Source organism: Pseudomonas sp. PA-7-1E (assembly GCF_021605325.1).
GTDB lineage: Bacteria > Pseudomonadota > Gammaproteobacteria > Pseudomonadales > Pseudomonadaceae > Aquipseudomonas > Aquipseudomonas fluorescens_BV.
In genome coordinates, this window is record NZ_WKFA01000050.1 from 1 (window position 1) to 41,919 (window position 41,919).

Annotated in this window: 38 protein-coding genes; 21 read left to right on the forward strand and 17 right to left on the reverse strand. The window is 61.4% G+C overall.

What is annotated here, in order from left to right; all coding sequences use genetic code 11:
- On the forward strand, window positions 1-659 hold a 659-nt coding region (locus GIW79_RS23305), incomplete at its 5' end, for an ATP-binding cassette domain-containing protein (protein WP_127881621.1).
- A gap of 9 nt (window positions 660-668) precedes the next feature.
- On the forward strand, window positions 669-1,637 hold the full coding sequence (araH, locus tag GIW79_RS23310; RefSeq protein ID WP_005787495.1) for an L-arabinose ABC transporter permease AraH: 969 nt from the start codon (window positions 669-671) through the stop codon (window positions 1,635-1,637).
- A 115-nt stretch (window positions 1,638-1,752) separates the two neighbouring features.
- Here the strand turns inward: araH and GIW79_RS23315 are convergent, their stop codons facing one another.
- Entirely contained in the window at window positions 1,753-2,901 is a 1,149-nt protein-coding gene (locus GIW79_RS23315; protein ID WP_054898567.1) for an aldose epimerase family protein, read from the reverse strand.
- A 138-nt stretch (window positions 2,902-3,039) separates the two neighbouring features.
- Between GIW79_RS23315 and GIW79_RS23320 the strand changes: the two genes are divergently transcribed.
- Window positions 3,040-3,807, forward strand: coding sequence for an SDR family NAD(P)-dependent oxidoreductase (locus GIW79_RS23320; protein ID WP_236456374.1), 768 nt, complete (start codon window positions 3,040-3,042; stop codon window positions 3,805-3,807).
- Window positions 3,808-3,939: 132 nt separating this feature from the next.
- Here GIW79_RS23320 and GIW79_RS23325 read toward each other — a convergent pair whose 3' ends face one another.
- Both GIW79_RS23325 and mug read right to left on the reverse strand, forming a co-directional pair.
- A complete protein-coding gene (locus GIW79_RS23325; protein ID WP_034127278.1) occupies window positions 3,940-4,536 on the reverse strand; it encodes a glutathione S-transferase family protein in 597 nt (198 codons plus the stop codon).
- Between the two features lie 30 nt (window positions 4,537-4,566).
- A complete protein-coding gene (mug, locus tag GIW79_RS23330) occupies window positions 4,567-5,100 on the reverse strand; it encodes a G/U mismatch-specific DNA glycosylase (protein ID WP_034127279.1) in 534 nt (177 codons plus the stop codon).
- A gap of 95 nt (window positions 5,101-5,195) precedes the next feature.
- Between mug and yghU the strand changes: the two genes are divergently transcribed.
- Window positions 5,196-6,023, forward strand: coding sequence for a glutathione-dependent disulfide-bond oxidoreductase (gene yghU, locus GIW79_RS23335; protein WP_034127280.1), 828 nt, complete (start codon window positions 5,196-5,198; stop codon window positions 6,021-6,023).
- A gap of 160 nt (window positions 6,024-6,183) precedes the next feature.
- On the opposite strand, the gene GIW79_RS23340 is transcribed toward yghU, so the two are convergent.
- Genes GIW79_RS23340 through GIW79_RS23350 form a run of 3 tightly spaced genes read right to left on the reverse strand, consistent with a single transcriptional unit; the run spans window position 6,184 to window position 8,925 of the window.
- Entirely contained in the window at window positions 6,184-7,110 is a 927-nt protein-coding gene (locus tag GIW79_RS23340) for a sugar ABC transporter substrate-binding protein (protein WP_034127281.1), read from the reverse strand.
- A 19-nt stretch (window positions 7,111-7,129) separates the two neighbouring features.
- Window positions 7,130-7,909 (reverse strand): TIM barrel protein, encoded by a 780-nt coding sequence (locus GIW79_RS23345; RefSeq protein WP_197901141.1) that lies wholly within the window; start codon window positions 7,907-7,909, stop codon window positions 7,130-7,132.
- Window positions 7,909-8,925 carry a Gfo/Idh/MocA family oxidoreductase gene (locus GIW79_RS23350; protein WP_054898561.1) on the reverse strand — a complete coding sequence of 339 codons (1,017 nt, stop codon included), beginning with the start codon at window positions 8,923-8,925 and terminating at the stop codon, window positions 7,909-7,911. Before GIW79_RS23350 ends, GIW79_RS23345 begins: the two co-directional genes overlap by 1 nt.
- A 187-nt stretch (window positions 8,926-9,112) precedes the next feature.
- Here GIW79_RS23350 and GIW79_RS23355 point away from each other — a divergent pair, with 187 nt between their 5' ends.
- The gene (locus GIW79_RS23355) at window positions 9,113-11,074 is read left to right on the forward strand and encodes a sigma-54 interaction domain-containing protein (protein WP_236455011.1); all 1,962 of its coding nucleotides are present in this window, start codon (window positions 9,113-9,115) and stop codon (window positions 11,072-11,074) included.
- A gap of 18 nt (window positions 11,075-11,092) precedes the next feature.
- Here GIW79_RS23355 and GIW79_RS23360 read toward each other — a convergent pair whose 3' ends face one another.
- Entirely contained in the window at window positions 11,093-12,142 is a 1,050-nt protein-coding gene (locus tag GIW79_RS23360) for a LacI family DNA-binding transcriptional regulator (protein ID WP_236455013.1), read from the reverse strand.
- A 161-nt stretch (window positions 12,143-12,303) separates the two neighbouring features.
- Between GIW79_RS23360 and GIW79_RS23365 the strand changes: the two genes are divergently transcribed.
- The 5 genes from GIW79_RS23365 to GIW79_RS23385 all read left to right on the forward strand — a co-directional run bounded on the left by GIW79_RS23365 (window position 12,304) and on the right by GIW79_RS23385 (window position 16,836).
- Complete coding sequence (locus GIW79_RS23365) at window positions 12,304-13,386, forward strand: fatty acid desaturase family protein (protein ID WP_034127286.1); 1,083 nt, start codon at window positions 12,304-12,306, stop codon at window positions 13,384-13,386.
- Between the two features lie 104 nt (window positions 13,387-13,490).
- Window positions 13,491-13,817, forward strand: a complete 327-nt coding sequence (locus tag GIW79_RS23370; protein WP_034127287.1) for a MocE family 2Fe-2S type ferredoxin — start codon at window positions 13,491-13,493, stop codon at window positions 13,815-13,817.
- A complete protein-coding gene (locus GIW79_RS23375; protein ID WP_236455015.1) occupies window positions 13,814-15,013 on the forward strand; it encodes an NAD(P)/FAD-dependent oxidoreductase in 1,200 nt (399 codons plus the stop codon). Before GIW79_RS23370 ends, GIW79_RS23375 begins: the two co-directional genes overlap by 4 nt.
- Window positions 15,014-15,015: 2 nt before the next feature.
- The gene (locus tag GIW79_RS23380; RefSeq protein WP_236455017.1) at window positions 15,016-15,834 is read left to right on the forward strand and encodes a sugar phosphate isomerase/epimerase family protein; all 819 of its coding nucleotides are present in this window, start codon (window positions 15,016-15,018) and stop codon (window positions 15,832-15,834) included.
- 48 nt (window positions 15,835-15,882) lie between these two features.
- On the forward strand, window positions 15,883-16,836 hold the full coding sequence (locus GIW79_RS23385) for a Dyp-type peroxidase (RefSeq protein ID WP_054898555.1): 954 nt from the start codon (window positions 15,883-15,885) through the stop codon (window positions 16,834-16,836).
- Window positions 16,837-16,942: 106 nt separating this feature from the next.
- On the opposite strand, the gene GIW79_RS23390 is transcribed toward GIW79_RS23385, so the two are convergent.
- Window positions 16,943-17,815 (reverse strand): undecaprenyl-diphosphate phosphatase, encoded by an 873-nt coding sequence (locus tag GIW79_RS23390; protein WP_056784261.1) that lies wholly within the window; start codon window positions 17,813-17,815, stop codon window positions 16,943-16,945.
- A gap of 48 nt (window positions 17,816-17,863) precedes the next feature.
- Between GIW79_RS23390 and GIW79_RS23395 the strand changes: the two genes are divergently transcribed.
- Entirely contained in the window at window positions 17,864-18,502 is a 639-nt protein-coding gene (locus GIW79_RS23395; RefSeq protein ID WP_054898553.1) for a GNAT family N-acetyltransferase, read from the forward strand.
- A 558-nt stretch (window positions 18,503-19,060) separates the two neighbouring features.
- Here GIW79_RS23395 and GIW79_RS23400 read toward each other — a convergent pair.
- A complete protein-coding gene (locus GIW79_RS23400; RefSeq protein WP_034127293.1) occupies window positions 19,061-19,999 on the reverse strand; it encodes a GlxA family transcriptional regulator in 939 nt (312 codons plus the stop codon).
- A 173-nt stretch (window positions 20,000-20,172) separates the two neighbouring features.
- On the opposite strand from GIW79_RS23400, the gene GIW79_RS23405 reads away from it, so the two are divergent.
- From GIW79_RS23405 to GIW79_RS23415, 3 genes are all read left to right on the forward strand, one after another.
- Window positions 20,173-20,802, forward strand: coding sequence for a TetR/AcrR family transcriptional regulator (locus GIW79_RS23405; RefSeq protein ID WP_089042669.1), 630 nt, complete (start codon window positions 20,173-20,175; stop codon window positions 20,800-20,802).
- A complete protein-coding gene (locus tag GIW79_RS23410; RefSeq protein WP_054898551.1) occupies window positions 20,799-21,476 on the forward strand; it encodes a type 1 glutamine amidotransferase domain-containing protein in 678 nt (225 codons plus the stop codon). Before GIW79_RS23405 ends, GIW79_RS23410 begins: the two co-directional genes overlap by 4 nt.
- Before the next feature lie 78 nt (window positions 21,477-21,554).
- Window positions 21,555-22,685 carry an alkene reductase gene (locus tag GIW79_RS23415; RefSeq protein WP_236455018.1) on the forward strand — a complete coding sequence of 377 codons (1,131 nt, stop codon included), beginning with the start codon at window positions 21,555-21,557 and terminating at the stop codon, window positions 22,683-22,685.
- Window positions 22,686-22,870: 185 nt separating this feature from the next.
- Here the strand turns inward: GIW79_RS23415 and GIW79_RS23420 are convergent, their stop codons facing one another.
- Window positions 22,871-23,869, reverse strand: a complete 999-nt coding sequence (locus GIW79_RS23420) for an NAD(P)H-quinone oxidoreductase (RefSeq protein WP_054898549.1) — start codon at window positions 23,867-23,869, stop codon at window positions 22,871-22,873.
- A 183-nt stretch (window positions 23,870-24,052) separates the two neighbouring features.
- Between GIW79_RS23420 and GIW79_RS23425 the strand changes: the two genes are divergently transcribed.
- Window positions 24,053-24,439: a DoxX family protein gene (locus GIW79_RS23425; RefSeq protein ID WP_034127298.1), complete on the forward strand. Its 387-nt coding sequence runs from the start codon at window positions 24,053-24,055 to the stop codon at window positions 24,437-24,439.
- 150 nt (window positions 24,440-24,589) lie between these two features.
- On the opposite strand, the gene GIW79_RS23430 is transcribed toward GIW79_RS23425, so the two are convergent.
- The 4 genes from GIW79_RS23430 to GIW79_RS23445 form a co-directional block, all read right to left on the reverse strand.
- Complete coding sequence (locus tag GIW79_RS23430) at window positions 24,590-25,408, reverse strand: alpha/beta fold hydrolase (protein ID WP_181124197.1); 819 nt, start codon at window positions 25,406-25,408, stop codon at window positions 24,590-24,592.
- 93 nt (window positions 25,409-25,501) lie between these two features.
- A complete protein-coding gene (locus GIW79_RS23435; RefSeq protein WP_181124199.1) occupies window positions 25,502-26,893 on the reverse strand; it encodes an alginate export family protein in 1,392 nt (463 codons plus the stop codon).
- Window positions 26,890-27,786 carry a VOC family protein gene (locus GIW79_RS23440; RefSeq protein ID WP_054918704.1) on the reverse strand — a complete coding sequence of 299 codons (897 nt, stop codon included), beginning with the start codon at window positions 27,784-27,786 and terminating at the stop codon, window positions 26,890-26,892. The genes GIW79_RS23435 and GIW79_RS23440 overlap by 4 nt, the downstream gene beginning before the upstream one ends.
- A 792-nt stretch (window positions 27,787-28,578) precedes the next feature.
- A complete protein-coding gene (locus GIW79_RS23445; RefSeq protein WP_003190613.1) occupies window positions 28,579-29,151 on the reverse strand; it encodes a LuxR C-terminal-related transcriptional regulator in 573 nt (190 codons plus the stop codon).
- Window positions 29,152-29,281: 130 nt separating this feature from the next.
- On the opposite strand from GIW79_RS23445, the gene GIW79_RS23450 reads away from it, so the two are divergent.
- From GIW79_RS23450 to GIW79_RS23460, 3 genes are read left to right on the forward strand one after another with little or no spacing between them, the layout of a single operon-like run.
- Window positions 29,282-30,460 carry an acetyl-CoA acetyltransferase gene (locus tag GIW79_RS23450; RefSeq protein ID WP_054898545.1) on the forward strand — a complete coding sequence of 393 codons (1,179 nt, stop codon included), beginning with the start codon at window positions 29,282-29,284 and terminating at the stop codon, window positions 30,458-30,460.
- 3 nt (window positions 30,461-30,463) lie between these two features.
- The gene (locus GIW79_RS23455) at window positions 30,464-31,993 is read left to right on the forward strand and encodes a class I adenylate-forming enzyme family protein (RefSeq protein WP_054898544.1); all 1,530 of its coding nucleotides are present in this window, start codon (window positions 30,464-30,466) and stop codon (window positions 31,991-31,993) included.
- 33 nt (window positions 31,994-32,026) lie between these two features.
- On the forward strand, window positions 32,027-33,346 hold the full coding sequence (locus GIW79_RS23460) for an MFS transporter (RefSeq protein ID WP_034127304.1): 1,320 nt from the start codon (window positions 32,027-32,029) through the stop codon (window positions 33,344-33,346).
- 62 nt (window positions 33,347-33,408) lie between these two features.
- Here GIW79_RS23460 and GIW79_RS23465 read toward each other — a convergent pair whose 3' ends face one another.
- Window positions 33,409-37,965 (reverse strand): DUF6543 domain-containing protein, encoded by a 4,557-nt coding sequence (locus GIW79_RS23465; RefSeq protein ID WP_236455019.1) that lies wholly within the window; start codon window positions 37,963-37,965, stop codon window positions 33,409-33,411.
- 216 nt (window positions 37,966-38,181) lie between these two features.
- On the opposite strand from GIW79_RS23465, the gene GIW79_RS23470 reads away from it, so the two are divergent.
- The 3 genes from GIW79_RS23470 to GIW79_RS23480 are packed head-to-tail and all read left to right on the forward strand — an operon-like array spanning window position 38,182 to window position 40,265.
- A complete protein-coding gene (locus GIW79_RS23470; RefSeq protein ID WP_034127306.1) occupies window positions 38,182-38,736 on the forward strand; it encodes a histidine phosphatase family protein in 555 nt (184 codons plus the stop codon).
- 45 nt (window positions 38,737-38,781) lie between these two features.
- Window positions 38,782-39,543, forward strand: a complete 762-nt coding sequence (cobF, locus tag GIW79_RS23475; RefSeq protein WP_236455020.1) for a precorrin-6A synthase (deacetylating) — start codon at window positions 38,782-38,784, stop codon at window positions 39,541-39,543.
- Between the two features lie 5 nt (window positions 39,544-39,548).
- Window positions 39,549-40,265, forward strand: a complete 717-nt coding sequence (locus GIW79_RS23480; RefSeq protein WP_057977101.1) for an alpha/beta hydrolase — start codon at window positions 39,549-39,551, stop codon at window positions 40,263-40,265.
- Window positions 40,266-40,911: 646 nt separating this feature from the next.
- On the opposite strand, the gene GIW79_RS23485 is transcribed toward GIW79_RS23480, so the two are convergent.
- Both GIW79_RS23485 and GIW79_RS23490 read right to left on the reverse strand, forming a co-directional pair.
- The gene (locus tag GIW79_RS23485) at window positions 40,912-41,466 is read right to left on the reverse strand and encodes a hypothetical protein (RefSeq protein WP_072448643.1); all 555 of its coding nucleotides are present in this window, start codon (window positions 41,464-41,466) and stop codon (window positions 40,912-40,914) included.
- 72 nt (window positions 41,467-41,538) lie between these two features.
- A partial coding sequence (locus GIW79_RS23490) for an NAD-binding protein (RefSeq protein ID WP_329605983.1) occupies window positions 41,539-41,919 on the reverse strand: 381 nt, incomplete at its 5' end.

Genomic DNA, 41,919 nt, shown 5'->3' on the forward strand with positions numbered 1-41,919 from the left:
TCCTGGGCCTGTTCGGGCTGGTGGGCGCGGGGCGTACCGAGCTGTTTCGCCTGCTCAGTGGGTTGGAGCGCGCCAGTGCCGGCAGCCTGGAACTGTGCGGGCAAGCGCTGCAACTGCGCTCACCCCGCGACGCCATTGCCGCCGGGGTATTGCTGTGTCCGGAGGATCGCAAGAAAGAGGGCATCATCCCGCTGGGCAGCGTCGCTGAGAACATCAACATCAGCGCCCGTGGCGCCCATTCCACCTTTGGCTGGCTGTTGCGCGAAGGCTGGGAGAAAGGTAACGCCGACCGACAGATCCAGGCGATGCGGGTCAAAACGCCGAACGCTGCGCAGAAGATCCTGTACCTGTCCGGTGGCAACCAACAGAAAGCCATCCTTGGCCGCTGGTTGTCGATGCCGATGAAGGTCCTGCTGCTGGACGAGCCCACCCGGGGTATCGACATCGGCGCCAAGTCGGAGATCTACCAGATCATCCATAACCTGGCGGCCAGCGGTATAGCGGTGATCGTGGTGTCCAGTGACCTGATGGAAGTGATGGGCATCTCCGACCGCATCCTGGTGCTGTGCGAAGGCGCCCTGCGCGGCGAACAACTGCGCGAGCACGCGACTGAATCCAACCTGCTGCAACTGGCCTTGCCACGCGGCCTGGCGAACTGAGAGACGACCATGACTATCCAAAACAACGCGCTGCCCTCGGCACGCAAACCCCTCGATATGCGCGCATTGCTCGATAACTGGGCGATGCTCTTGGCGGCGGTGGGCATCTTCGTACTGTGCGCGCTGCTGATCGATAACTTCCTCTCGCCACTGAACATGCGCGGTCTGGGCCTGGCTATTTCCACTGTGGGCATCGCCGCGTGCACCATGCTGTTCTGCCTGGCCTCGGGGCACTTCGACTTGTCGGTAGGCTCGGTGATCGCCTGCGCCGGCGTGGTTGCGGCGATTGTGATGCGCGATACCGACAGCGTGATGCTGGGCATTGGCGCAGCGCTGCTGATGGGCCTGATGGTGGGGTTGATCAATGGCATCGTGATCGCCAAGCTGCGGGTCAACGCCTTGATCACTACGCTGGCGACCATGCAAATCGTGCGCGGCCTGGCTTACATCTTTGCCGACGGCAAGGCGGTAGGCGTGTCCCAGGAGCAATTCTTCGTGTTCGGCAACGGCCAATTGTTTGGTGTGCCGGTGCCGATCCTGATCACCATTGTCTGCTTCCTGTTCTTCGGCTGGCTGCTCAACTACACCACCTATGGGCGCAACACCATGGCCATCGGCGGTAACCCGGAGGCGGCGCTGCTGGCGGGCGTGAACGTTGACCGCACCAAGATCCTGATCTTTGCCGTGCACGGCCTGATTGGCGCGCTGGCGGGAGTGATCCTGGCTTCACGCATGACCTCCGGCCAGCCGATGATCGGCCAGGGCTTCGAGCTGACGGTGATCTCGGCCTGCGTGCTGGGTGGGGTGTCGCTGAGCGGCGGTATCGGCATGATCCGCCATGTGATTGCCGGGGTGTTGATTCTGGCGATCATCGAGAATGCGATGAACCTGAAGAACATCGATACCTTCTACCAGTATGTGATCCGTGGTTCGATCCTGCTGTTGGCCGTGGTCATCGACCGCATGAAACAACGCTGAGCCCAGGCGCTGTGAAAAACCAATGTGGGAGCTGGCTTGCCTGCGATAGCGTTGGTTCAGGCAATAATTGTGTAGCCTGTGCCACCGCTATCGCAGGCAAGCCAGCTCCCACAATTTAATCAGCGGTGAACTTGAAAATAGTGTGTTGGGTGTAAGTCTGCCCAGGATTCAAGCGGGTCGAGGCAAAGCTCGGTTGGTTAGGCGCATCCGGAAAATGCTGGGTCTCCAAAGTAAACCCACTCCAATGCTGATAGGTCTTGCCGCCTTTGCCCTTCACCGAACCGTCGAGGAAGTTGCTGGTATAAAACTGTACGCCGGGCTCTGTGGTGTAGAGCTGCAAACGTCGGCCTGATTCAGGATCATGCACCTCGGCGGCCAACTGCTTGACGTCCCCTTTGGTATCCAGCGCCCAGTTGAAGTCGAAGCCACCTTGCTTGGGCTCGGCGAATTTAAGCTGCGGATGGTCTGCCTTGATGTGCTGGCCGATGGGTGTGGGCTTCAGGAAGTCCATTGGCGTGCCCTTGACCGGCGCCAGTTCGCCGGTGGGAATCAAGGTGGCATTCACCGGTGTGTAGTGGCTGGCGTGCAAGGTGGCGACCTGCTTGAGAATGTCGCCATTGCCCGCGCCGGCCAGGTTGAAGTAGCTGTGGTTGGTGAGGTTGAGCACCGTGGGCTTGTCGGTGGTGGCGGTGTAGTCGATGTGCAGTTCGTTGTTGTCGTTGAGGCGGTAGGTGACCTCGGTTTTTAAGTTGCCCGGAAAGCCCATTTCCCCGTCCTTGGACAGGTAGGTGAGGGTGACCCCCACCGAGTCTTTGTCCTTGACCGATTTGGCTTGCCACACCTGCTTGTCGAAGCCCTGGGCGCCGCCATGCAATGAGTTGGGGCCGTCGTTGAGCGGCACCTGGTAGCGTTTGCCGTCGAGTTCGAAGGCGCCGCCGGCCAGGCGGTTGCCGAAGCGGCCGATGGTGGCGCCGAAAAACGCGGTACCGCCTTGATAGCCTTGCACGTCGTCGAAGCCCAGCACCACGTCGTCGAGCTTGCCGTGTTTGTCCGGCACCTTGAGCGACTGCAGCACACCGCCGTAAGTGATCACCGTGGCTTGCATGCCGTGGCTGTTGCGCAACACGTACTGTTCGACGGCGGTGCCATCGTTGGTTTTACCGAAGGGTTTGTGTTCGCTGCTAAGGCCGGCTGCGTGCGCGCCGCCGCTGGCGATCAGCATAGACAGCGCGAGGCCGGACAGCAGGTATCGAGGGTGCTTCATGGTCGAACTTCCTTTTGTTGTTTTGCTGGAATAGTTCTACTAATTTGAGATATTTTGTCGATATGACAGCAGATTTATAGCCTTTAACGCCGTTCTTGCAAAATAAAATAAGACTAATTAAGCGGAGCACTGATTGTTATGACTACCCAGCAAGCGATTTATCCCGACCTCAAGGACAAAACCGTGCTGGTTTCCGGCGGGGCTTCGGGGATTGGCGAGTTCATGGTGCGGGCCTTCGCCGCGCAGGGTGCCAAGGTGGCGTTCGTGGACCGTGCACAGAGCCAGGGTGAACGCTTGGCGGCGCTGCTCAACTCCAAAGGCCAGAGTGTCGAGTTCGAGTGCTGCGATATCACCGACGAGATCGGCTACCGCGCGGCGATCGGGCGCTTCGAGCATTCCCTGGGGCCGATCACGGTACTGGTCAACAATGCGGCGAACGATGTGCGCCACAGCCTGGAGGAAATCGACTCGCACATGTTCGACCAGCTCATTGCGGTCAACCTCAAGCACGCCTTCTTTGCCGCCAAGGCGGTGGTGCCCATGATGAAGGAGGCCGGTGGCGGCTCGATCATCAACCTGGGCTCGGTGGGCTGGATGATGGCCTCGGCCGGCTACCCCGTATACGCCGCCAGCAAGGCTGCCGCCCACGGCATGACCCGGGCCCTGGCGCGGGAACTGGGGCCCAACCGTATCCGCGTCAACACCTTGGTACCGGGTTGGGTGATGACCGAAAAACAACTGGCCATGTGGGTCGACGACGCCGCCAAGGAACTCATCGCCCGCAGCCAGTGCCTGCCCGGCAGCGTGATGCCGGAACACATCGCCAACATGGCGCTGTTTTTGGCCTCGGATGCCTCGGCGATGTGCTCGGCGCAGAACTTTATCGTCGACGGCGGGTGGGTGTAGCGACACCAACAGGGCTCCCTGTAGGAGCGAGCTTGCTCGCGAAAAACGTCAACGATAACGCGTGTAGCCTGAGTAAACGCGGCGTCTATGAGTTTTTCGCGAGCAAGCTCGCTCCTACACATTAGGGCGAGTTCATTCGATGGGGTAACGCTTGAACGCCGGGTGCTGCTCCAGGCGTTCGGCATGGCGCTTGAGGTTGGGGAACGCATCGGCCTTCACCACCGAGGCCACGGTGAACTGGCTGAACGACCAGGCGACCGCTGCGGTGAGGGAGGCCTGGGTCAGCGCCTCGTTGCCCGCCAGTTGCTTGTCCAGCAACGTATAGGCCGCCAGCAATTGCCCGGTAACGCGCTCAAGCCAAGGCGCATGCAATTTTTCAGCGGGGCGCAGGTTGTGTTCATAGACGATCTGCACGCTTTTTTCACAGGCCGCCAGCGCGAGCCCAAGCAGTTGCAGGTCGCGGGCGCGTGCCGCCGGTTGTTGGGGCAGCAGCTTTTTGTCAGCCGGCGCCAGCGCTTCCAGGTAATCGAGGATCAGGCTCGAATCCATCAGCATCGTCCCATCGTCCAGCACCAGGGAAGGGGCCTTGACTACCGGGTTGATCTGGGCAAATTCAGCGTAAGTGCTGAACACCGACAGCGGTTCATGCACGAAGTCCACCCCGTATAACTCCAGGGAAACAGCCACGCGGCGTACGTAGGGCGAGTCCAGCATTCCGACCAGTTTCATGCAGCCTCCATTGCTTACAGGGTGTTGGGCTCACGAGATTAAGGGCGCGGGCCTGGATTGCGCAACGGCGTTGTGCAGCAGCCGATACGCCTGCACCAATTGATCCAGGCTGAACGCCAGGTTGCGCCCGCTGGGGTTGGGCAGCACCCATACCGAGGCGTCGCCCAGTAGCTGCGCTTGCAAACCCCAGGCGACCTCGCGCTGGCCGGTCAGTGCGCTATAGCCGGGCTTGCCGAGGAACGCGACGAAACGCGGGGCATGGCGGCGAACTTTATGTTCGAGCGCCGCAGCCGCGTCCTGGAACTCATGCCGCGCCAACTCGCCTGCACTGGCCGTTGGCCGTGCCACCAAAGTGGTCAATCCGCAACCGTAGTGCAGCAAGGTGGCGCCGTCTTGCGGGCGAATTTCATTGGGCGTGAAACCGGCCAGGTGCACGGTGCGCCAGAAACGATTGCTGCGATTGGCAAAATGCAGGCCGAGGGCTGCCGAGCCCTTGCCAGGGTTGATGCCGCAGAACAGTACGTGCAAGTGGTCGGCGAGGAGGTCGTCGAGTCGATCATTCATGCCGGATCTTCCATGCTGATAGGTGTGACGAATCATCAACCTTTGGTTTAGTCTGGAACGCTTCGTTGATCACAAGCGCCTCTGGAGCATTGATTATGACCGAGTACGTACCTGCCAAAGTCTGGACCTGGGACACCGAAAGCGGCGGCACCTTCGCCAGCATCAACCGGCCCATCGCCGGCGCCACTCACGAAAAGCCGCTGCCGGTGGGCAAGCACCCGCTGCAGTTATACTCCCTGGCCACGCCCAATGGGCAGAAGGTCACGATCCTGCTGGAAGAGCTGCTGGCGCTGGGGCACAGCGGCGCGGAATACGACGCCTGGCTGATCAAGATCGGCGACGGCGACCAGTTCGGCAGTGGCTTTGTGGCGGTGAACCCGAACTCGAAGATTCCTGCGCTGATGGACCACAGCGGCGCCACACCTATTCGCGTGTTCGAATCAGGCGCGATTTTGCAGTACCTGGCCGAGAAGTTCGGTGCGTTCCTGCCCACGGAGCCCGCCGCACGGGCTGAATGCCTGTCGTGGCTGTTCTGGCAGATGGGCAGCGCGCCTTACCTGGGGGGCGGCTTTGGGCATTTCTATGCCTATGCGCCGAGCAAGATGGAATACCCGATCAACCGCTTCGCCATGGAGACCAAGCGTCAACTGGATGTGCTGGATAAGCGCCTGGCGGTCAGCCAATACATCGCCGGGGATGAATACACCATTGCCGATATCGCCATATGGCCTTGGTACGGTGGGTTGGTCAAAGGCCGTTTGTATGGTGCGGCAGAGTTTTTGTCGGTGCATGAATACAAGCATGTGATGCGCTGGGCGGATGCGATTGATGCGCGGCCGGCGGTGCAGCGTGGGCGGCGGGTGAACCGGGTGTCGGGGGATGATCAGTTGCCCGAGCGCCATGATGCAAGTGACCTGGATTGATACGATAACCACGTGGCGAGGGAGCTTGCTCCCGCTGGGGCGCGAAGCGGCCCCGCTCTTTGTTTAAAAAGGCTGGGACTGCTACGCAGTCCAGCGGGAGCAAGCTCCCTCGCCACAGTTGCCGCTTCTGCCTTCGATAGTATCCAGCTGATTGTTCGAGTTATTTGTAGCGCTGCTCAAACACCCCCACCTGCTCAGGCGTGATCAGCTCGAAAGGCACCCACACCTGCGCGTCAACTTGCTCGCCCTTGATCATCCGCACCGCCGCTTGCACGGCCTGGGCAGCCTGGGCCTTGGGGTCCTGGAACACTGAGCCCGCCAGCAGCCCGCGCTTGATCGCTGCCAGGCCATCGGGCAAGCCGTCGATGCCGACAATCGCAATCTCGCCCTTGGCCTTGCCCGCTTGCTGCAAGGCCATGGCCGCGCCAATCGCCATTTCATCGTTGTTGGCGACAATGGCATTGAACGGGGTGCCGGCCAGCAACCAGTTGCTGGTCAGGTCCATCCCCTTGCTGCGCTGCCATTCGGCGCTTTGTTGCTCGACGATCTTGATCCCAGGAAAGTCCTTGAGCACCTGTTTGACCCCCTCGGTGCGGGCATGGGTGGCGTTCTGCGCAAGGTCGCCCATGACGATCGCCACGTTGCCTTTGCCACCCAGTTTTTGGGCGAGGTAACGCATCTGCAATTGCCCCGCTTCGATGTCGTTGGAGGCCACGGTGACCACGCCCTCAGGCAGCGTGCGCTCATCCGGGTGGCGGTTGACGTACACCAGCGGCGTCTTCGCCGCCACGGCTGCGCGGGTGATGTTGGCGGTGGCGGCGGTGTCGACCGGCAGCACGATCACCGCATCGACCTTCTGGTTGAGAAAGCCTTCGACCTGATTGAGCTGGCGCACTACATCGCCCTGGGCGTCTTCGAATTGGATCTGCACGTCCTGGTGTTTGGCTGCCGCCTCCAGGCCGGTGCGCACATAGGTCATGAAGTTATCGTCCACCCGGGCAATGCTCACGCCGATGCGATAGGCAGCGAAGGTCCACTGGCTGAACACCAACAACAGCGCGGCCACTAGTAATGAATAACGGTGCATGAGGCTGTTCCTTTTATTGTTATAGGGTGAATGCCTGACGGAAACGCTCCAGGGCCGACTCGCTGTCGCCGCTGGCCCAGCCCTCCAGGCCGACCACACCGGTGTAACCCATGGCGTGCAAGGCCCGGGCAATGGCCGGGTAGTGGATTTCGCCCGTGCCGGGCTCCTTGCGTCCAGGCACATCAGCGACCTGGATTTCGCCGATGGCGCTGCCAGCGCGCTGGATCAATTCGATCAGGTTACCTTCGCCAATCTGCGCGTGGTACAGGTCCAGGTTCATCTTCAAATGCGGGCTGCCGACGGCTTCGATCAGGGCCAGGGTGTCGTCGGCACGTGCGAACGGTGTACCTGGGTGATCGACGGCGGTGTTGAGGTTTTCCAGCAGGAATACGCGGCCGGCGTCTTCTCCCAGGCGCGCGATTTTTTCCAGGCTCTTGCAAGCACTCAGCCACATGCGCCCGGTGGTGTGGCTGACGGGCTGCACGGGCAGGCCGCCTTCACCCAGGCCCGTGCCATGCAGATTGAGGCTGGGACAATTGAGGCGCTCGGCAATGCCCAGGGACTCACGGGCGCTGTCGAGCAATTGGCGGATGCCGTCGGGCTCGGTGAGGGTGCCGGTGAGGTAGCCGGTCATCGAGGTGAAGTCCGCGCCGGTCGCCGCCAAGGCATTGATGTCCTTGTCGGCCCAACTCCAGATTTCGGCGCTGAAGCCCAAGGCATGAATACGTTTGACCCGTTCGATGAAGGGCAGGTCGAGAAACACCATTTCGGCACTGACGGCCAATTTGAACGGCATCATCAGCGGGCTCCTTGAACGGCCACGGCCTTGCCGGTTTGGTACGACTCAATGCAGGCACGGGCAATTGCCAGGGCTGCGCGCGCATCTTCACCGCTGGCCAGGGGCTTGGCGCCGCTGCGCAGGCAGTCGACAAAGTGGTTGAGCTCGGCAATGTAGGCGTCGCGCAGCAGGTCGGTGTCCATCCGCTGGGTGTCTGCCTGGATGCCCTCGGCCAGGTAGCGCACCAGGTCGCAGTCGTTAAGGCTGCCCATGCTCAGCATGCCCTTGCTGCCGAACACTTCGCCGCGCACGTCGTAGCCATACACGGCCTGGAAGCTGGCTTCGGCGGTGGCAATGGCGCCGTTGTCAAAGCGCAGGGTGACCACGGCGGTGTCGAGCAAACCTTGGCTTTTGAATTGCGGGGCAATCAGCGCGTCGGCCATCACCTGCACCTGTACCACTTCGGCCCCAGGGTTGAGGTAGCGCAAGGTGTCGAAGTCGTGGATCAGGGTTTCGAGGAAGATCACCCATTGCGGTGAGTTGGCCGGGTTGTTCAGCGCCGGGTCGCGGGTCAGCGAGCGTAGCAGCTGCGGCGTGCCAATACGTCCGGCGACGACGTCGAGGTGCGCAGTGCGAAAGCTCTTGGCGAAGCGCCGATTGAAGCCGACCTGCAAGGGCACCCGTGCATCGGCAGCGGCGGCGATGGCGCGGTCGGCTTCGTCCAGGGTAATCGCCATGGGCTTTTCGCAGAAGATACCCTTGCCGGCGCGTGCGGCGTTGATCACCAGCTCCGCGTGGCTACGGGCAGGGGCGGCGATGAGCACGCCGTCGATGTCCGGGTCGTCCAGCAGCTGTTGCGGGTCGGTGTAGGCCTTGTCCACCCCCAGTTCTGCTGCCAGGCGAGCGGCCTGGCCTGGGACGGGATCGGCGATGGCGGCGAGGCAGGCACCGGGGATGTGGCGTGCGGCGGTAAGGCCATGGAAGCTGCCCATGCGGCCGGCACCGATCAAGCCCAGGCGGATGTTCTGTGTACTCATGAAGCGACCCCTTTTGTTGTTGTGGGCCCCCAGGACCGTCCTGGGTGACATTGGGGCAGGAGCAAGGCCTGTGCCAATTTATAACTGGCTGATTTATATGGGGTTATTATTTTAATTAAACAAAAAGTGTTCATGTTTGTGACATGTCTATACTGACATGTCGAAAATATGAACATGGATAACCGCAATGACCCAGGCGTTCAGTGTGCAAGACCTCGAATACCTCACGAACCTGGGGCCTGCCGCGCTGAACGACGGGCCCATTGCCGCGTTGGAACAGGCGTGGCGCCAATGCCTGGCTGGCCAAGTCGTGCGTCCCGACGGCGTACGCCAAGTCATCTGGGATTCCTGGCGACGCAGTGTCGAGGCGGCTATCGAGCCCGGTAACAGCGACTACCGCTTTGTTGCGCCTCATGCGCTGGCGGCGACCCTGGCCCACCATCGCGCCCTGATCGCCGCCGCCGCGCAGGTCATGCATGGATTGCTGGCTTACAACCCGCGTGGGCATATCAACCTCACGGATGCCGAGGGCACGACTCTGTATTTTTGCGGGCTGGACATCACCCCGGTGGGCAGTCGCTTGCTCGAATCGGTGCAAGGCACCAACTGCACCGGCGTGGCCCTGGCCGAAGATCGCCTGGTGTATGTGCTGGCTGAAGAAAATTTCGCCAGCGGCCTGCGCCAGCGCCACATGCACTGCGCCGCCGCGCCGATCAAAGATGCCCACGGCCAGACCCTGGCCATGCTCACCCTGACCGCCGAGCCCGGCTGGTTTCATTTCCATACCCTGGGCACCGTTCAAGCGGCGGCCGAGGCGGTGTCGCGGCAGATGGCGCTGCAGGTGTTGCTGGAAGAACAACAGGCCGTACTCGAAGTGCTCAACGAAGGCTTGGTGGTGCTCGATGAGCGTGGCTGCATCAAGGCGCTCAACCGTTATGCGCGGCAATTGTTCGGGGTAGGGCGTGAGTTGATCGGCAGTCCTTTCCAGCGCCTGGGCCGCAGTGAACTGAGCGACGCGCTGGGTGAGCCTGTGCGCGACCGCGATTGCACCTTCCACTTGCACGACGGCAGCCAACTCGCCTGCCTGGTTTCGGTATGCCCACTGGAGCAGGGTGGGGTGATTGTGTCGGTGCGCGAAAACCGCCGTATCCGCGAGATTACCCGGCGCATTATCGGCACCCAGGCCCGCTATACCTTCGAGACCATCCTGGGCACCTCGCGGGCGATACAAGACGCACTGCACTTGGGGCGTATCGCCAGTCGCAGCGAGTCCACCACCTTGATCCTCGGCGAAAGCGGCACCGGCAAGGAACTGTTTGCCCAGGCCATTCATAACGGCAGCGAGCGTTGCAACGGCCCGTTTGTGGCGGTCAACTGCGGCGCGATCCCACGGGACCTGGTGCAGAGCGAACTGTTCGGCCACGCCGAAGGCGCGTTCACCGGCTCGGCGCGGGGTGGGGCGGCAGGCAAGTTCGAACTGGCGGATGGCGGCACCATCTTCCTGGATGAAATCGGCGACATGTCCTTCGATGCCCAGGTCAGTCTGCTACGGGTTTTGCAGGAGGGTGAAATCACCCGCGTCGGGGCCAAGCAATCGCGGCAAGTCGACGTGCGCATCATCGCCGCCACCCATCGCAACCTGAGCCAGGCGGTGGCCGAGGGTGCGTTTCGTGAAGACCTTTACTACCGACTCAACGTGCTGAACCTGAGCGTGCCGCCACTGCGCATGCGCCGTGACGATATCCCATTGCTGGCGCGGCATTTCCTGCAGCGTTGTGCCCGCTCGCTACGTAAAGCGGTGCAAGGTTTCGCGCCGGATGCGTTGGCGTTGCTGTCAGCCCATGGTTGGCCGGGCAACGTGCGGGAACTGGAGAACGTCATTGAGCGGGCGACCAACCTGGCGATGGGCGAGCTGATTCAATCGACCGACTTGCCGCTGGAAACCCCGCAACGCTTGACGTTGCGCGCCTACCAGCCCCAGCCCGCGCAGGATTTGAGCAGCCATGAAATGCACGCCATCGTTGCCGCGCTCACCAGCACCCGCGGCAACATTCGTCTGGCCGCACAGCAACTGGATGTGTCGCGGGGCGGTCTGTACAACAAGATGAGTCGGTTTGGCTTGAGCGCCGCCGATTTCCGTGAGCGCTGAAACCTCAAGCCAAACCGATCAGCTGCACAGGTTTTCCGGGGTCACTATCTGCGGCGGTATATGCACGCGGTGCCTCAATGGGTCAAACCCCTCATCACTCTGCAAGCGCACCAGCAACTCCACCAGCGCCACGGCCGTCTGCCGTGGCTGCGAGTCCATCACCACATCAATCGAGCCGTTGCTCAATGCCTGACGCGACAAGGGCGTGGACTCTTGCAGGATGCAGCACAGCGTCGGGCGCTTGGGCAGTTGGGCCAGGGCGTTGATCACACCGTCGCCGCCACCGCCGACCACGCATAACCCACGCAAATCGGTATGGCGGCTGAGCAGGTCGAGGGTGGCTTCTTCGGTGATGTCGCAGTTGTCCAGGTTGATCAGCGGCTCCAACGGCTTGAGCCCCGGCGCGTGTTCGGCCAGGTAGCTGTGCAAGCCTTCGACCCGTGCCTGATGGCCGAGGAAACGATGGCCGCCCAACAGGATGCCCACGCTGCCTTTGCGTGCGCCGCAGGTGCGCGCCAGCAGCCAGCCCATGGTGCGCCCGACCACGTGGTTGTCCTGGCCTACATAGGGTTCGGCAGCGTGTTCATGGATGTCCGAGAGCAGGGCAACCACCGGCACGCCCGCTGTGCGGATCTGCGCCAGGCAGGCGTTGATCAACGGATGGGCGAAGCTGACTACCGCGAGGGCGTCGCACTGCACGGCCAGTTGTTCGATTTGCGCGACGATGGCGGAGGGCGTGCGGTCGTTGATGTAGTCGAACTGGCAGCTCAGGTTGGCGGTGGCGTGATGCTGCGCTGCCTCGCTGATGGCGTGGGCCAACTGCGCATAAAAGGCTTGGGCTGTGCCCAGCAACAGCACGCCGAAACGGTAGGTGGGCCGACGTTCGCGAATGCGCTGGCCGATCAACCGTGCGGCGAAATAGCCCACCGCTTCGGCGGCCTGGAACACCTGTTCGGCCGTGCCGGGGTTCACCGGCGCGCGGGCGTTCAGCACGCGGTCGACGGTGGCTACGCTGAGCCCCGCATGGGCGGCAACGGTGGCGATGGTTGGGCGTTTGTTGTTGTGCATGGCAGGCCCCTTGAGCGTCTTGATAGAAAACTATCAAGCCCCGCTGGGCCTGGATGATAGCTTGATAGGGAATGGATTCAAGGCCTTGAGGGTGATTTAACCGCGCTCTATCGTTGGTTTCGCAAAGCCCCTGAAACCCACGCTTGCGGAGAACAATAACAATGCCTGGACACACCGCTCACCGCGCTCGGCGCGACTACAGCCTCACCGGCCCCGAAGCGGCCCGCGCCGCCGACAAGGGCCTGGTCTCGGCCCGTTGGTACCAGTCGCCCATCCCGCGCAATCGCATGAAAGCCCTGATGCAACGCCGTGACGGCCCGGCCTTGCGCGACACCGCCCTGTGGTTCTCGACGTTGTTGGCCACCGGTGTCGGCGGCTACTGGTTCTGGGGCACTTGGGCCTGCGTGCCATTCTTTATCGCCTACGGTGTGCTCTACGGTACGGCCTCCAACCCGCGCTGGCACGAAACCGGCCACGGCACCGCCTTCAAGACCCGCTGGATGAACGATGCGCTGTATCAGGTGGCGAGCTTCATGTGCCTCTTCGAACCCCACGTGTGGCGCTGGAGCCATGCTCGTCATCACACCGACACCATCGTCGTCGGCCGTGACCCGGAGATCGTCGAACCGCGCCCGCCAAGCTTATGGATGATGGCCCTCAGCCTGTTCAACCTGCCTCTGGCCTGGAAGACTTTCAGCGGCGTGGCCCGCCATGCGCTCGGGCGAATGAGCGCCCAGGAGCAGGACTTCATCCCCGAATCAGAGTGGCCCAAGGTGTACCGAGATGCACGTATCTGGGTCGGCCTCTACGCCCTGATCATCGGTACCGCGCTGTACCTGCACAGCTGGTTGCCGCTGATGCTGGTGGGCCTGCCCAGCCTCTATGGCGCGTGGCTCGGTTACCTGTTTGGAATCAGCCAACACGTGGGCCTGGCCGAAGATGTGCTCGACCACCGCAGTAACTGCCGCACCATCTACATGAACCGCGTGCTGCGCTTTATCTACATGAACATGAACTACCACCTCGAACATCACATGTACCCGATGGTGCCTTACCACGCGCTCAGTCAACTGCACGAAGAGATCCGCAGCGACTGCCCGCCGCCGTATGCCAACTTGTGGCAGGCCTACCAGGAAATCATTCCGACGATCTGGCGCCAGCGCAGCGACCCCAGCTATTTCGTCCAACGCCCCACCCGTGGCGAGGGAGCTTGCTCCCGCTGGGCTGCGCAGCAGCCCCAATAACCCTTCAGACCTACACCGTACAGACGAATCCAGGGCCGCTTCGCAGCCCAGCGCGAGCAAGCTCGCTCGCCACAGAGTAAGAGCCAGTCATTGGAGATAAATGTATGAACGATCAATGGATCGACGTCTGCGCCGTGGGCGAAATAGAAGCAGAAGACGTGCTGCGCTTCGACCACGGCGCGCAGACCTACGCGGTGTTCCGTTCAGCCGATAACGAATTCTTCGCCACCGCCGGCCTGTGCACCCACGAGAAAATCCACCTGGCCGACGGCCTGGTGATGGACCATGTGATCGAGTGCCCCAAGCACAACGGGCGCTTTGATTACCGCTCCGGCAAGGCCTTGGGCGCGCCGGTGTGCGTCAACCTCAAGACCTACCCCGTGCGGGTGGATGCGGGGCGGGTGCTGCTCGCCGTCACGGCCGAAGGATGAACGCCCCCCTGATCATCGTCGGCGCCGGCCATGCCGGTGGCCGTGCGGCACTGACCCTGCGTGAAGAAGGCTACAGCGGGCGCCTGATCCTGATCGGCGATGAAGTGCATCTGCCCTACGAACGGCCACCGTTGTCCAAGGGCTTGCTGCAAGGTTCGAGCGACCTGGCGCAATGCAGCCTGTGCGACAGTCAGCAGTTGGCGGCGCTCGGGGTCGAGCATATCGCCGCCAACCCGGTCAGCCGCCTGGAGCCCCAGCACCACCGGCTGCAATTGGCCGATGGCCAATGGTTGACCTATGCCGGCCTGCTGCTGGCCACCGGAGGCCGGGCGCGACGCTTACCCCAGGAGCAGGCCAACGTGTTTTACCTGCGCACCCATGATGACGCGTTGGTCTTGCGCAATGAATTAAAGCCTGGCGCCAGGCTGGTGGTGGTCGGCGGTGGTTTTATCGGCTTGGAGGTGGCGGCGACAGCGCGGGGCCTGGGCTGCGAGGTGACGCTACTGGAAGCCGGGCCACGGCTGGCAGGGCGGGTTTTGCCGTCGGTGATCAGTGACGCGTTGCTGGCCTTGCACCGTGAGCAGGGTGTGGATGTGCGTTTGAACGTCGCCCTGGAGTGCATCCACGCCGACGCCGTGCAACTGGTCGACGGGCAACGGCTGCCCTGCGACCTGGTGGTGGTCGGCATTGGCATGCAGCCTAACATCGAATTGGCCGCGGCGGCGGGCTTGGAAGTCGGGCAGGGCATTCGTGTCGACGCGCAGTTGCGCACCAGTGCGGCGGATATCTATGCGGCGGGGGATGTGTGCGAGTTTCGTCTGGCGGGCCTTTATCAGCGCCAGGAAACCTGGCGCAACGCCGAAGCCCAGGGCCGTCTCGCGGCGTTGAACCTGCTGGGGCGGGAGTTGGCGTTCGAGACGATCCCGGGTTTCTGGTCCGATCAATACGCGTGGGGCTTGCACACCGTCGGGGTGATGACGGCGCTGATGGTTCGCCGGGAATTGCCAGACGGCGGCCAGCTGCTGTTCTACCTGGACGACCATCACCGTTTGCAGGGCGCCTGCAGTTGGGCCTTGGGTAACCGCGCATCCAAGGACATCAAGCTGTGCGAGCACTTGATTACTGCCCGAATCCCGCTCAACCCGGCCAGCCTGGCCGACCCTGAGGTATCCCTGAAGCTGTTATTGCGAGGCTGACCATGCGCCAGTTGTTAGTATTCCAATCGATGTGGGCCATGCAAACCGAGCCCGGCAGCCTCGAAGCGCAACTGGACCGCATCGCCGCCGCCGGTTATGACGGCATCACCGACCATTACTGGGCACCTGCATCGGTGCAGCGCCTGCACGCGGCGGCCACGGCCAGGGGCTTGCAGATTGAAGGGCAACTGTTCCCGCAATCGGTGGAAGATCTAGCCAGGGCATTGGAGGTGATCAGCCGTCACGGCTGTCACCACCTCACCTTGCAAGCCGACGTGCGCCCGCGTACCCAGGCCGAGGCGGCCAGGCTGATCGACGGCTGGCAACGCCTGGCCGAACAGGTGGACTTCCCGATCCTGCTGGAAACCCACCGTTACCGGCTCACCAACGACCTATTGTTCACCCTCGATCTGCTGGCACAGATGCCCGATCTGAAACTGCTCGCAGACCTTTCCCACTACGTGGTTGGCCGCGAGTTGCCCGAGCCCGGCAGTGTGGAAGACGACGAACAGATACGCACCATCCTGCGTCACAGCTGGGGCTTTCATGGCCGCATCGCCAGCAGCGAACAGGTGCAGGTTGGTCTGGATTTCCCCCAGCACCGACCGTGGGTCGAGCGGTTTACCGGCTGGTGGCGCTACGGGATCGAACACTGGCTGGGCCGCGCTGACAGTCCGCAGAGCTTGTCCTTCACTTGCGAGTTGGGCCCGCCACCCTATGCGATTACCGACGCACAGGGCCGCGAACTCACCGATCGCTGGGCCGAGGCGCTCAAGCTCAAAGCCCTGATTCGCCAGGTGTGGGCCAGTTGCCCTCGATGATCTGCTAATCTGCGCAGGTTCAAATCGCCCTCAGCCTGTGGAACGCCCATGAAAACCTGCCCCGTCCGTCCCCCGCTCGAACCACAATCGGTGTGCCACCCGATCACCAGCAGCGCGATCTTCATGGTCGCCACCCTGGCGCCCGATGCGGTTGAAAACGTGCGGGCCTGGTGCGCCGACATCGCAGGCCTGGTGCGCTCGGTAGGCAAGCGCGTGCCCTCGGGCAATCTGACTTGCGTTTGCGGGTTTGGCTCGGATGCCTGGGACCGCCTGTTCGGCGCGCCGCGCCCGGCGGCCTTGCATCCGTTTCGCGAGTTCGGTGTGCAAGGGCGCAAGGCGGTGTCGACCCCAGGTGACATCCTGCTGCACATCCGTGCCGAGCAGATGGACCTGTGTTTCGAGCTGGCGACCCAACTGATGGCCGCCCTGGGCGATAGCGTGAAGGTGGTCGATGAGGTCCAGGGCTTTCGCTACTTCGATATGCGCAGCATCATCGGTTTCGTCGACGGCACCGAGAACCCGGTGGGGCGCAAGGCCGAGGCCTTCACCCTGGTGGGCGATGAAGACCCTGAGTTCGAAGGCGGCAGCTATGTGCTGGTGCAGAAATATCTGCACAACATGACCGCGTGGAATGGTTTGACGGTGGAGGCTCAAGAGAAGGTGATCGGGCGCACCAAATTATCGGACATCGAACTGGACGAAGACGCCAAGCCGAGCAACTCCCACAGCGCCCTGACCGTCATCACCGACGAGAGCGGTGAGGAAGTGAAGATCCTGCGCGACAACATGCCCTTTGGCCGCCCAGGCGCGGGCGAATTCGGCACTTATTTCATCGGCTACGCACGCTCGCCTCAGCCTCTGGAACAGATGCTGGAAAACATGTTCGTCGGCCGCCCGGCCGGCAATTACGACCGCTTGCTCGACTTCAGCACGGCCGTGACCGGCGGCCTGTTCTTCGTGCCCTCGGCCGACTTGCTCGAAGCGCTGGCCGACCGCCAATAACCTGTAGGAGCGAGCTTGCTCGCGAAAAACGTCAACGATAACGCGGGCATTCTGTATGTACGCGGTAGCCTTGGGTTTTTCGCGAGCAAGCTCGCTCCTACAAGGGTCAGGTAAGCAGGCCGGTGCTGACGGCCACGATCAAAAACACCCCCAGCAGCGCACGGTAGATCACGAACGGCCAGGTGGAGAACCGCTCCAGAAACTTCATCAGGCCCCAGATGGCAAAGAACGCCGAGACGCTGGCCACCACCAGCCCGAACATCAAATGGGGCCAGGCGTGGGCGGGCAGGTCGGCGCGCAGCAGCACCCACAACTCTTTCAAGCCGGCCAGGGCGATGGCCGGCAGGCCCAGCAGGAAGGAAAACCGCGCCGCTTCTTCGCGTTTGAAATTCAGGAACAGCGCTGCGGTCAACGTAGAGCCCGAACGCGATACGCCCGGTATCAACGCGCCAATCTGCGCAACTCCCACAATCAAGGCATCGCGGAGGCGCATTTGGCTCACGTCGCGTGTATGCCGGGCACGCAGTTCGGCCACTGCCAGCAGCACCGCCATCACCACGCAGGAAATGCCGATCACCATCAGCCCGCGCAAGGGTGAGTTGCACGCATTCAAGGTCGACGACAACGCCAGGCCGGCGATGCCAATCGGTACGGTTGCCAGCACAATCGCCACGGCGAGCTTGAACCAGCGGTCGTTGTAGTCGCCCCGGCGCACCGCACTGATGCTGCCGGTGGTGACCTGACGCACATCGCGCCAGAAATAGCTGACTACCGCCGCCAGCGCCGCCAATTGCATGGCCGCGGAAAACGCCGAGCCGGGGTCTTGCCAGCCGAGCAGGGCGGGCACAACGCGCATATGGGCGGTGGACGACACCGGCAGCAATTCAGTAATGCCCTGGATCACCCCAAGGATGAAGATCTGCAGGTAATCCAGGGAGGCAAAGCCCACATCCAGGCCGGCGGTACAGACGTTGGTCAAAATACGTGTCCTTGAGCAATAGGGGGAAACCGGCGAAGTTTATTCTAAATGTTTCAGGATTTCGGCCAGGGCAACCGCTATTTGCAATCGGTTCAGCTAATAGAAAGGATTCGCCAGGCCATTGGCGTGGGTAGCACTTTTGTGAACAATGGCGCCCTGCGTTTTTCCACCGAGAGCCCCATGCCTGAAACCACCGTCGAATTGATCCAGACCGGCCCTGAAGAAGCTGAACTGATCCGCAATCTTTACCAGTACTACGCCTATGAGTCTTCGGACTGGGAACAGGAAGATGTCGAGGCCGATGGGCGTTACTACATCCATGACGAACACCTGGCCCGCTACTGGAGCGACCCGCAATGGAGCGCCAACCTGTTGCTGGTAGACGGCTATATCGCCGGTTTCCTGTTGATCGAAAGCAGCGAACTGCCGGGCATCGACGCCCTGGAACTGGCTGACCTGTTCATCCTCAAGCGCTACCGCCGCAAAGGCATCGGCCGTGCCATTGCCAGCCAGGTGCTGTGCAGCGGCGCGGCCAATTGGTTGGTGCGTTTCTATGATCAGGACGAGGTGTCCCAGGCGTTCTGGCGCACCGTGCTGGATAACTTGCCGCGTCCGGTGCAGATGATTGAACTGGAGGATGATCCGCAGTTGGTGAGCTACCTGATTACCCGAGCTTCGTTGCATTGACGGGCTGGGGCTTTCTCTCAATGAGCATCGATATCCTGCGGTAACCACGATGCGAAGCGAGCCGCTCTTGATCTTGCTCTTGATCTGCTTTTGATCTTGATCTTAGGCGCCCCGTCAAACCACGCTGGCCGAACGCAGGCTTGAATTCGTGGGTAACCCGGCAGGACGCCGGGTTAGCCGCCCCGCGCCATGGATGGCGCGTGGCGGCGGCCCACGGATTCAAGCCTGTGTTCGGGCACACCGAGCCTAGGCGAGGTGCCGAGTGGTGGGGCAAGAGCCCTTTTGGTTACTTTTGGGGCTCTTTTCCAAAAGTGACCCGCTGTAAAAGCGGAACCATAAGCAGCCGTTACCCAAATAACGGATATGTACACGGTCTGATCCAAGATTCTGGTCGGCTGCCAGGCCGCCTTCGCGAGCAAGCCCGCTCCCACAGTTTTATCGCGGGGTGTCAGGTAGGTAAGTGTCGGCTGGTAGGCCGCCATCGCAGGCAAGCCAGCTCCCACATTTGGATCATGGCACTTCAGGTAGATAGGCGTCGGCTGTCAGGCCGTCACGGGCCTAGCCCGGGTTGAACAGCACCTGCTGCATCGCCTGGGGCGGCTGCCCGAAGGCCCTGAGGAACGCCTGGCGCATGCGTTCGCGATCACCAAACCCGGTTTCGCGTGCCACTACTTCCACCGGGTGGCGGCTGGTTTCCATCATTGCCCGCGCAGCTTCCACCCGCAGGGCCTCAATGGCCTTGGCCGGGGTCTGCCCGGTTTCTTCGCGAAACACCCGGCTGAACTGGCGTGGGCTGAGCCTGGCGACGTCGGCCAGTGCGTCCACCGACAAATCATGGGTGAGGTTTTCACGGGCATAGGCCAGGGCCAGCTGCACGCGGTCGGACTTGGGGTCCAGCTCCAACAAGGCCGACAGTTGCGACTGCTCGCTGCCACGGCGCTGGGCAATCACCAGTTTGCGTGCGATGCGACGGGCCAGGTCGCTGCCCAGGTCGTCCTCCACCATCGCCAGCGCCAGGTCGACCCCGGCACTCATGCCCGCACCGGTCCACACCTGGCCGTCGACAATGAACAACTTATCTTCTTCCAGGCGAATATCCGGGTAACGCTTGCGAAACGCGGGTGCGTGGATCCAGTGGGTGGTGGTGCGCTTGCCAGCCAGCAGGCCAGCCTCGGCCAGCACAAAGATACCCATGCATAACGACGCCACCCGGCGCGACTGCGCGGACGCGGCCTTGACCAGTTCCAGCAGGTTGGCTTCCGGCAGGCGAAACTCCAGGTAGCCGCTGACAATCAAGGTGTCATAGCCCTCTGGGCGCAGCGCGCTGGTGTTCACCGAAAAGCCCTGGGAGGTCATCACGGCGCCGCCGCTTTCCGACACCAGGTGAAACTCATAGGCCGGCTCGCCGCGCAGCAGGTTGGCACACTCGAACACCGAGCCCAGGCTGAGGCTCAACGACTGGAAATTCGGGTAAACCATCAGCGCAACGCTGTGCATTGCATCTCTCCAAGGGGCAGGGGAGAGGCGATTGTCGGCGTGTGCCGGGCAAACGGCAACCGACTTTCGTGCGTGTCCGGAATCCTTGCGGATATGACATTGTGAGCCAATGCCGCGCTGCCTAACATGAGCCCAACGCACTAGACGACTGGTCTAATCGCAGAGGGGCAAGCATGAGCAACGCAAGCAGCAGTGCGCGGCAAGCGATTCTTGAACGGGCGCAATCCATTGTCGGGGCCAAGGGGTTTTCGGCGGTGGGCTTGAACGAGATCCTTCAAGCGGCGCAAGTGCCCAAGGGCTCGTTTTATCACTACTTCAACTCCAAAGATGCCTTTGGCGTGGTGTTACTCGATACCTATTTCGACCACTACGTCGAGGGCATGCAGCAGCTGTTCGATCAGCCGGGATTGACCCACCACGCCAAGCTGATGCGTTATTGGCAAGGCTGGATCGACAACCACACCGGCTGCACCGACGCCGGCAAATGCCTGGCCGTGAAGCTTGGGGCGGAGGTCTCCGATCTGTCAGAACCCATGCGGCTGGCGCTGCAACGCGGTACTTCGCGCACCATCGACTTGCTTGCCGTGGCCCTTCAACGCGGCGTCGAAGACGGCTCGCTCAGGTTCGAGCAGGCCCCCCAAAGCCTGGCCAGGCGTTTGTATGCGCTATGGTTGGGAACCAGCGTCATGGGCAAGATCACCCGTACCACCGCGCCGTTCGCCGAGGCGCTGCTGCTGACCCAACAGTTGTTGGGCAGCCCTGAAAACCCTGTTATTCACATCGATCGAGGCACTGGAAAATGAAAGTATTAATGGTACTGACCTCTCACGACCAGCTTGGCGATACCGGGCGCAAGACCGGCTTCTGGCTCGAAGAATTCGCCGCACCTTATTACGCGTTCAAGGACGCTGGCGCCGAAGTGGTGTTGGCTTCTCCGGCCGGCGGTCAGCCGCCGTTGGACCCCAAGAGCGATGAACCGGATGCGCAAACCGAGCAGACCGAGCGCTTCGGCAAAGACCCGGCTGCGCAGCAAGCCTTGGCAACCACCGTGAAGCTGGACTCGGTCAATGCCGCCGACTTCGACACCGTGTTCTACCCAGGCGGCCACGGTCCGCTGTGGGACCTGGCGGAGTCGCCGGTGTCCATCGCGCTGATCGAAGCTTTCGAGCGGGCCGGCAAGCCCGTTGGCTTTGTGTGCCACGCACCGGGTGCCTTGCGTCACGTCAAGGCAGTTAACGGTGAGCCGTTGATCAAGGGCCGCCGCGTCACCGGGTTCTCCAATTCGGAAGAGGCCGCTGTGCAGTTGACCGAGGTCGTGCCGTTCCTGATTGAAGATGAATTCCGTAAATTGGGCGGCCTGTATGAGAAGGGCGCCGACTGGCAATCCTTCGTCATTGTCGACGGTTTGCTGGTGACTGGGCAAAACCCAGGCAGCTCCAGCGAAGTGGCCAAGGCCCTGCTGACACTCTGCGCTTAAATTAATCAACCGATCTACGCGGTGGCGACTCCAAGGAGTCGCCACGGTTTTCGTTCGTCCTGAATTTGGAATATCGCCGTGCCTGACTGCATCTTGAACACCCCGATCAAGCTGGGGCATCACCGCTTGAACAACCGTGTGGTACTGCCACCGCTGACCCGCCAGCGCAGCGCCCAGCCGGGTAATATCGCCACCGACCTGATGGCCGAGTATTACCGTCAACGGGCCAGTGCCGGGTTCATGGTCAGCGAGGGTACGCAGATCGAACCCCGGGGCCAGGGCTACGCGTGGACGCCGGGCCTTCATACACCGGCGCAAATCGAGGGTTGGCGCAAAGTCACTGCAGCGGTGCATGCCGAGGGCGGTGTGATCTTCGCCCAGTTATGGCATGTGGGGCGGGTGTCCCATAACGCGCTGCAACCTGACGGTGGTGCCCCGGTGGGCCCGTCTGCGCTGCCGGCGTTGCAAGCCAAAGCCTTCATTGAAACCGGGCCGGGTAGGGGTGAACTGGTGCAGCCACCCGTCCCCCGTGCCTTGACCACGCTGGAAATCGAAGAGCTGGTAGGGCACTACGCCCAGGCTGCGCGCAATGCCCTGGACGCCGGGTTCGACGGCGTGGAAATTCACGCGGCCAACGGCTACCTGGTGAACCAGTTCATCTCGGCCCATTCCAACCGCCGTGAGGATGAGTACGGCGGCTCGCTGGACAATCGCCTGCGCTTGCTGCGCGAGATTGTCGAAGCGGTGTGCAAAGTGGTGGGGCCGGAACGCCTGGGCGTGCGCTTTTCGCCGCTGTTCAGTGGCACCGATCAGGACCGGGTCTACATCGGCCTGGTGGAAGAAGACCCGCACCTTACCTATATCGAAGCGATCAAAGTGCTGGAAGCGTCGGGCATCGCCTATGTGTCCATTGCCGAAGCCGATTGGGACAACGCCCCCGACCTGCCCGACACATTTCGCCAGGCCGTGCGCGCCACCTTCAGCGGCAGGATCATCTACGCCGGGCGCTACACCGCCGAGCGCGGCGCACGGCTGGTAGAGGCCGGGTTGGCGGACTTGATCGCCTTTGGACGGCCCTTCATTGCCAACCCGGACTTGCCTCAGCGGCTGTTCAATGGCTGGCCGTTGAATGCGTTGAAGGCCGAAGGCTTGTATGGCGGGACACAGGCGGGGTATGTGGATTATCCGGTGTATGCCCAACAGCCGTGATAGCCCATGATGGCCTGTGTTTTATCCAGGGTGGGAGGAGGCTTGCCCTAACGCCGGTCAGTTAAACGAACGCTATGCTCGAAGTAATGAAGATCAAATGTGGGAGCTGGCTTGCCTGCGAAAGCGGTCGTGCAGTAACAGATACAGTGACTGATACACCACCTTCGCGGGCAAGTCGAATCGCCTCACTCCACCCGCAACACAATCTTGCCGATATGGTCCCCACCTTCCATCCGCGCATGGGCCTGGGCGGCGTCGGTGTAGGCGTAGACCTGGTCGATAATCGGCAGGCAGCGCCCGGCACTGAGTACCGGCCACACGTGTTCGCGCAGTTGCTGGGCAATCTCGGCCTTTTCTTCCCGCGTGCGGGCCCGCAGCAGCGAGCCGGTGATCACCGCGCGTTTGCCGAGGATGGTCAGCAGGTCAACGTCGTTGGCCTTGGCGCCACCGAGGAAACCGAGGATCACCAGGTGGCCGTCCATGCCCAGGGCCTTGAGGTTATTGTTCAGGTACGAGGCGCCCATGATGTCGAGGATCACGTTGACGCCTTTGCCATCGGTCTGTTTGGCGATGACCTCGGCAAATGCCTGTTCGCGGTAGTTGATCGGCTCGGCACCGAGCTTGGCAATCGCCGCGCATTTGTCGGCGCTGCCCGCCGTGGCGAATGCCTGGATGCCGAACTCCTGGCAAAGCATCAACGCGGTGGTGCCGATGCCGCTGGTGCCGCCGTGGATCAAGGCGCGCTGGCCTTTGCGGGCACCGCCGAGACCGAACAGGTTGGCCCAGACCGTAAAGAACGTTTCCGGCACGGCAGCGGCCTGAATCCAGTCCATGCCTGCGGGGATCGGCAGCGCCTGGCTGGCCGGCACCGCGCAATACTGCGCATAGCCGCCGCCATTGGTCAGGGCGCAAACCTTGTCGCCCACGCTGTATTCGTTCACGCCAGTGCCCAGCGCCACCACTTCACCGGCCACTTCCAACCCCGGAATCGGGCTCATGCCGGGCTTCATCGGGTATTTACCCGCGCGCTGCAAGGCGTCTGGGCGGTTGACCCCGGCGGCGTGCACGCGAATCAGAATCTCGCCCGGCCCGGCCACTGGCACGTCGGCGCTGCGCGGCTGCAAGACCTCGGGCCCGCCAGGGGTGGTGATTTCGATCAGGGTCATTTCTTGGGGAAGCGTCATGGAAAAGTTCCTGTAGCGATGAGCGTATGGGTTGGGACCGTAGCGCGGGGTCGGCAGTTCAGCAAGATCATGCCGGGTTCTTCGGGCAATGCAAACGCAGGCTTTCAGCACAAGCCTGCAAGTGCGTCGGCGTGGCTTCGGACACACTGGCTGCCGCTCATTTTTGACGGACACAGGTGGCGTATGAACGAAGCGAGAAATCAGGATATCGGGTTGTTGTTCCTGCGGGTCAGCGGGGCGTTGTTCCTGCTGTGGGTGCATGGGTTGCCCAAGTTGCTCCACTACAGCGAGCAATTGAAACTGATCGAGGACCCGTTTCACCTGGGCGCCCATGTCACGTTGCTGCTGGCGATCTTTGCCGAGGTGCTGTGCCCGCTGCTGATCGTCGCGGGCGTGCTGGTGCGCCTGGCGTGCCTGCCGATCCTGGCGGTGCTGGTCATCGCGTTGCTGGTGGTGCACCCGGAGTGGACGCTGTTCGAAGGGCAGTTCGGCTGGCTGCTGTTGATCATCTTTACCAGCGTGCTGATCGCAGGGCCGGGGCGGCTGGTGCTGAGCCAGCGCTTTGCCTGAACAAAAAAGGCCTGGCTCGCCCGGCCTTCTGCCTTCTGTAGGAGCGAGCTTGCTCGCGAAAAACGCATAGGCGCCGCGTTCATTCAGCAAGCACGCGTTATCGTTGACGTTCTTCGCGAGCAAGCTCGCTCCTACAGGGGCATCAAGATGTCAACGGTTCAGGAATCCCAACAGGTCTTCATTGAGCTGTTGAGCGTGGGTCACGGCAAACCCGTGAGGCGCATCCTTGTACACCTTCAGTTGCGCGCCCTTGATCATTTCAGCAGCCACCTTGCCGGTGGTTTCGAACGGCACGATCTGGTCGCCGTCGCCATGGATCACCAGGGTCGGCACGTCGATTTTGGCCATGTCCGGGCGGAAGTCGGTTTGCGAAAACGCGGTGACGCAATCCACGGTGGATTTGAGCGACGCGAGCATGGCGATCTGCAGGGTTTGGCTGAGCACACCCTCCGAAACGTGCTGGCCTTTATTGAGACCGAAGAATGGCGTGTTGAAGTCGCTGATGAACTGCGCACGATCCTTCAACAGGCCGGCCTTGATGCCATCGAACACCTCGCCTGGCACGCCTTGGGAGTAGTCGGCTTGCTGGCCGAAGATCGGCGTGACCGCGCCCAACAACACCAGGCCGGCGACACGGGCACTGCCGTGGCGGGCGATGTAGCGCGCCACGTCACCGCCACCCATGGAGAAGCCCACCAGGGTCACGTCCTGCAGGTCAAGGTGTTCGATCAACTGGGCGATATCGTCAGCGAAGGTGTCGTAGTCGTTACCGGTCCATGGCTGGTCCGAGCGGCCAAAACCACGACGGTCAAAGGCAATGGTGCGAAAGCCACGGCTGCTCAGGTATTCCATCTGGTATTCCCACATGTCCGCATCCAGCGGCCAGCCGTGGCTGAACAACACGGGCTTACCGCTGCCCCAGTCCTTGAAGTAGATCTGGGTACCGTCTTTGGCAACGAATGTGCTCATCTGAAACTCCTTGCAGGGCTGAAAAAGGGCGGTGTAAAAACCGCCTCACTATTGCCGTAAACCTGAGCCCAGGCTTGTATGGGTGTGCTTGTCTCACCAACTGAACTTGAGCTCCATGCCCAGGTAATTGCTGTCGTGCCCACCGGCATCACGCAGGGTCTGGCCGACCGCGTAGTGCACCGCCTCGACCGCACCGCTGAGGTTGGGCGTAAAGGCGTAGTCGGTGCGCAGTTGGCCGTAGGCGCCGGTCCAGCGCTCGCCTTGGCCCGCCGTGCCAGCCACGGCCAGGTTGGGCTGGGTGTAGACGGCGTCTGCGGTGGTCTGCCGCCACAGCAGGCCGACAGCGGTTTGCACGCTGAGCTTGGCGAGGGGCTTGACGGTAATCGACGGCTTGACGTGGATCAGGTTGCTGTAGCCGGTGTAGCCCGCCAGGGAAAAGTAATAGCCATTGGGGAACAGCGGGTTGAAGGTGCCGACCCGGCCGTCACCGGCCTGGCGGTCACCGGAAGCGATATCCAGTTGCAGGCCGATACGCGGCTTCCAGGCCAGCGTGTCAAAGGTGTAGCCGGTGCGGCTGCCACCGGCCCAGGCGCGAATCGTCTTGCTGCCCACCGAGCCGCGTTGCAGCATGGCTTCGACGTCCCAGTCGAACCCCTGGGCTGCGCCACCGAGGCGGGCGTCCAGCAACTGGCGCGTCTCTTCGCCGTCGGCGTCCAGGTAATGGGCGGAGCTGCGCTCGTACACGCCGTAATAGGCCGACAGCTCATTGGTGCCGCCCACCAGCCGCTCGACCCGTAGCATGTGGAAGCGCGCGTCGCTGTTGGACTTGTCGTCGAAATGCCGGCCATCCTGGTACTGCACCGGTTGGCTGGCGATCCCGATGAAGCGCCATTGCGGCGTTTCCCAGTCCGCCCACAACGCATCGAAGGACTGCCGCACATTCGGGCCGTCCCGTGACGAGATGAAACGCTGCAAGTCGAAGGCGAAATCCTGGCGGCCAGCCCGTGCCTTGAAGGTGCCAGCGCTGAAGGTCTTCACGTATTCGGCAAAGGCCAGGCGCAGGTCGACGCGGTTCTGGTCGGCACCGCCAATGGTGGTCTTGTCATAGGCCCGCACATCTTCCAACTGGGTGAACAGCCGCCAGTGTTCGTTCAGGTGCAAGTCGGCGTGCACCTGAAAGCGCTGGATCAGGTAGCGGTCACGCGGTACATCCCGCACGCCGAACCCGCTGGCGTCGTTCATCTCGAAACGTTCACGCAAGGTTGCGCCCAACGACAAGTAGGTGAACGGGTTGGCGGCGGACAGTGGGATGTACTTGAGGTTGTCCAGCGGTTGCGTGCGCAATGCCGGGTCCTTGAGCACAGACCAGTCTTCCTGCCAGCGGTTGGCCTTGATCGCCGGGCGTACCAGCTGGTCGTCGGCCTGCACGCTGCCAGCAAGCAACGGCCACAGCACAGCCAGGCTCCAGCCTGCGTGACGAATCATTTTGCCGCGCTGAGTTGGTGGATTTCTGCGACATAACCGCCCGGGAACTCCACCAACGCACTGCGCCGACCTTTGCTGTCGAACGCCGGCACCAGCACTGTGGCGCCAGAGCCAGTGGCCTTGCCCAGGGTGGCGGCGAGGTCGTTGACCTGGTAACCGGTGGTGTCGTGGCCGAACGGGTAGGGCAGTTGGCCGTTGGTGACCAGCACCGCCATGCGCCCGAACGGCGATTCGATCTCGACGCGGCGGTAGTGGCCGCCGGCCTGGCCGACATCAACCCCAGGGGCGTGCTTGTCGTCGCTCACTACCTTGCCGTGGGAGAAACCCAGGAATGCCTTGATAAACCGCTCGGCGCTGTCGTTGGACACATACACACGGTTTTCCGGCACGGTGTCGAAGGCGGCGTAATCCGGGGTCTTGGTGTGCCAGTAGAGCTGCATGTTCACACCGCCCGGCCATTGCACCACGGCATCACGGCCGATGGGGTCGGGGAAATCGCTGACGATTACGTCGGCGCCATTTTCACGCGCGGCCTTGAGGGCCACGTCCATGTCCTTGACCAGATAGCCGTTGCGTTCCTGGCCGAACGGGTGAGGCACGGGGGTGGTAAAGCCGAACAACGACACGGTGCCCGCCGGGGTCTGGAGCAATTGCGAGGTGGTGCTGCTCGGCACCGGCAGCACGTTGACCACGACCTGGGGCGTGCTTTTGCCGCCGAAGGTGGCGAGGAAACTCTGGGCAAAACGGTCCACATCGGCCGGTGCCACATACACATGGCTGGTGTCGTACTGCGGCGCCACGGCCACGTTCGGGGTGGCGGCAAACGCGTTGCTCATCATCGCACTTGCCAGCAGCGTCAATGCCAGCGATACCTTGGTTGCTGTGTTACCCATGCCCGTTCTCCAGCGCTTCTGAGGGTTCGAAAGCCGTGAGGTTAGGGGGGCAGGGCGGTGGGGAATTGTATGGACGTGCTCGGTTGAACGTTTCAGCTACGCGGCCCAGACAGCCGACGCCTGTCTACCTGACGCCCCTCAATCCAAATGTGGAAGCTGGCTTGCCTGAGATGACGGCCAGCCAGCCGACGCTTCTCTAGCTGATACCCCACGATCAAACTGTGGGAGCTGGCTTGCCTGCGAAGGCGGCCTGAGAGCCGACCATAATCTTGGATCAGACCGTGTACATATCCATTATTTAGGTCATGGCTGCTTATGGTTCCGCTTTTACAGCGGCTTACTTTTGAAAAGCGCAAAAGTAAGCAAAACGCTCTTGCCCCACCACTCGGCACCTCGCTTAGGCTCGGTGTGCCCTCACTCCGGCTTGAATCCGTGGGCCGCCGTCATGGGCCATCCTTGGCCCAGGACGGCTAACCCGGCGTCCTGCCGGGTTACCCACGAATTCAAGCCTGCGTTCGGCCAGCGTGGTTTAACGGGGCGCCTGAGATCAAGATCAAAAGCAGATCAAGAGCGGCTCGCTTCGCATCGTAGTTACCGGTGGCTGCGTAGATACCTATGCTGCGATGACGACGTTTCAGTCACTGCATCTATTACTGCACGACCGCTTTCGCAGGCAAGCCAGCTCCCACATTTGATCTTCGTTGCGTTGGGCATTGCGTTCGCTTAACTGTTCGGCATTGGAGCTGCCCACACATTTGGATGGCGGGGCATCGGTTAAACAGCCGTTATCGGTCAGGCCACCATAATGATCTTCGACACCAACTCCACCACCGTCTTGGCCTGCAGTTTCTTCATCAACCGCGCCCGGTGCACCTCAACGGTGCGGTGGGAGATCGCCAGGCGCAGGGCAATTTCTTTGGATTTGAACCCGTTGACGATGTGCATGGCGATTTCCCGCTCCCGGGGCGTGAGGTCGCCGGTGCCCTGGTGCATGCGGTCCAGGCGTTCGAAGTGCCAGATCATCAGCTTGAACGGGTCTTTGGGGGTGAGGGTGTAGCCGTGGGACTTGGCCCAGAACACTTCGCCATTGTGGTGCTGCATGAAGCGTTCATCGGAATAAAAGCCGTTGTCGCTGTCGAGCAGCCAATCATGGCTGCGCTTGCCGATGGCGTGGTAGTCGGCCTGGGACGGGTAGATCAGCAGAGTCAGCTGGTTGACCAGTGCGTCGCGCGTATAGCCGAACAGCTTCAGGAAAGCGTCGTTGCAGTCCAGTATCACGCGGTCGCTGGTGACGATCTGCGGGGCAGGGGACAGCTTGAACGCCAGGCGTTCGAGGTCGGGAAATTGCTGGGCTAGCGCGGTCATGGGGCATCCTGCCTCGTTGTTCAATGCCCTGGGGCGCTACTTACCCGTGTAAGTAGTTACACGAATTGGCGCACGATCAGGGGTGGGTCATTGTAAGTAAAGTCCGAATCAAGAACAGAAGAAATTGATTATGCCTGCTGATTGCGTCTCCATTGTTGCCGCTGGTCACTCCCGCTTTGGTCGCCTGGAAGGCACGACGCTGGAAGACCTGATCGTCCAGGTGACCCGCGAAGCCCTGAGCGACGCCGAGATTGACGCGTCGCAAATCGATGCGTTGTTCCTCGGCCATTTCAACTCGGGGCTGGTGCCCGACGGGTTTGCCGCCTCATTGCTATTGCAAGCCGACCCCGGGCTGCGCTTCAAACCGGCTACTCGCTGTGAAAACGCCTGTGCATCCGGCTCGGCGGCGATCCAGGCGGGGGTCAATGCGATCCTCTCCGGCAGCGCTGAGCTGGTGCTGGTGGTGGGCGCCGAGAAGATGACCCACACCAGCACTGCCGCGGTCACCCAAGCCTTGGCCGGGGCCGGCTACCAGAACGACCCGGCCGAAGCCGGCCTGAGTTTCCCCCAGTTGTTCGGCCGCGCCGCCCGCCAATACGCCGAGCGTTACCACTGCCCGCTGGGCTCGATGGCGGCCATCGCTACCAAAAACCACTCCAATGCCATGGCCAACCCGCTGGCGCAGATGCATCGGGAGATGAATTTCGAACACTGCAACAACGTGTCCCAAAGCAACCCGTTCGTGGCTGACTCCCTGCGCCTGACCGATTGCTCACTGATCAGCGATGGCGCAGCCGCGATCATCCTCGCCTCGCCCAAACGTGCGCGGGCGTTCCGTCGCGAGGTGCAAATCCGGGCGATGACCCAGGTCAACGACACCTTGCCCATCGCCCAGCGTGACATCCTCGCCTTTGAGGGCCCGCAACGCGCGATCCATGCAGCGCTGCGCGGGGCGAATGTGACCCTGGCTGACCTGAGCTTCGCCGAAGTGCACGACTGCTTCACCATTGCCGAGTTGCTGATCTATGAAGCCATGGGCCTGGCGCCCAAGGGCGAAGGCCATCGCGTGCTCGACAGCGGGGTGGTGCGCGCCGGCGGGCGCTTGCCGGTGAACCTTTCCGGCGGGCTCAAGGCCAAGGGGCACCCCGTCGGCGCCACGGGGGTGTCCATGCATGCCTTGGCGTTCCGGCAATTGACCGGCGAGCCGATTGGCCTGGCGGTGCCCAACCCGGAGTTCGGCCTGGTGTTCAACATGGGCGGCATGGCGGTGGCCAACTACGCCTCGGTCCTGCAGGCACGCCGGAGCTGAGTCATGAACATTGCCAACTGGCTGCACGACACCCAGCGTCGGGCCCCGCAACGCCCGGCATTGTTCGACGGCAGCGTGCAAGTGGCCGACTACGCCACCTTCGCCGCCCACGTGCGCCAACGCGCCGCGCACCTGGTGGAGCAGCATGGCCTGGTGCCGGGAGACGCGGTGGCGCTGCTGATGAAAAACAGCTGCGACTACCTGGAACTGCTCTACGCCATCTGGTGGATGGGCGGGGTGGCGGTGCCGATCAACGCCAAGCTGCACCCCAGCGAAGCGGCGTGGATTGCCGATAATGCCGAGGCGCGGTTGATCTTTACCGACGGCGGCCAGGTGTTTTCATCGCGGGATTTGCCCGCGCATTGCACGGAATTGGACGGCCACCCGCTGCCGCCCAGCCATGGTTGGCCCAGCCTGGAACAGCCGGTGCCCCGCCAGGATCACGACCTCGCCTGGCTGTTCTATACCTCTGGCACCACCGGGCGCTCCAAGGGCGTGATGCTGTCGCACGGCAACCTGATCGCCATGTCGCTGTGCTACGCCACGGATGTCGATCAAGTGAGCGCCGACGATGCGGCGCTGTATGCCGCGCCCATGTCCCACGGCGCCGGCCTGTACAACTTCATCCATGTGCGCTGCGGCGCCCGCCATGTGGTGCCGGCCTCCCATGGCTTCGATGCCGCCGAGCTGTTCGGGCTGGCCGAGCACATGGGCCAGGTGTCGCTGTTTGCTGCGCCGACCATGGTCAAGCGCATGGTCGAACAGGCCCGGCGCCAGGATTATCACGGCGCCGGCATCAAGACCATCGTCTACGGCGGCGGCCCCATGTACCTCGCCGACCTGCGCGAAGCAGTCGACACCTTCGGCCCGCGCCTGGTGCAGATCTACGGCCAGGGCGAGAGCCCGATGACCATCAGCGTCTTGCCCCGCGCCTTGATCGCCGAGCGCCAGCGCCCCGACTGGGCCACCCTGGCCGCCTCGGTGGGCCACGCGCAAGCCTGTGTCGAGATCCGCATTCTCGATGCCGAGCACCAGCCACTGCCCACCGGCGAGCGCGGTGAAATCGCGGTGCGTGGCGCCACGGTGATGCAGGGCTACTGGCGCAACCCGCAGGCCACGCGCCAGACGCTGGTGGACGGTTGGCTGCTGACCGGCGACATCGGCTACCTCGACCCGGCCGGCTACCTGACCCTGACGGATCGCTCCAAGGACGTGATCATCAGTGGCGGCAGCAACGTGTACCCCCGTGAAGTCGAGGAAGTGCTGGCTCAGCATCCCGAGGTGTTCGAAGTGTGCGTGGTGGGCGAGCCCGACGCGCAATGGGGTGAGTCGGTGGTGGCCTTCGTGGTGACCCGCAGCGGCCAGCCGCTGGACGAAGGCGAGCTGACGACGTGGTTCCTGGCGCGCATGGCCTCGTTCAAAAAACCGAAAAAATATGTGTGGCGCAGCGATTTGCCGAAGAACAGCTACGGCAAGATTCTCAAGACCGACTTGCGGCATTGGCTGCAAACCGCGAGTATCGCCGCGCTTTAACATGGATCGATAATCAGACAAGGAGTCCCCACGATGGGCAATCCCGCACAAGACACCGTCCGCAAGCGCCGCCGTGCGTTTCTGGGCGCCACCTCCGGCCACTTGATCGAGTGGTACGACTACGGCGTCTATGGCTTTCTCGCGGTCTATATCGGCCAGGCGTTCTTCGTCTCCGATGACCCCACCACCAGCCTGTTGGCCAGCTTTGCTGCGTTTGCGCTGAGCTTTTTTATCCGCCCTCTGGGTGGGCTGTTCTTCGGCCCGCTGGCAGACAAGATCGGCCGGCGCAAAACCCTGATCATGGCGCTGGTGATGATGACCGGCTCCACGGTGATGCTGGGCCTGTTGCCGACCTACGCCAGCCTGGGCATCGCCGCACCGATCCTGTTGATCCTGGTGCGCTGCGTGCAGGGCTTCTCGGCGGGCGGCGAAATCGGTACCGTCACCAGCTTCATCTCTGAATACGCCGGCCCCGGTCGCCGTGGCTTTGCCACCTGTTGGCTGATGGTTACCGCCGTGCTCGGCCTGCTGCTCGGTGGCGCCGTGGCCAACGGCATGACCTGGGTGCTGGGCGCCGAGGTCATGCAGGAATGGGCCTGGCGCGTACCGTTCCTGATCGCCGCGCCCCTGGGCTTTATTTCCATGTACATTCGCCTCAAGCTCGAAGACAGCCCCGAGTTCCTCGCCCTGCAACGCGCCGGGCAAACTTCGCGGGCGCCGCTGCGTGAGGTCTGGCAGTGGAAGCGGGCGATTGCCCTGGTGTTCTTTATCATCACCTTGCACAGCTCGATCTTTTACCTGGTGCTGACCTTCGCCTCGACCTACATGGCCAAGATCCTCAAGTTCGACAGCGGCACCACCTTGCTCTATGTGTTCGTCGCCAGCTTCTCGGCGGCTTTCGTGATGCCGTTTGGCGGGGCCTTTACCGATAAATACGGGCGCAAGCCGTTCCTGATGGTGATCGGCACGCTGGCGACCCTGGCGATGTTCTGGCTGTTCAAATCCGCCCCGACCGCCACCCCGGCGACCTTCTTCGCGCCGTTGATGGCGGTGGCGATTCTGTTCGGGCTGTACGCGTCGTCAACCTATGCGTTGATGAGTGAGCTGTTGCCGACGCGGATTCGCTCCACTGGGATTGCCGTGGCGTATAACGTGCCCGTCGCGGTGTTTGGCGGCAGTGCGCCGTTGATTTCCACTTGGTTGATCAAGGTGACAGGCGACATTACTTCGCCGTGGTATTTCTATGTAGCGACCGGGGTGGTGTCGTTGGTAGCGCTGGTGCTGTTGCGCAAGGAGGACTTCGTGGTCGGTGCCACGCCTAGGGTGGCGTCTGCGAAAACGGCGCTGGCCTGACGCCGTGTTTGCATCTTGGTAGTCAAACGGCAGGGTTGTGTTGGCAAACCTGCCGCAACAGGCTACCGGGTTGAATTGGCTGGCAACACGTGGGCCGCGTGCAGGGCAGGGTAGGAGTAATGTGGCCGGTAATCGACAAGTTCTTGAACCATCTCAGGCTCTTTCTGGGTGCCAATATTGAATCGCAGCAGCGTTCCTGATGTCTTTTCCACCGTATTAAGGTGGTTGTTCTTGGCAAAATCCAACCTCACTTTCGAATCAGCGAGTAACTTTATGTCGCGTGGAGAAAGCGTGGGGTATTTCGCTTTGAATTCCCGATAGTACGTTTTGAACAGGCCTATTGGGTCTTTGCCCAAAAAATAATCCATGTGCACAGGACCTGCGAATGACTTGGTGGGTATGTTGGTCAGGTTGGAGATTTCATCACCCAGCGAGTTCGGGCCGTTTGCGCCGGAATAGCAGACGCGAAGCACAATGTTTTTATATTTGCTGAAGTCAATTTTTTCCGCACGAAGTTTATTGACGATGTCTTGCGCCGAATAGAACTTGCCGTTTGCGCCTACGACTTTCGCGGGCTCTCCGGTGGCCGGTTCAGTCCCATGTCCGAATATATTGAGCCGTGGGGCGCCTTTGTAAATATCCTCGAAGGTTTGTATGTCGCCATCGATGGCCTTGAAACCCCTCCATGGACCGCCCAACCGAATCACTTCACGTAATGCTGACTCAGGCGAAGGCGCCGCCGGTAAATCACCTACGCGTTTTTCCTGCGGTACCGTATGAATGGCCGCGACTCCAGTACGTGCGGAGGTTTGAGTGGGGTGTGCTCTTGCGAGGTGAAGCATTAACATCGCTATGTTGATGAATAAATCTGTTGCGGCTGCTTCTTTGTTTCCTTCCCTGCTCCCGGCAAGCGTCTTGATATCACTTATGATGCTGTCTGCCTGAAACGGCATACCGATTAAAAAGGCACTCTCTGGCATGAACAGAAATGCCGTATTGAGTAATAGGCCTGCCCCTTCTTTAATCCCTTCCCAGCGACTTTCCCCGTTGGATACGGCTTGGTGTTCGGCCAGCGATGTCAGCGCCCTTGAATTTGCTTCATACAAGTAGTTCATCAGTTGCCCGGTTTGCAGCTCGGACGACAGGTCGTGAGTCGCCAGTGTGGGCGGCGCAGGCGTGAACACGGGCGTATATGTCGGCATATGCGGTTCGCGAAAGCCATCGTGCCTGTAGACGGCGCGGGTTGTCTCATCAGGCAGCCAGGCAAGAATGTCTTTTTGTAGCTCCTTCTGTGTCTGGACAGACTCCATTAGCGCCTGGCGCGAAGGAAACTGCAGCAGGGGTGCGCTGGAATTCAACGGGCGATAAAGAATGTGCGGGCCGACTGTGGTGTCTTTGGGTTCGATCAGGAACATGTTTTCGACCACATCGGGCACCGCGCCGGGCAGGCGCATGAGCGCCAACGGGCGCACGGTGATTTCGTTGCCATTGACGAACTTCTTCCCTGGCGTTGGATCCAGTATTGCCTGGAGGTAACGAAAACCCATGGCGTTATCGAAGCCAGCCTCGCCTTTGGCCGTCAGTTCCAGGGCCCTCATTTTCAGTTCAATCGGGACTTGCTCGGCGAACAGCGCTTGGCGGCTGGTTTTTTTTTCAGGATCGTCGAGCAGCTCGCGCCTGACTAATTCGGGGTAGTTCTTGCCGGCATCGATTTGCTGAATCAGCTTACCCAGTTCGCCCTCTTTTCCGAGCTTGGCTAGATGAATGCCCGTCGGTTTGTGACGCACCTCCACCCGACCTTTTGGTAATCCTGAAAGGTTGCGTACAAAGGTTTCGGTGAAGGGCAGGGTGGTGGTTTGGGTTGATCCGAATCCGCTGGCCGGGGCGCCATAGGGAGTGTGAAAGATGACTTCCAGATCCTTGATGTCATAGTGAAAGGGTGGAGGGTTGAGGGCTTTGATCTGTTCCTGGATATAAGTGCTAATGTCCGGAATATCACTGCCAAAGCTCTTGCCCTTGTGCCGGCGCTCGAAGCCCGCCATCTCCAGAAGCAGGTCATGGTAAATAAAGCGATTGGCATCGGAGGCGGTTTTTGACCATTCGGGACGCTTGAGCCCGGACTCTTGGGATGGTCGCGCCACGATCAGCGCGGGATCAGTGTCGGCGTTGGCGTCCCCGTTGTTAATCATGACGTTCGCTTGCAGGTAGAACGCATCAGCGTCGAAGGCTTTCAGGCTGGGCTTGTCGGTGCGGGTCGGTGGTTGCGCCGCGGGGTTTTGCTGTTCCCAGGCCTGCTGGGCTGCATCCAGGGAAGCATAAGGAGTAACCTTTCCGCTGGGTTCGCACATCAGCACAGCGAGGGTGCGGTCCCCAGCCTTGCGTTCGATGAACAGGTTAGGGGTTTGAACGTTCGGGCTGTCTGGGTTGGCCGGGTCAGTGCGGACCATGAAGTGAATGGTTGTCTTGGAGTTGTCTGTGGGGTTGAGGTGCCCGTGGGGAAACCTTGCTACCGTATCCAGTGTTTCGCGCTGTATGTCATTGAGACCTGGGGATTTTAAACTGGCCAGGCGCAGGTTGCTGTGCAGCAGCTGGCCGAGCATTGACCGGCGACTACCCGCGTAAATCGGGGTGACACCGAGCGCTGTGTCGGCACTCAGCCCAGGGGCCGGCTCATTGAACGGCGGCTCATTCCAATACGTGATCTTTGCCGCTCGAAGCGTTTCGTTCAGCTTGCCGGGCAACTCGCTCATAGCCTTCTGTAGCGCTGACCTATCGATAGGAAGTGCAGTACCCGCAGGTTTGCCGGTACGGGCGAGCACGTCCTCGCGCGTATCGACGAATTTGCCAGCGCTGTCGAAAACCGGCGCGGCGCCTCCAGCGACATGGCTGATGATCATTTTCATCAGCGGTGTTTCAATGTGCTCACCTGGATTGTCCGGATCGGGAACGGCGAACGCCAACTGCTCCACATCGAGGTTCAATGACGCATCGATGGCGTCCTTGAGTAATCCCGATACGACCGATTGCAATCCGGGCTCTGCGTTAAACAGACGGTGGGCGATGTCGCTCACGGGGCTGGCGACGGGCGGCTTGGCGGTGGTTACCGGCGCAGGCGCTTGAACGACAGTAGGTGTTGGAGGGGTTGTGATGCCTGCAAGTGTTTGTAGGGCTGCCTGCTGCAGTTCGCGAATCCCACGCGAGGTGTCAGCAGAAGGGTTGTTTTTTTTCAAGGAGGGGAAGCCATCGCGGATGAGCCCTGCGACTTGTTCGAGCCACTTCTGCTCTGAGCCGGTTTCCCGAGTCACGCCGTAAAAGTCCAGCATCATAGAGAGATCCAGCGCTTGCTGGGTACGAACGGGCCCCTCGTAGACCGAGCCGCTTCTCCCATATTTGCGGGCCGCGCTTGAAATGTCGGGTTCGAGGGCCGCCCATTGGGGGCAAGTCGACGTGCGCAAAACAATCGATTTACGGCTGCCGTCAGGGTTTCGTACGTAGCCTTCCAACTGGCCTGTCGGCAAGTGGATAAACAAGGATGACACCTCGAGATTATGTTCTTTCGCAAACGCCAGGAAAGCGGGGCTGGAGAAGCATTTGCCGAACGCCTCGCGTGTGTGTGCGTAGGTTGAGTCGTCAGGCACATTCAGGAGGGGGAGAAAGGTTAGCGACTGATCATCAATGCGCCTTTGATAGCCGATCCTCGTGAGGATTCTGGCACACTCCCGTGCCACTTCCCGATCAGCCGCCTCGACGCGTTCGGCGGGCGTCGGTGTGCGACTGGAGTCGGCAAGTGTGCCGCTGCGTTCAAAGGTGGCTTGGGTGATCGTCTCCTTCGCGCTGCGTTGTGCTTGCCTGGCACGCAAGGTCTGTTGCGAGATGTCCAATGGCAGGGGGCCGTTGGGGATGACCAGAGAGGGGAATGTATCGGCTTGCTGGAGTGCCGCGATCACGGCCCGCGGATTGCGCGTGAGCTCGGTTCTAGCGATAGCGTAGAAGTCTCCGACCAGGTAACTGGGAGGCGTGTGTTCGCCGGTGTAGCGGAACCAGGTCGTCGACGGGGCGCCCAGCTCTCTGGCCGCTGCGGCGACGTCCGCCGATGCCTGTGACCAGCCAGGGGTGAACTCCGTGAAGCTGTTGGGGGAGCCATTGATCATGCACGTCATGGTTCCCTCTTGAGGGTTCCAGCTGAAATTGGACAGGTCGATGTGATGGGCTTTGGCAAAGGTTGCAAACGGCTCTGCCCTGAGCGCCTGGTTAAAACGTGCCCACGCTTGGCCGAAGCTGGAAAAAGGCGGAACCTGGGTGAGGGTCGGGGCGGTGAGTGACTGTCTGTTGGTTGTGAGCTCCTCAGCGACCTGGCCCATCAATGCCGCGCTGAGCTGCTGTGCCAGCTCGGCATCACTCTTTTCCACCAACGTGCTGACGTGTCCTTGAGTGAGCAGAAATTGAGGCGAACTTGGTGCGCGTCTTGAAACGGGCTCGGATCGACCAGGATTTTCCGGCTGCTGAGCGATGTCATACTTCAGCCTTTCATCCGGGTTGACCGGCCACGCAAAGGTGCCTGTTGGCGTTTGTTGCGAAGATGAGGGTGGAACATGGTTCGTGGCTGCCGGGATCGTCATGGAAGTCTCCGTCTATCGTTATGAAAAGCGCGCCTTCTGTGGCGAATTTTCGTGGCTTTTCTGTACGAAGGTGTTCCGTATCCACTTAATACGAAGGGTTACAGCCGCTGATGCGGGGAGCCGTCATGTGTCACAGTCCTTTGCCTGTTCGTTGTGACAGGTTGAAATACGGCGCCGTTTTCCCTGCGCCGCGTCCCTGAACAGAGTGAGGTGCCTATGCAAGCAACCCGATTGACTCTCGTATGTCATGCCGTGACCCCCATGCAAAAGCAGGGGCGGTTTCCCGATGACGAGTCGTTACTGATGGATTGGCAGAATGCGCGGCTGTCACTGACGGATCGGTTCCGCAAAAGTGTGCGCCTGATATGCGGGCCCGAAGCGCGGACTCGCCAGACGGCGACGCTGTTCGGTGACCACGCCGTGGTTGAGCCCGCGTTACGCGATGGCGATTTTGGCCATTGGAAGGGGCAGGACACTGCCCAGCTTGATCGCGATGAATTGATGACTTGGCTCACCGACAGCGCCAGCGCCCCCCATGGCGGCGAGTCGGTGGACCACATTTGCGCACGCGTGGGCGAATGGATGAGGTCACTGGAGTGCCAACCCGGCCATGTGGTGGCCGTTACACATCCCTTGGTCATCCGCGCTGCAATGCTGTACGTCATGCAATTTCCGGTATCGATGTTCTACCTGATCGATGTCGAACCGCTGTCGCGCACCGAGCTGCGTTTCAACGCGGTCTGGCGCCTGCGCCTGGAAACTCACGCCTGATGCGTTGATCATGGCAAAATCCACGCCCCGCACTGAGAGCAACCCATGAAACGCATCCTGATCATCGGCATTGGCGCCGGCAACCCCGACTACATCACGATGCAGGCCGTGAAGGCGCTGAACCGTACCGACGTGTTCTTCCTGATGGACAAGGGCCAGAGCAAGGACAAGCTGATCGACCTGCGCCGGGAAATCTGCGACACCTACATCACCGAGCCCGGCTACCGTTTTGTCGAGGCCGACTGCCCGGAGCGTGTGCGCGGTGAAATCGACTACACCACCGCCGTGCAAGACCTCAACCGCGATAAGCAGCAGACCTTCGAACGCATGATCAACGAAGAAATGGCTGACGGTGAGGTGGGGGCGTTCCTGGCCTGGGGCGACCCGGCGCTGTACGACAGCACCATCCGCATCTTGCAGGCGATTCTTTCCAGTGGTCGCTGTGTCTTCGAGTTTGAAGTGATCCCCGGCATCACCAGCGTGCAAGCCCTGGCGGCGCAGCACAAGGTGGCGCTCAACCGTATTGGCAAGTCCATCGAAATCACCACTGGGCGCCGGTTGGCGGCGGGGCAGGCGAGTGATGCCGATACCCTGGTGGTCATGCTCGACGCCGAAGATTCCTACCGCAGTGTGGCGGATCAGGACCTGGATATTTACTGGGGCGCCTACCTCGGCACCCCGGACGAGATCCTGATCAGCGGTAAAGTGGCGCACGTGGCAGAAGAGATCGAACGGGTACGCAAGGCGGCGCGCCTGGAAAACGGCTGGATCATGGACACCTATTTGTTGCGCAAACCCCTGAGGTAAACCCGATGCTCAAACAACTTGCCCTCGCCTTGGCCCTGGTGGCCGGCGCCGCTCATGCCGACTCCGGCTTGCACACCGACTTGCCTTTGTCCTACCTGGAACAGACCCAGGGTGATGCGCGCAACCAGCCGCTGGTGATCTTCCTGCATGGGTTTGGCAGCAACGAGGAAGATTTGTTTGGCATCAAGGACGCGTTGCCGTCCACCTGGACCTACCTGTCGGTGCGCGCGCCGCTGCCGGTGGAGCCGCAAGGTTATCGTTGGTTCACCAAGACCGATGAGCCTGAGTACAACGGCGAGACTGATGAACTGTTCAGCAGCGCCCGGCTGATCAAGGACTTTGTGCTCAAGGCTACCGCCAAGTACCACACCCAAAGTGATCGGGTGTTCCTGGTGGGGTTCAGCCAGGGCGCGATCATGTCTTACGAGGTGGCCTTGCGTGAACCCGAGTTGGTACGCGGTATCGCTGCGCTCAGTGGCAGCGTGCTACCGGTGCTCAGGTCTGCGCTCAAACCTGATGCGTCCATGGGCAAGCTGGCGATCTTTATCGGCCATGGCACCTTGGACCAGGCGCTGCCCTTTAGCTCGGCCACGCAGGCGAACAAGGTGCTGACGGGGTTGGGGCTCAAGCCGGAGTTTCATGAATACGCGGGGATGAATCACACCATCAGCGAAGCGGAAGTGCAGGACTTGAAAGCCTGGCTAGAGAAAAGCCTGAAGTGAAATGCGCTTGAACATGTGGGAGCTGGCTTGCCTGCGATAGCCATAGGTATCTACACAACTTCGGCACGACGCTAAATTTGTGGCGAGGGAGCTTGCTCCCGTGACGGCCTGGCAGCCGACACAGATATAACTGATGCCCCGCGATCCAATGTGGGAGCTGGCTTGCCTGCGAAGACGGCCTGGCAGTCAACACAGTTGGACCGTGTACATATCCATTCCTGCGGTAACGGCCACTTAGGGTTCCGCCCTTACGGCGGCTCACTTTGCAAAAGCGGCAAAGTAAGCAAAACGCTCTTGCCCCACCACTCGGCACCTCGCCTAGGCTCGGTGTGCCCGTAATCCGCCAGTGATTTGGGGGGCCGCCGCCACGCGCCATCCATGGCGCGGGGCGGCTAAACCGGCATCCCTGCCGGTTTACCCCCCAAATCCCTGTCGGATTCCGGCCAGCGTGGTTTAACGGGGCGCCTAAGATCAAAAGCAGATCAAGAGCGGCTCGCTTCGCATCGTGGTTACCGCTGAGCTTACAGAGTTATGTAGATACCTATGCTGCGATAGCGGTGGCTCAGTAAAAGATTCAGTGACTGACACACCGCCATCGTAGGCAAGCCCGCTCCCACATGGGTTTTGTGTTGGCTGGAAGAGGGGGCTACTTGCCGCCCGTAATCTGCTTCACCAACGCCGCATGTCCCTTCACATCATCCGCCCGGGAAATCGCCTGGATCACCAGCAAATGGTTGCCCGAACCACCCAGGAACGTGGAGTTCAAGGTCTTGCCTCCGCCTTGGGTAGCGCTGCTGTCCACCTGGCGCAGGCCCAGGCCCTTGTAGGTGAGTTTCTTCTCCCCCAGTTTCTTGAAGTCGGGCATGGCGGCGCTCTGGTCTATGACGAAATCAGCCACCGCGCCGTCGAGGAACTTTGGGTCGTTATCCTGGATAGTTGCCCCATCGTTGCGCACGGTTTCGGCGACGATCACCACACTTTTCGTCGTTGAGTTAGCGTACAGGGTGCCTTGGGTGTCAGCGGTGCCGTCTTGCGCCGTGCCGGAGGGCAGGGTGTCGGCGCTGTAGGCTTTGGGCAGTTTGAAGGTGAACTTGCCACCCAAGGTGGAGATTGTCTGTGTGGCGGGCTTGGTGGCAGCGAACACGCTGCCGGCGGTAAGCGCTAGGGCGAGCAGCATTGCGGTTTTGGTGAACGTGGCCATGAAGCACTCCGGGGATGAACGAAATTGCGGCGTATTCTGTCAGAAAATTCGCAATTTCGTTCATCCAGCCCATCACAGCTTGTCGGAGGATTCCTCGTCAAGCCTGTCCATTTCAAACAAGCGCGCCAGTTCCGCACGGGCTTCCTGGGCAGTTTGCATGACCTTGGCCGCGTCGTCGTATACCGCGTGTTGGGCGGCGAGTACCTGCTGGTCGTGGGTCTTGAAGCGGTTGATGCGCGCATCGGCCTGGGCCTGGCTCAAACCGAGGCCGACCAGGGTACGGCGGCTCATTTCCAGGCTGGAGTAGAAGGTTTCGCGCACCGGTGAAGCGTCCAGGTCCACCAGGCGGTGTACGTGCTGGCGGTTACGCGCACGGGCGATGATCTTCATGTGCGGGTAGAGGTTGCGCACCAGCTCGGCGGTCTTGATGTTGATCTCCGGGTCGTCCATGGC

What these genes read in the sequence shown, in the direction of transcription:
- GIW79_RS23400 (WP_034127293.1), bottom strand. Translation starts at nt 19,999, where the DNA reads ATGCACAGCGTTGCGCTGATGGTTTACCCGAATTTCCAGTCGTTGAGC.
- GIW79_RS23320 (WP_236456374.1), top strand. Translation starts at nt 3,040, where the DNA reads ATGACTACCCAGCAAGCGATTTATCCCGACCTCAAGGACAAAACCGTG.
- GIW79_RS23380 (WP_236455017.1), top strand. Translation starts at nt 15,016, where the DNA reads ATGCGCCAGTTGTTAGTATTCCAATCGATGTGGGCCATGCAAACCGAG.
- yghU (WP_034127280.1), top strand. Translation starts at nt 5,196, where the DNA reads ATGACCGAGTACGTACCTGCCAAAGTCTGGACCTGGGACACCGAAAGC.
- GIW79_RS23360 (WP_236455013.1), bottom strand. Translation starts at nt 12,142, where the DNA reads ATGCACAACAACAAACGCCCAACCATCGCCACCGTTGCCGCCCATGCG.
- GIW79_RS23480 (WP_057977101.1), top strand. Translation starts at nt 39,549, where the DNA reads ATGCTCAAACAACTTGCCCTCGCCTTGGCCCTGGTGGCCGGCGCCGCT.
- GIW79_RS23345 (WP_197901141.1), bottom strand. Translation starts at nt 7,909, where the DNA reads ATGATGCCGTTCAAATTGGCCGTCAGTGCCGAAATGGTGTTTCTCGAC.
- GIW79_RS23385 (WP_054898555.1), top strand. Translation starts at nt 15,883, where the DNA reads ATGAAAACCTGCCCCGTCCGTCCCCCGCTCGAACCACAATCGGTGTGC.
- GIW79_RS23430 (WP_181124197.1), bottom strand. Translation starts at nt 25,408, where the DNA reads ATGAGCACATTCGTTGCCAAAGACGGTACCCAGATCTACTTCAAGGAC.
- GIW79_RS23350 (WP_054898561.1), bottom strand. Translation starts at nt 8,925, where the DNA reads ATGAGTACACAGAACATCCGCCTGGGCTTGATCGGTGCCGGCCGCATG.
- GIW79_RS23460 (WP_034127304.1), top strand. Translation starts at nt 32,027, where the DNA reads ATGGGCAATCCCGCACAAGACACCGTCCGCAAGCGCCGCCGTGCGTTT.
- araH (WP_005787495.1), top strand. Translation starts at nt 669, where the DNA reads ATGACTATCCAAAACAACGCGCTGCCCTCGGCACGCAAACCCCTCGAT.
- GIW79_RS23455 (WP_054898544.1), top strand. Translation starts at nt 30,464, where the DNA reads ATGAACATTGCCAACTGGCTGCACGACACCCAGCGTCGGGCCCCGCAA.
- GIW79_RS23315 (WP_054898567.1), bottom strand. Translation starts at nt 2,901, where the DNA reads ATGAAGCACCCTCGATACCTGCTGTCCGGCCTCGCGCTGTCTATGCTG.
- GIW79_RS23445 (WP_003190613.1), bottom strand. Translation starts at nt 29,151, where the DNA reads ATGACCGCGCTAGCCCAGCAATTTCCCGACCTCGAACGCCTGGCGTTC.
- GIW79_RS23440 (WP_054918704.1), bottom strand. Translation starts at nt 27,786, where the DNA reads ATGGGTAACACAGCAACCAAGGTATCGCTGGCATTGACGCTGCTGGCA.
- GIW79_RS23325 (WP_034127278.1), bottom strand. Translation starts at nt 4,536, where the DNA reads ATGAAACTGGTCGGAATGCTGGACTCGCCCTACGTACGCCGCGTGGCT.
- GIW79_RS23340 (WP_034127281.1), bottom strand. Translation starts at nt 7,110, where the DNA reads ATGCACCGTTATTCATTACTAGTGGCCGCGCTGTTGTTGGTGTTCAGC.
- GIW79_RS23365 (WP_034127286.1), top strand. Translation starts at nt 12,304, where the DNA reads ATGCCTGGACACACCGCTCACCGCGCTCGGCGCGACTACAGCCTCACC.
- GIW79_RS23405 (WP_089042669.1), top strand. Translation starts at nt 20,173, where the DNA reads ATGAGCAACGCAAGCAGCAGTGCGCGGCAAGCGATTCTTGAACGGGCG.
- GIW79_RS23410 (WP_054898551.1), top strand. Translation starts at nt 20,799, where the DNA reads ATGAAAGTATTAATGGTACTGACCTCTCACGACCAGCTTGGCGATACC.
- GIW79_RS23355 (WP_236455011.1), top strand. Translation starts at nt 9,113, where the DNA reads ATGACCCAGGCGTTCAGTGTGCAAGACCTCGAATACCTCACGAACCTG.
- cobF (WP_236455020.1), top strand. Translation starts at nt 38,782, where the DNA reads ATGAAACGCATCCTGATCATCGGCATTGGCGCCGGCAACCCCGACTAC.
- GIW79_RS23465 (WP_236455019.1), bottom strand. Translation starts at nt 37,965, where the DNA reads ATGACGATCCCGGCAGCCACGAACCATGTTCCACCCTCATCTTCGCAA.
- GIW79_RS23450 (WP_054898545.1), top strand. Translation starts at nt 29,282, where the DNA reads ATGCCTGCTGATTGCGTCTCCATTGTTGCCGCTGGTCACTCCCGCTTT.
- GIW79_RS23425 (WP_034127298.1), top strand. Translation starts at nt 24,053, where the DNA reads ATGAACGAAGCGAGAAATCAGGATATCGGGTTGTTGTTCCTGCGGGTC.
- GIW79_RS23370 (WP_034127287.1), top strand. Translation starts at nt 13,491, where the DNA reads ATGAACGATCAATGGATCGACGTCTGCGCCGTGGGCGAAATAGAAGCA.
- mug (WP_034127279.1), bottom strand. Translation starts at nt 5,100, where the DNA reads ATGAATGATCGACTCGACGACCTCCTCGCCGACCACTTGCACGTACTG.
- GIW79_RS23420 (WP_054898549.1), bottom strand. Translation starts at nt 23,869, where the DNA reads ATGACGCTTCCCCAAGAAATGACCCTGATCGAAATCACCACCCCTGGC.
- GIW79_RS23435 (WP_181124199.1), bottom strand. Translation starts at nt 26,893, where the DNA reads ATGATTCGTCACGCAGGCTGGAGCCTGGCTGTGCTGTGGCCGTTGCTT.
- GIW79_RS23395 (WP_054898553.1), top strand. Translation starts at nt 17,864, where the DNA reads ATGTTTCAGGATTTCGGCCAGGGCAACCGCTATTTGCAATCGGTTCAG.
- GIW79_RS23375 (WP_236455015.1), top strand. Translation starts at nt 13,814, where the DNA reads ATGAACGCCCCCCTGATCATCGTCGGCGCCGGCCATGCCGGTGGCCGT.
- GIW79_RS23485 (WP_072448643.1), bottom strand. Translation starts at nt 41,466, where the DNA reads ATGGCCACGTTCACCAAAACCGCAATGCTGCTCGCCCTAGCGCTTACC.
- GIW79_RS23470 (WP_034127306.1), top strand. Translation starts at nt 38,182, where the DNA reads ATGCAAGCAACCCGATTGACTCTCGTATGTCATGCCGTGACCCCCATG.